General features: G+C 71.8%; 57 protein-coding genes (2 of these 57 running past the window's edge). 20 read left to right on the forward strand and 37 right to left on the reverse strand.

Annotated elements, in window-relative coordinates; translation table 11 throughout:
- The 5 genes from HNP44_RS11840 to typA all read right to left on the reverse strand — a co-directional run.
- On the reverse strand, positions 1 to 1013 hold the 5' end (the start) of the coding sequence (locus HNP44_RS11840; RefSeq protein WP_259140512.1) for a bifunctional FO biosynthesis protein CofGH. The gene continues 1579 nt to the left of window position 1, outside the view; the window shows 1013 of its 2592 coding nt (coding positions 1-1013); its start codon is at positions 1011 to 1013; its stop codon lies off the left edge, out of view.
- Positions 1010 to 1363 (reverse strand): hypothetical protein, encoded by a 354-nt coding sequence (locus HNP44_RS11845; protein WP_259140513.1) that lies wholly within the window; start codon positions 1361 to 1363, stop codon positions 1010 to 1012. Before HNP44_RS11845 ends, HNP44_RS11840 begins: the two co-directional genes overlap by 4 nt.
- Positions 1363 to 2265, reverse strand: coding sequence for an N-acetyl-1-D-myo-inositol-2-amino-2-deoxy-alpha-D-glucopyranoside deacetylase (gene mshB / locus HNP44_RS11850; RefSeq protein ID WP_259141163.1), 903 nt, complete (start codon positions 2263 to 2265; stop codon positions 1363 to 1365). The genes HNP44_RS11845 and mshB overlap by 1 nt, the downstream gene beginning before the upstream one ends.
- 5 nt (positions 2266 to 2270) lie before the next feature.
- Positions 2271 to 4130, reverse strand: coding sequence for an ABC transporter family substrate-binding protein (locus HNP44_RS11855; protein WP_259140515.1), 1860 nt, complete (start codon positions 4128 to 4130; stop codon positions 2271 to 2273).
- A gap of 75 nt (positions 4131 to 4205) precedes the next feature.
- Complete coding sequence (typA, locus tag HNP44_RS11860; RefSeq protein WP_259140517.1) at positions 4206 to 6113, reverse strand: translational GTPase TypA; 1908 nt, start codon at positions 6111 to 6113, stop codon at positions 4206 to 4208.
- 181 nt (positions 6114 to 6294) lie between these two features.
- Here typA and HNP44_RS11865 point away from each other — a divergent pair, with 181 nt between their 5' ends.
- Positions 6295 to 6492: a hypothetical protein gene (locus HNP44_RS11865; RefSeq protein ID WP_259140519.1), complete on the forward strand. Its 198-nt coding sequence runs from the start codon at positions 6295 to 6297 to the stop codon at positions 6490 to 6492.
- Here HNP44_RS11865 and HNP44_RS11870 read toward each other — a convergent pair.
- Genes HNP44_RS11870 through mgrA form a run of 3 tightly spaced genes read right to left on the reverse strand, consistent with a single transcriptional unit; the run spans position 6489 to position 8996 of the window.
- Complete coding sequence (locus HNP44_RS11870) at positions 6489 to 7196, reverse strand: glyoxalase (RefSeq protein ID WP_259140520.1); 708 nt, start codon at positions 7194 to 7196, stop codon at positions 6489 to 6491. The genes HNP44_RS11865 and HNP44_RS11870 overlap by 4 nt on opposite strands.
- A 25-nt stretch (positions 7197 to 7221) precedes the next feature.
- Entirely contained in the window at positions 7222 to 7935 is a 714-nt protein-coding gene (locus HNP44_RS11875) for a TetR/AcrR family transcriptional regulator (protein ID WP_259140522.1), read from the reverse strand.
- Positions 7932 to 8996 (reverse strand): L-glyceraldehyde 3-phosphate reductase, encoded by a 1065-nt coding sequence (mgrA, locus tag HNP44_RS11880; protein WP_259140523.1) that lies wholly within the window; start codon positions 8994 to 8996, stop codon positions 7932 to 7934. Before mgrA ends, HNP44_RS11875 begins: the two co-directional genes overlap by 4 nt.
- A 49-nt stretch (positions 8997 to 9045) precedes the next feature.
- On the opposite strand from mgrA, the gene HNP44_RS11885 reads away from it, so the two are divergent.
- Positions 9046 to 10044, forward strand: coding sequence for a cation diffusion facilitator family transporter (locus HNP44_RS11885; protein ID WP_259140525.1), 999 nt, complete (start codon positions 9046 to 9048; stop codon positions 10042 to 10044).
- A gap of 17 nt (positions 10045 to 10061) precedes the next feature.
- On the opposite strand, the gene HNP44_RS11890 is transcribed toward HNP44_RS11885, so the two are convergent.
- The 5 genes from HNP44_RS11890 to HNP44_RS11910 are packed head-to-tail and all read right to left on the reverse strand — an operon-like array spanning position 10062 to position 17125.
- On the reverse strand, positions 10062 to 12041 hold the full coding sequence (locus tag HNP44_RS11890) for a GMC family oxidoreductase N-terminal domain-containing protein (protein WP_259140527.1): 1980 nt from the start codon (positions 12039 to 12041) through the stop codon (positions 10062 to 10064).
- 5 nt (positions 12042 to 12046) lie between these two features.
- A complete protein-coding gene (locus tag HNP44_RS11895) occupies positions 12047 to 13072 on the reverse strand; it encodes an ABC transporter ATP-binding protein (RefSeq protein ID WP_259140528.1) in 1026 nt (341 codons plus the stop codon).
- 40 nt (positions 13073 to 13112) lie between these two features.
- Complete coding sequence (locus HNP44_RS11900; RefSeq protein ID WP_310437680.1) at positions 13113 to 14723, reverse strand: ABC transporter permease; 1611 nt, start codon at positions 14721 to 14723, stop codon at positions 13113 to 13115.
- 10 nt (positions 14724 to 14733) lie between these two features.
- Complete coding sequence (locus HNP44_RS11905) at positions 14734 to 15798, reverse strand: thiamine ABC transporter substrate-binding protein (RefSeq protein WP_259140529.1); 1065 nt, start codon at positions 15796 to 15798, stop codon at positions 14734 to 14736.
- Positions 15799 to 15802: 4 nt separating this feature from the next.
- Positions 15803 to 17125 carry a glycosyltransferase 87 family protein gene (locus HNP44_RS11910; RefSeq protein WP_259140530.1) on the reverse strand — a complete coding sequence of 441 codons (1323 nt, stop codon included), beginning with the start codon at positions 17123 to 17125 and terminating at the stop codon, positions 15803 to 15805.
- A gap of 105 nt (positions 17126 to 17230) precedes the next feature.
- Here HNP44_RS11910 and HNP44_RS11915 point away from each other — a divergent pair, with 105 nt between their 5' ends.
- Positions 17231 to 17947 (forward strand): CPBP family intramembrane glutamic endopeptidase, encoded by a 717-nt coding sequence (locus HNP44_RS11915; RefSeq protein ID WP_374758785.1) that lies wholly within the window; start codon positions 17231 to 17233, stop codon positions 17945 to 17947.
- Positions 17948 to 18103: 156 nt separating this feature from the next.
- Here the strand turns inward: HNP44_RS11915 and HNP44_RS11920 are convergent, their stop codons facing one another.
- Together HNP44_RS11920 and HNP44_RS11925 are read right to left on the reverse strand one after the other, a co-directional pair.
- A complete protein-coding gene (locus HNP44_RS11920) occupies positions 18104 to 19030 on the reverse strand; it encodes an endonuclease domain-containing protein (protein ID WP_259140532.1) in 927 nt (308 codons plus the stop codon).
- Positions 19031 to 19329: 299 nt separating this feature from the next.
- A complete protein-coding gene (locus HNP44_RS11925; protein ID WP_259140534.1) occupies positions 19330 to 20553 on the reverse strand; it encodes an MFS transporter in 1224 nt (407 codons plus the stop codon).
- Between the two features lie 50 nt (positions 20554 to 20603).
- On the opposite strand from HNP44_RS11925, the gene HNP44_RS11930 reads away from it, so the two are divergent.
- The gene (locus HNP44_RS11930; protein WP_259140537.1) at positions 20604 to 21593 is read left to right on the forward strand and encodes a LacI family DNA-binding transcriptional regulator; all 990 of its coding nucleotides are present in this window, start codon (positions 20604 to 20606) and stop codon (positions 21591 to 21593) included.
- Here the strand turns inward: HNP44_RS11930 and HNP44_RS11935 are convergent.
- Entirely contained in the window at positions 21581 to 22909 is a 1329-nt protein-coding gene (locus HNP44_RS11935) for a WS/DGAT domain-containing protein (protein WP_259140540.1), read from the reverse strand. The genes HNP44_RS11930 and HNP44_RS11935 overlap by 13 nt on opposite strands.
- 154 nt (positions 22910 to 23063) lie before the next feature.
- On the opposite strand from HNP44_RS11935, the gene HNP44_RS11940 reads away from it, so the two are divergent.
- A complete protein-coding gene (locus tag HNP44_RS11940) occupies positions 23064 to 24161 on the forward strand; it encodes an FAD-dependent oxidoreductase (protein WP_259140541.1) in 1098 nt (365 codons plus the stop codon).
- A gap of 9 nt (positions 24162 to 24170) precedes the next feature.
- Here HNP44_RS11940 and HNP44_RS11945 read toward each other — a convergent pair whose 3' ends face one another.
- The 6 genes from HNP44_RS11945 to HNP44_RS11970 form a co-directional block, all read right to left on the reverse strand.
- Positions 24171 to 25076 (reverse strand): ROK family protein, encoded by a 906-nt coding sequence (locus HNP44_RS11945; protein WP_259140542.1) that lies wholly within the window; start codon positions 25074 to 25076, stop codon positions 24171 to 24173.
- The gene (glgP, locus tag HNP44_RS11950; RefSeq protein WP_259140544.1) at positions 25073 to 27538 is read right to left on the reverse strand and encodes an alpha-glucan family phosphorylase; all 2466 of its coding nucleotides are present in this window, start codon (positions 27536 to 27538) and stop codon (positions 25073 to 25075) included. Before glgP ends, HNP44_RS11945 begins: the two co-directional genes overlap by 4 nt.
- A gap of 78 nt (positions 27539 to 27616) precedes the next feature.
- Positions 27617 to 28117 carry a MarR family winged helix-turn-helix transcriptional regulator gene (locus HNP44_RS11955; RefSeq protein WP_259140548.1) on the reverse strand — a complete coding sequence of 167 codons (501 nt, stop codon included), beginning with the start codon at positions 28115 to 28117 and terminating at the stop codon, positions 27617 to 27619.
- A gap of 26 nt (positions 28118 to 28143) precedes the next feature.
- Positions 28144 to 29013 (reverse strand): 3-hydroxyisobutyrate dehydrogenase, encoded by an 870-nt coding sequence (gene mmsB, locus HNP44_RS11960; protein ID WP_259140550.1) that lies wholly within the window; start codon positions 29011 to 29013, stop codon positions 28144 to 28146.
- Between the two features lie 13 nt (positions 29014 to 29026).
- A complete protein-coding gene (locus tag HNP44_RS11965; RefSeq protein ID WP_374758786.1) occupies positions 29027 to 30175 on the reverse strand; it encodes an acyl-CoA dehydrogenase family protein in 1149 nt (382 codons plus the stop codon).
- A gap of 24 nt (positions 30176 to 30199) precedes the next feature.
- The gene (locus HNP44_RS11970) at positions 30200 to 31723 is read right to left on the reverse strand and encodes a CoA-acylating methylmalonate-semialdehyde dehydrogenase (protein ID WP_259140554.1); all 1524 of its coding nucleotides are present in this window, start codon (positions 31721 to 31723) and stop codon (positions 30200 to 30202) included.
- 106 nt (positions 31724 to 31829) lie between these two features.
- Here HNP44_RS11970 and HNP44_RS11975 point away from each other — a divergent pair, with 106 nt between their 5' ends.
- Genes HNP44_RS11975 through HNP44_RS11985 form a run of 3 tightly spaced genes read left to right on the forward strand, consistent with a single transcriptional unit; the run spans position 31830 to position 35894 of the window.
- Positions 31830 to 33497: an AMP-binding protein gene (locus tag HNP44_RS11975; protein WP_259140561.1), complete on the forward strand. Its 1668-nt coding sequence runs from the start codon at positions 31830 to 31832 to the stop codon at positions 33495 to 33497.
- Between the two features lie 58 nt (positions 33498 to 33555).
- Positions 33556 to 34317, forward strand: a complete 762-nt coding sequence (locus HNP44_RS11980) for an ABC transporter ATP-binding protein (protein WP_259140565.1) — start codon at positions 33556 to 33558, stop codon at positions 34315 to 34317.
- Positions 34314 to 35894 carry an ABC transporter permease gene (locus HNP44_RS11985; protein WP_259140566.1) on the forward strand — a complete coding sequence of 527 codons (1581 nt, stop codon included), beginning with the start codon at positions 34314 to 34316 and terminating at the stop codon, positions 35892 to 35894. The genes HNP44_RS11980 and HNP44_RS11985 overlap by 4 nt, the downstream gene beginning before the upstream one ends.
- Positions 35895 to 35922: 28 nt before the next feature.
- On the opposite strand, the gene HNP44_RS11990 is transcribed toward HNP44_RS11985, so the two are convergent.
- Positions 35923 to 36522 carry a TetR/AcrR family transcriptional regulator gene (locus HNP44_RS11990; protein ID WP_259140568.1) on the reverse strand — a complete coding sequence of 200 codons (600 nt, stop codon included), beginning with the start codon at positions 36520 to 36522 and terminating at the stop codon, positions 35923 to 35925.
- A gap of 94 nt (positions 36523 to 36616) precedes the next feature.
- On the opposite strand from HNP44_RS11990, the gene HNP44_RS11995 reads away from it, so the two are divergent.
- Together HNP44_RS11995 and HNP44_RS12000 are read left to right on the forward strand one after the other, a co-directional pair.
- A complete protein-coding gene (locus HNP44_RS11995; RefSeq protein WP_259140570.1) occupies positions 36617 to 37810 on the forward strand; it encodes an FAD-dependent oxidoreductase in 1194 nt (397 codons plus the stop codon).
- Positions 37811 to 37929: 119 nt separating this feature from the next.
- Complete coding sequence (locus HNP44_RS12000; protein ID WP_259140571.1) at positions 37930 to 38928, forward strand: ArsR/SmtB family transcription factor; 999 nt, start codon at positions 37930 to 37932, stop codon at positions 38926 to 38928.
- A 16-nt stretch (positions 38929 to 38944) separates the two neighbouring features.
- On the opposite strand, the gene HNP44_RS12005 is transcribed toward HNP44_RS12000, so the two are convergent.
- Positions 38945 to 39151, reverse strand: a complete 207-nt coding sequence (locus HNP44_RS12005; RefSeq protein WP_259140573.1) for a hypothetical protein — start codon at positions 39149 to 39151, stop codon at positions 38945 to 38947.
- A gap of 182 nt (positions 39152 to 39333) precedes the next feature.
- Here HNP44_RS12005 and HNP44_RS12010 point away from each other — a divergent pair, with 182 nt between their 5' ends.
- From HNP44_RS12010 to HNP44_RS12025, 4 genes are all read left to right on the forward strand, one after another.
- Complete coding sequence (locus HNP44_RS12010; protein WP_259140576.1) at positions 39334 to 40344, forward strand: alpha-hydroxy acid oxidase; 1011 nt, start codon at positions 39334 to 39336, stop codon at positions 40342 to 40344.
- A gap of 70 nt (positions 40345 to 40414) precedes the next feature.
- Positions 40415 to 41053 carry an HAD-IA family hydrolase gene (locus HNP44_RS12015; RefSeq protein WP_259140578.1) on the forward strand — a complete coding sequence of 213 codons (639 nt, stop codon included), beginning with the start codon at positions 40415 to 40417 and terminating at the stop codon, positions 41051 to 41053.
- 68 nt (positions 41054 to 41121) lie between these two features.
- Positions 41122 to 41688: an RNA polymerase sigma factor gene (locus HNP44_RS12020; RefSeq protein ID WP_259140581.1), complete on the forward strand. Its 567-nt coding sequence runs from the start codon at positions 41122 to 41124 to the stop codon at positions 41686 to 41688.
- Positions 41685 to 42704 carry a DUF4349 domain-containing protein gene (locus HNP44_RS12025; protein WP_259140582.1) on the forward strand — a complete coding sequence of 340 codons (1020 nt, stop codon included), beginning with the start codon at positions 41685 to 41687 and terminating at the stop codon, positions 42702 to 42704. The genes HNP44_RS12020 and HNP44_RS12025 overlap by 4 nt, the downstream gene beginning before the upstream one ends.
- Positions 42705 to 42708: 4 nt before the next feature.
- Here the strand turns inward: HNP44_RS12025 and HNP44_RS12030 are convergent, their stop codons facing one another.
- From HNP44_RS12030 to HNP44_RS12040, 3 genes are read right to left on the reverse strand one after another with little or no spacing between them, the layout of a single operon-like run.
- Positions 42709 to 43110, reverse strand: coding sequence for a PaaI family thioesterase (locus HNP44_RS12030; RefSeq protein ID WP_259140583.1), 402 nt, complete (start codon positions 43108 to 43110; stop codon positions 42709 to 42711).
- Between the two features lie 23 nt (positions 43111 to 43133).
- Positions 43134 to 44114 carry a DUF5995 family protein gene (locus HNP44_RS12035; RefSeq protein ID WP_259140585.1) on the reverse strand — a complete coding sequence of 327 codons (981 nt, stop codon included), beginning with the start codon at positions 44112 to 44114 and terminating at the stop codon, positions 43134 to 43136.
- Positions 44115 to 44120: 6 nt separating this feature from the next.
- On the reverse strand, positions 44121 to 45314 hold the full coding sequence (locus HNP44_RS12040; RefSeq protein ID WP_259140587.1) for an NAD(P)/FAD-dependent oxidoreductase: 1194 nt from the start codon (positions 45312 to 45314) through the stop codon (positions 44121 to 44123).
- Between the two features lie 91 nt (positions 45315 to 45405).
- Here HNP44_RS12040 and HNP44_RS12045 point away from each other — a divergent pair, with 91 nt between their 5' ends.
- Positions 45406 to 45759, forward strand: coding sequence for a Fe-S protein (locus tag HNP44_RS12045; RefSeq protein ID WP_259140588.1), 354 nt, complete (start codon positions 45406 to 45408; stop codon positions 45757 to 45759).
- Here HNP44_RS12045 and HNP44_RS12050 read toward each other — a convergent pair.
- The gene (locus HNP44_RS12050) at positions 45749 to 46156 is read right to left on the reverse strand and encodes a MerR family transcriptional regulator (protein WP_259140590.1); all 408 of its coding nucleotides are present in this window, start codon (positions 46154 to 46156) and stop codon (positions 45749 to 45751) included. The two genes, HNP44_RS12045 and HNP44_RS12050, sit on opposite strands and share 11 nt — an antisense overlap.
- 9 nt (positions 46157 to 46165) lie before the next feature.
- Here HNP44_RS12050 and HNP44_RS12055 point away from each other — a divergent pair, with 9 nt between their 5' ends.
- The 3 genes from HNP44_RS12055 to HNP44_RS12065 are packed head-to-tail and all read left to right on the forward strand — an operon-like array spanning position 46166 to position 48078.
- Complete coding sequence (locus HNP44_RS12055; protein WP_259140591.1) at positions 46166 to 46795, forward strand: NAD(P)H-dependent oxidoreductase; 630 nt, start codon at positions 46166 to 46168, stop codon at positions 46793 to 46795.
- A gap of 54 nt (positions 46796 to 46849) precedes the next feature.
- Entirely contained in the window at positions 46850 to 47587 is a 738-nt protein-coding gene (locus HNP44_RS12060) for a Clp protease N-terminal domain-containing protein (RefSeq protein ID WP_259140592.1), read from the forward strand.
- A gap of 26 nt (positions 47588 to 47613) precedes the next feature.
- Positions 47614 to 48078, forward strand: coding sequence for a hypothetical protein (locus HNP44_RS12065; RefSeq protein WP_259140594.1), 465 nt, complete (start codon positions 47614 to 47616; stop codon positions 48076 to 48078).
- A gap of 3 nt (positions 48079 to 48081) precedes the next feature.
- On the opposite strand, the gene HNP44_RS12070 is transcribed toward HNP44_RS12065, so the two are convergent.
- The 3 genes from HNP44_RS12070 to HNP44_RS12080 form a co-directional block, all read right to left on the reverse strand.
- Complete coding sequence (locus HNP44_RS12070; RefSeq protein ID WP_259140595.1) at positions 48082 to 48705, reverse strand: maleylpyruvate isomerase family mycothiol-dependent enzyme; 624 nt, start codon at positions 48703 to 48705, stop codon at positions 48082 to 48084.
- 176 nt (positions 48706 to 48881) lie between these two features.
- Entirely contained in the window at positions 48882 to 49340 is a 459-nt protein-coding gene (locus HNP44_RS12075; RefSeq protein WP_259140600.1) for an acetyltransferase, read from the reverse strand.
- On the reverse strand, positions 49337 to 49795 hold the full coding sequence (locus tag HNP44_RS12080; RefSeq protein ID WP_259140602.1) for a peroxiredoxin: 459 nt from the start codon (positions 49793 to 49795) through the stop codon (positions 49337 to 49339). The genes HNP44_RS12075 and HNP44_RS12080 overlap by 4 nt, the downstream gene beginning before the upstream one ends.
- 22 nt (positions 49796 to 49817) lie before the next feature.
- Here HNP44_RS12080 and HNP44_RS12085 point away from each other — a divergent pair, with 22 nt between their 5' ends.
- Entirely contained in the window at positions 49818 to 50450 is a 633-nt protein-coding gene (locus HNP44_RS12085) for a DUF2461 domain-containing protein (protein ID WP_259140603.1), read from the forward strand.
- A 28-nt stretch (positions 50451 to 50478) separates the two neighbouring features.
- Positions 50479 to 50934, forward strand: coding sequence for a YbaN family protein (locus HNP44_RS12090; protein ID WP_259140607.1), 456 nt, complete (start codon positions 50479 to 50481; stop codon positions 50932 to 50934).
- On the opposite strand, the gene HNP44_RS12095 is transcribed toward HNP44_RS12090, so the two are convergent.
- The 6 genes from HNP44_RS12095 to HNP44_RS12120 form a co-directional block, all read right to left on the reverse strand.
- Positions 50915 to 51265: a hypothetical protein gene (locus HNP44_RS12095; protein WP_259140608.1), complete on the reverse strand. Its 351-nt coding sequence runs from the start codon at positions 51263 to 51265 to the stop codon at positions 50915 to 50917. The two genes, HNP44_RS12090 and HNP44_RS12095, sit on opposite strands and share 20 nt — an antisense overlap.
- A 92-nt stretch (positions 51266 to 51357) precedes the next feature.
- Positions 51358 to 51789 (reverse strand): VOC family protein, encoded by a 432-nt coding sequence (locus HNP44_RS12100; RefSeq protein WP_259140609.1) that lies wholly within the window; start codon positions 51787 to 51789, stop codon positions 51358 to 51360.
- Between the two features lie 132 nt (positions 51790 to 51921).
- The gene (locus tag HNP44_RS12105; protein WP_259172126.1) at positions 51922 to 52920 is read right to left on the reverse strand and encodes an acrylyl-CoA reductase family protein; all 999 of its coding nucleotides are present in this window, start codon (positions 52918 to 52920) and stop codon (positions 51922 to 51924) included.
- Between the two features lie 38 nt (positions 52921 to 52958).
- Complete coding sequence (locus HNP44_RS12110; protein WP_259140611.1) at positions 52959 to 53390, reverse strand: YdeI/OmpD-associated family protein; 432 nt, start codon at positions 53388 to 53390, stop codon at positions 52959 to 52961.
- Between the two features lie 28 nt (positions 53391 to 53418).
- Positions 53419 to 53754 carry a VOC family protein gene (locus tag HNP44_RS12115; protein ID WP_259140612.1) on the reverse strand — a complete coding sequence of 112 codons (336 nt, stop codon included), beginning with the start codon at positions 53752 to 53754 and terminating at the stop codon, positions 53419 to 53421.
- Between the two features lie 18 nt (positions 53755 to 53772).
- Positions 53773 to 55225 carry the 3' portion of an MDR family MFS transporter gene (locus HNP44_RS12120; RefSeq protein ID WP_259140614.1) on the reverse strand. Its footprint extends 41 nt past the window's final position, so only the last 1453 of its 1494 coding nucleotides appear in the window; the start codon falls outside the window, past its right edge; it ends in the stop codon at positions 53773 to 53775.

Raw genomic sequence — 55225 nt, forward strand, 5'->3', positions numbered from 1 at the left:
TGCACCCGCATCGCGGGCCCCAGCACCATCCGGGTCACGGCGATCGCCGCGCGGTAGACCTCGAGGTCCGCGTCCTCCACCGACCGCATGGCGGTATCGGGCTTGGCGCGGAAGTTCTGGATGATGACCTCCTGCACGTGGCCGAAGGCCTTGTGCACCTTGCGGATGGCCATGATCGACTCGGCGCGCTCGCGCTCGTCCTCGCCGATGCCGATGAGCAGCCCCGTCGTGAAGGGCACCGAGAGGCGGCCCGCGTCGGTGAGGGTGCGCAGCCGGACCGCCGGGTCCTTGTCGGGCGAGCCGTAGTGCGGCTGCCCCTTCTCGGTGAACAGGCGCTCGGAGGTGGTCTCGAGCATCATGCCCATCGACGGCGCGACGGGCTTGAGCCGCGAGAGCTCCTCCCAGCTCATGACGCCCGGGTTGAGGTGCGGCAGCAGCCCCGTCTCCTCCAGCACCCGGATGGCCATGGCCCGCACGTAGTCCAGCGTGGAGTCGTAGCCGCGCTCGTCGAGCCAGGTCCGGGCCGCCTCCCAGCGGTCCTCCGGCCGGTCGCCCAGAGTGAACAACGCCTCGTGGCAGCCCAGCTCCGCGCCGCGGCGCGCGATCTCGAGGATCTCGTCCGGCTCCATGTAGGCGCCGTGCCCCTCGGCCGCCAACTTGCCCGGCACCGTCACGAAGGTGCAGTAGTGGCACTTGTCGCGGCACAGCCGCGTGATGGGGATGAAGACCTTCTTGCTGTAGGTGACCTGCGGCGTACCGTCTGCCCCCGTCAGCCCGGCCTCGAGGAGCCCGGCGTCGCGCACCCGCGCCGCGGAGCGGCACAGGTCGTCCAGGTCGTCGCCGCGGGCCGCGAGCAGCACCTGCGCCTCGTCGACGTTGAGCACCGCCCCGTCCCGCGCCCGGCGCAGGGCGCGGCGCATCGCCGACGCGGTCGGTACGTACGGCTCCGCGGCTCGCTTCGGCACCGTCGGCACCGGGAGGAGAGCGGGAGATTGCTCTGAAGCGTCCGTCACTCTATCGATGATGCCAGGTGTCCCGCGAGGATCGGCATCCCGATTCCACAGAGCAGGAGCAAGAGCAGCCGCCAGTCGGCGTACAGCACGATGTCGCCGCCCGGCCCGCCGAGCAGGAAGGCCACGATCACCAGGAGGAACGCGATTACCGGCAGTGCCCCGTGGACCGGCTCGCCGCCCAGCCGGCGGGCCGCGACGGAGATCCCCGCGAGCAGCGCGCCGAACAGAACCGCGGAGAGCGGAAGAGGCACGGCGCCGGCGTACAGGTAGAGGTACATCGTGGCGCCGACCGCGCACACCGCGCCGCCCACGGTCGCGACACCGAGCAGGATCCGGTCGAGCGGCTCCATCACGCCACCCCCGCGAACAGGTCCCGCTCGACCCCGTCGGGGCCGGGGGCCACGGCGCCGCGGGCCAGGACGTAGGCCTCCTGGGCGAACACCGGCTGCGCGATCCGGTTGGTCAGGGCGAGGGCTGCGCCGTCCGCACTGACGCCGAGCTGGGTCGCGTGGGCACGGAGCGCGGTGCGCTTGCGGTCGAGGACGGACGAGACGTCGATCCGGGTGGTGATCGCCGCGGCGTCGTGGGCGGGCAGCTCGGCGGCGGCGGGCACGCGCCAGCCGTCGGGCAGCTCCACGCGGCGCAGATCGTCGAGCCCGGCGTCGAGGTCGTCGTGCGCGGTCACCGTCCAGTACAGCTTCGCGACCTCCCAGGGCTCCCCCGGGACGCCGGCGTCCGACGCGGCCTCGACGGCGGCGTGCGTGAGCAGGTGCGCGGCGATGTGGTCGGGATGGCCGTAGCCGCCGACCTCGTCGTAGGTGATCACGACCTGCGGCCGCGTCTCCCTGATGACGCGGGTGAGGGCCTGCAGCGGGCCGCCGTCGACCCACTCCAGGTAGGACGACGAGGCGAATGCCCGCGGGTGCTCCGCGGCGGGGGTGCCGGCCATGCCGGAGTCGCGCCAGCGGCCCATGCCGCCGAGGAAGCGGGGCCGCAGTACCGGCCCGGCTGGGTCGCTCAGCGCGGCCAGCGCGCCCGTCAGCTCGCCGATCCGATAGCCGCCGAGCTGGTCGGCGTTGTCAGCGGTGAGCTGCGCGAAGGGCGGCTCCATCACCTCGCCCTCCTCGCCCAGGGTGCAGGTCACGACGGTCACCTCGGCGCCCTCGGCGAGGTAGCGCGCGATGGTGCCGCCGGTGGTGATGGTCTCGTCGTCGGGGTGCGCGTGCACCAGCAGCAGGCGCCGTCCGCTCACGTCGGTCACGGGCGGGCCCATCCCTCCACGCCGGTGAAGACGCCGTCACGCGGAGGGCCCTCCAGCGTGACCCCCTGCACCGACGGGCCGACTGCCGTCAGCGTCACATCCTGCAGGATCGGCAGGACCGTCGCGCGCAACCACAGCTGCGCGTCGATCGCCGCGAGGTCGATGGGGCCGCCGCGCAGCCCGTCGAGTGCGAGACCCTGCAGGTCCGCGTCGCACAGGCCGGAGAGGTTGCCGCCCACCGTGGTGGCGGCCGGGTCGTTCTCGAGGTTCGGCGCCTGCGGCGTGCTGGTGGTGGTCGGCCGCTGGCCGTCCTCGGACGGGGGCGCGGGGCACTCGACGCGGGAGGCGAACCGCTCGGCGGGCGTGGGGCCGGCGCTGGACCAGCCGACCACCGCGTCAACGGAACCGTCGAGCAGCGCGGTCCCGGCGACCACCTGCGGCTCCAGCGCGACCACCGACGCGAAGACGCCCATGGCGCGCAGTTGGTCGGTGGCGTTGCTGGCGACGGCGAACGCCGCGACGTTGCCCTGCGGCACGCCGATCCGTAGGAACATCGGCACCCCGTCGCGGACGTACTGCTGCACGTTCTCGCCCGGCGACGGGGAGGGCGGCACCGGCAGCGCCGACGGGTCGATGCTGGTGCTCGGGCCGGCCGGCTCGGTCGTCGCGGGCGGCGGCGTGGGCGGCACGCTCTGGCTGGGCGGGATCGGCGCGTTCTGCAGCGTGTAGCCGGCGCCGGCGAGGGCCTGTTCCAGGCGGGCCTTCGCCTCCGCGGGCGCGGGGCGCGCGGGCATCGTCGGGGCGTAGCCGGGATCCGACGGTGCCAGCACCTGCGCGCGGGCGGGGCGCGCAGCGTCGCCGCCGGAACCGACGGTGGTGAGCAGGTCCACGTTCACGGCGTCCAGCAGTGCGCGGCGTACCTCGACGTCGGCGAGGAACTTCGAGCGGGTGTTCAGCGTCAGCGACAGCACCCGGGGATCGACCTGCTCCACGGCGCGCACCTGGTAGATCGACGTGAGCTGCGCCAGCAACGACGGTCCGCCGTGCACCGAGACCACCTGCACATCGCCCGTGCGGACGGAGTTGGCGAGCTGGGTGTCGGTGCCGCCCTTGCGGAGCACGATGCGGTCGACGCGGGCGGGCTTCATCCAGTACCGGTCGTTGCGCTCGAGGGTGACCTCGTCGCGTGCCACGTCGACCTTCTTGACCAGGTAGCCGGCGCCGGAGGCGGGGATCTTCTCCCGCATGGCGCCGTTGAAGCCGCCGGGCGAGCCCTTGATCAGGTGGCTGGGCAGCAGGTTCTGGAACAGGGTCCGCCAGCCGGGCAGCGGCGCCTTCAGGGTGACGATGACGCGCTTGCCGCCGGCGCCCGAGGCCACCGACTCGATCTGCCGGTAGGGCGCCGACCCGACCGTGTCGGGGGCGGTGGTCATCGACTGCCAGAGGTACACGAAGTCCTCAGCAGCGATCGGCGCGCCGTCGGACCACTGCGCGTCCTGCCGGATCGTGTAGGCGATCTGCAGCGGCGCGGGGTGCTCGATCGCCGGGATCAGGTCGGTGTTCTGCTGCAGCGTCACCCGCCCGTCCTGCCCCCGGACCTCACGGAAGACGCTCGGCAGGGTCATCGCTGCCAGGGCCCGCGACGCCGAGGATGAGTTCGACGCGAGGTGCGGGTTGAAACCCGGGCCCAGGCCGTCGATCGCCACCTGCACGGTGGCGCCGGTGGCGGCGGGGGCCTGCGGCGGCGCGGAGGTCTCCGACCCCGGCACCGCCGGCGGCGGGTCCGCGACGCACGCGGTCAGGGTCGTCGCGAGCAGTACCGACGCCACCGTCAGCCCCAGGGACCTGTGCCGCACTGCTCGTGCCTCCTACGCTCGCTGGAAGTCCACCGCCCGACGGTCACCGTCGGGCCCGTCGCCGCGACCGCGGGATCAGCCCGCGGACTGATCCCGCGACTTGGCGCGCGAGCGCTCACGGGCGCGCTCGGTACCGTTCAAATGCACCTTACGCACCCGAACGACCTCGGGGGTGACCTCGACGCACTCGTCGCCGGCACAGAACTCCATCGCGGCCTCGAGCTCCAGCTTGATGGGCTTGGCGAGGGTCTCCATCACGTCGGCGGAGGACTGACGCATGTTGGTCAGCTTCTTCTCCTTGGTGACGTTGATGTCGAGGTCCTCGGCGCGCGGGTTGATGCCCACGACCATGCCCTCGTAGGTGTCGGCGCCGGGCTCGACGAAGAAGGTGCCGCGGTCGGCGAGCTGGATCATCGCGAACGGGGTCACGCTGCCCTGGCGGTCCGAGACCAGCGAGCCGGTGTGGCGGGCGCGGATCTCGCCGGCCCACGGCGCGTACTCGTGGAAGACGGCGTTGGCGATGCCGGTGCCGCGGGTCTCGGTGAGGAAGTCGGTGCGGAAGCCGATGAGGCCGCGCGACGGGACGACGAACTCCATGCGGACCCAGCCGGTGCCCTGGTTGGCCATGGTCTCCATGCGGCCGCGACGGTTCGCGAGCAGCTGGGTGACCGAGCCGAGGTACTCCTCGGGGACGTCGATGGTGAGGTGCTCGAAGGGCTCGTGCACCTTGCCGTCGACCTTGCGCGTGACGACCTGGGGCTTGCCGACGGTGAGCTCGAAGCCCTCGCGTCGCATCTGCTCGACGAGGATGGCCAGCGCCAGCTCGCCGCGGCCCTGCACCTCCCACTGGTCGGGCTTGCCGATGTCGAGCACCTTGAGCGAGACGTTGCCGATGAGCTCGGAGTCGAGGCGCGACTTCACCATGCGGGCGGTCAGCTTGTGACCCGAGACCTTGCCGACCAGCGGGGACGTGTTGGTGCCGATGGTCACGGAGATGGCGGGCTGGTCGACCGTGATGCGGGGCAACGCGACGGGGTTCTCCAGGTCGGCGAGGGTGTCGCCGATCATGATCTCGGGGAAGCCCGCGACGGCGACGATGTCGCCGGCAACAGCCTCCTCGGCGGGCTTGCGCTCGACGCCGTCGGTGGCGAGCAGCTCGGTGACCTTGGCGTTGGTGACCACGGGCTCGCCGTCGACCTCGCGCATCCAGGCGACGGTCTGGCCCTTGCGGAGGGTGCCGTTGTGGATGCGGACCAGCGCGAGGCGGCCGAGGAAGGCCGACGCGTCGAGGTTGGTGACGTGGGCCTGCAGCGGCGCCGCGGCGTCGCCCTTGGGGGCGGGGATGTGGTCGTGCAGGATCTGGAACAGCTCGTCGAGGTTCTCGGCGTCCGGGACCGTGCCGTTGGCGGGGGCCGTCGTCGAGGCCTTGCCCTCGCGGCCCGACGCGTAGATCACAGGGAGGCCGAGCGCGAGCTCGGCGGCCTCAGCGGCCTCGTCGGACAGGTCCGAGGCGAGGTCCAGCAGCAGGTCCTGTGCCTCGGTGACGACCTCCTCGATGCGCGCGTCGGGGCGGTCGGTCTTGTTCACGACCAGGATGACGGGCAGCGACGCGGCGAGCGCCTTGCGCAGCACGAAGCGGGTCTGCGGAAGCGGGCCCTCGGAGGCGTCGACCAGCAGGACGACACCGTCGACCATCGACAGGCCGCGCTCGACCTCGCCACCGAAGTCGGCGTGGCCCGGGGTGTCGATCACGTTGATGACGGTGGTGGTGCCGTCGGCGTTCACACGGTGCACGGCCGTGTTCTTCGCCAGGATGGTGATGCCCTTCTCCTTCTCCAGGTCACCCGAGTCCATGACCCGGTCAACCAGCTCGGCGCGCTCGGCGAACGCGCCGGACTGCCGCAGCATGGCGTCGACGAGGGTGGTCTTCCCGTGGTCGACGTGCGCGACGATGGCGACGTTGCGGAAGCTGGGCTGAGCCACTGTGGTTCTCCTGGAGGTGGTCGTGCGCGCGCAGCGGGCAATGGTCCGTGGGCGCGTCGAAGGGGGCGTGCGGACACGCCTGGTCGTGACCAGGTTACTTCCCGAAGGCCCGAGGAGCCGCATCGTGACCGCCGGATGTGACGGTTGGCATCCCACGATTAGGTTGCTCTAACCTATTCAGATGAGTAAGACCAAGGCGCACAAACTCGTGGGCAGCAAGCCCAAGAAGAAGTGCTGCCGCAAGAAGACGCGGTGCATGAAGTGCCCCGTGGTGATCCACAGGCTCAACCGGCTGGCCGCGCACGGCGCCTCCAAGAAGGAACTCGAGAAGTCCCTGAAGACGGTGCGCGCCAACCCGGAACGCACGCGCGTGGCCTAGTCCGCCTGTTCCAGCAACTGCCGCAGGGCGCCAGGATCGGCCGCGGTCGCGACGGCGCGGTCGAGCTCCTCCGGGGTCACCGGCAACGCCCGCAGCTCCCCGATCAGACCCGGCACGTCCGCGTCGCGGCCGGCCGCCGGCGCGATCTCGAGCAGGAAGGCCAGGGCGAGGGCCCGGTCGGCGTCGGTATCGCCGTCCTTCGGGCGACGCAGCGCCGAGGTCAGCGCCCGGTATGCCGCGGCGTCGTCGCCCTTGAAGCCGCTGAGGATGCGGGCGTTGTCGAGCGTCTTGGCGAGCCCCGACAGCTCCGTCGCGCCGCCGTACTCGAACTCCGGCTCGTCCTTCCGGATGATCAGCAGCTGGTTGCCCGACGGGTCGACGAGGGTGAACCGCGAGGCGCCCGGACGGAACCGGGTCAGCCGCGGCTCCCCCGAGGCGGGCACCTTCCCGAGGAGTCCCTTGATCGCGGCCTTGAACGCGGCGTGCTCGGCGGCCACGTCGTCGACCAGCAGCAGGCAGATGCCCGTGTCCTCGGCGTCGCGGGCGAAGCGCGCGAAGTGGACGTCCGCACCGTCGCGCGTGAACGCCAGGTACAGGTACGGACGGACCTGGTAGCCGGTGCACGCGAATCCGAGGGCGGTGTAGAAGTCGCGGGTGGCCTCGGGATCGACGCAGGGCAGGACGGGAACGGCGGTGGTGGGCACGCCGCCAGGCTAGTGCGGAATACGGTCAGTTCCTGTCCGCCGGCGCCGTCTCCAGCAGGTTCGTCAGCACCGACGAGAGCACGTCGACCAGCTCCGCGGGGTTCGCGCCCTCATCGGCACGCTGCCACCACGCGAGGAGGAACTCGTTGACGGAGGGGATGAATGCGGCGTACACCCAGGGGGCGACGGCCCGCGATCCGACGGCCTCCACTGCGGACCGCACCAGAGCGGCCCACCCAGCACGGTTGTCCAGGCGGTAGCGCTCCATCTCGGGGCTCACCCCGACCACTTCGACGAACGCCACCCGCAGGCCACGCGGGTCGGTGAGCACCGCGTCGATGTAGGCCCTCACTCCGGCCAGCACCAGCGCGCGACGGGCCTCCGCCGTCGGCAGGCCGCCCACGCGCGACATGCCCTCCGCGAGCGCGGTCTCGACCGCGACGCGGCCCCGCTGCTGGAGCCCGGTGTGCAGGTGTCGCAGCAGCGCCTCGCGGTCGGCGAACTGCTCGTAGAAGTGGCGCCGCGAGACCTTGGCCCGCTCGCAGACGTCCGCGACCGTCGTTTGCTGGTATCCGGCGGTGGCGAACAGGTCGAGTCCCGCCTCCTCGAGCCGGGCGAGCCGCTCCGCATGCCGGGTCCGCGCGTCGGCGCCGCCGTACAGCCGCCCGGTCGCGCTCTGTCCGGTCGCGCTCTGTCCGGTCGCGCTCTGTCGGGCAGCGCCGGTCCGCGTCGCGGTCATGACGTCGAGGCGGTGGCGCCCCACCAGATGTTCAGGTCACCGTCTACGGCGAACTCGTCGATGGCGGCGAGCTCCTCAGCGGTGAAACCGAGGTTCGCGACGGCGCCCACACTGTCCTCGAGCTGCGCGACGCTGGACGCCCCGATTAGCGCGGAGGTCACCGCCGGCGAGCGGAGCACCCACGCGATCGCCATTTGCGCGAGCGTCTGCCCGCGGTCGGCGGCGATCCCGGCCAGCCCGCGCACGCGCGCCAGGTTCTCATCCGAGAGCATGGCGCCGGAAAGGCTCTTGCCCGCGGCCGCGCGGGAGTCCTCGGGCACACCGCGGAGGTACCGGTCGGTGAGAAGGCCCTGTGCCAGCGGCGAGAAGGCGATGACGCCCATGCCCTCGGCGGCCGTGGTCTCCAGCAGCGACGGTCCGCCGGTCTCTCCGGCGCGCTCGACCCAGCGATTGAGCATCGAGTACGAGGGCTGGTGGATGAGCAGCGGTGTGCCCAGATCGCGCATGATCTCCTGCGCCCGCGCGGTGAGCTCGGCGCCGTACGACGAGATACCCACGTACAGCGCGCGCCCCGAGGTGACGGCCGTGTGCAGCGCGCCCATGGTCTCCTCCAGCGGCGTCTCCGGGTCGGGCCGGTGACTGTAGAAGATGTCCACGTGGTCCAGGCCCATCCGCCGCAGCGAGGCGTCCAGCGAGGAGAGCAGGTACTTGCGGGAGCCGCCGAAGCCGTACGGACCCGGCTGCATGTCCCAGCCCGCCTTCGACGAGATGATCAGCTGGTCGCGGTAGGGGCGGAAGTCCTCGGCGAAGAGCGTGCCGAAGTTCCGCTCGGCGCTGCCGGGCGGCGGGCCGTAGTTGTTCGCGAGGTCGAAATGGGTGACACCCAGGTCGAAGGCGCGCCGCAGGACGTCGCGCTGGCTCTGCAGCGGCTTGTCGTCGCCGAAGTTGTGCCACAGGCCGAGCGAGATCGCCGGCAGCCGCAGGCCCGACTCCCCCACCCGGCGGTACGGCGCCCCGTCGTAGCGACGGTCGTCGGCGACGTACGGATCGAATGCACCCATGCCCCCATCATGCCCGGCGCGTACCGCCGCCGGGCATACGATCGGCAGGATGAGCGACGAGCCGGCGGACGGAACCCAGGACGAGAGTCTGCTGACGGTGCTCATCGCATTCGGCGCGAACGTGCTGATCGCGATGGCGAAGTCGGTCGCCGCGGTGATCACCGGCTCGGCCGCGATGGTGGCCGAGGCCGCGCACTCGTGGGCGGACACGGGCAACGAGGTCTTCCTCCTCATCGGCGCGAAGCGTGCGGCCAAACCCGCCGACGAGTCGCACCCTTTCGGCTACGGCCGCTCGGGCTACGTGTGGTCGATGTTCGCTGCCTTCGGCCTGTTCAGCGTGGGCTCCGCCGTCTCGGTGTGGCACGGTATCTCCGCACTCGGTGCGCCGGAGGAGGCGGCGGACTACGGCTGGGGCTACGCCGTGCTGGCCATCTCCTTCGTGCTCGAGGGGATCTCGTTCCTGCAAGCGCTTCGCCAGACCAAGGAGGGCGCTCGGGAGCGGATGCTGCACCCGCTGCGGTACGTGCGGATGACGTCGAACCCGGTGCTGCGCTCGGTCTTCGCAGAGGACCTCAGCGCGCTGATCGGCATCGTCATCGCCGCCACCGCGATGGCCCTGCATCAGGTCACCGGAAACCCCGTCTGGGACGCCGTCGGATCGATCCTGGTCGGCATCCTGCTGGGCTTCGTCGCGGTGTTTCTGATCCGGCGCAACATGGACTTCCTCACGGGCGAGGAGGCGACGCCGCTCGCCCGCAACCGCATGCTGGAGGCGCTGCAGTCGCACCCGGACGTCAAGCAGGTGAGCTTCCTGCACATGGAGTGGGTCGGCGCGGACCGCCTGTTCCTCGTCGCAGCCGTCGACCTCGAGGGCGACCTGCCGGAGTCGCAGGTCGCGGCGCGGCTGGCGGCGATCTCGGACGACATGAACCGCATCCCCCGCATCCAGCGGGCCCTCTTCACCCTCACCCGCCCCGGTGATACCACCCGTCTGACCGCCGAGCCGCTCCCCGACTGGTACCTGCCCGAGGACGAGCGCCGTCCCTAGCGGGACGGCCACGCCGCCTACCCGAGACGAGCCGCCAACCTCGAGGCGTTCATGTGCGCAATGGCCTCGATGGAGATCATCGGATTGACGCCACTCGGCGTGGGGAAGCAGGAGGCGTCGGCCACGACGAGGTTGGGCACCTCCCACGTCGCGCCGTCGGGGTCCGTCGCGGAGGTATCTCGGCTGCCGCCCATCGCTGCCGTACCCATGATGTGCAGGGCTGCCATCATGCATCGCGCCGGGGCATATCCCTGCGCCCGGGCCCGGCCGGCGAGGTCGGCGATCCGGTCCGCACGGCGGCCGGCGTCGGCGGTGCCCGACAGATCCACTGCCACGCGCACCTGGTGGGCGGTACGCACCGCCGTCGCACCGGCGGCGGCGAGGATCTCGGCGGCACCCACCACCCCGCGGTGCAGGTGCGCAGCGTCGTAGTCGCTGATCCGGTAGTGCGCCACGGGCTCGCCGTCGCGCCCGACGGTGACCCTGCCTGCGCCGGTGTCACGCAGGATCACACCCACCACCCCGGTGCGGCGCAGGGCCCGCATGTCGTCGGCGAGGTGGGCCGCGGCGTGCCAGGGCTGGAAAGCGACGGCAGCCCCCGGATGCATGGGGCCCGTCTCGTAGATCACGCCGTAACCGTGGCCGTCGAGGTCGGCGTGTTCGGTGGAGTAGCGGGTCTGCAGGCCGCCCTCCCACGGCCGGATGTCCTCGTCGAAGCGACCGGCCACCGCAGTCGCGGGGTGCAGCCGCAGGTTCGCCCCGATCCGCTCGTTGCTCAGCCCGGATCGGCGCAACAGAGCGGGGGTCTGGATCGAGCCGGCCGACACCACCACGGCCCGAGCGTCGACGGTGACCCGCCTCCCGTCCGCGAGCGTCACCTCGACACCCGTGGCGCGGCCACGGTCGACCCGCACCCGCCGCACGTCGGCGTCGACGACGATGCGGGCCCCGACCTCGGCGGCGTCCTGCAACCACGTCTTCGTCACCGACTGTTTGGCCCCGATCCGGCAGCCGTAGCCGCACCGTCCGCACTCGACGCCCTGATCGCAACCGAGCACATTGCGCGGCATCGGGGCGCAGTGCCGGCCCAGTGCGACCAGTCCACGCTCCATGATTGCGTCGCGCTGGGCGATGGCGCCGTGATCGAGGTTCACCGACAGCCTCTGCTGGACCGCCTCCAGCGCGCGGGTGTACTCCTCGCCGGCGAACTGCCGCGCCCCGTGCGCGGCCCACTCCGCTCGCACGTGGTCGGGGGTGGCGAACGAGGTGGTCCAATTGACGACGGTGCCGCCGCCCAGGGTGCCGCCGGACATGAGCGCGAGCTGCCCCTCGAGGGTGGAGGCGGGTGGCCCCGAATACAGCGTGGTCAGCGCCTCGAGCTCGCCGCGACCGAAGTCGAGGTCGTCGTGATAGCCGCCCTTCTCCAGGACCAGCACGTCGAGCCCCGCTGCGGTGAGTACCGCTGCGGCGGTGCCGCCGCCCGCTCCGGAGCCCACGATCACGACGTCGGCGCTCAACCTCTCGCCGGGCACGACGAGCGGCGTCAGCGGCCGGGGCGGTGCATCGGGCAGGGGCCCGAAAGCCTCTGGGTAACCCATCGCGGCACGGGCTGCGGTCGCGTCGGGTGCCACGAAGTAGGCGGCGATCAGCAAGGAGCGGAGGCCCTGAAAGATCGAGCGCTTGGCCGCCACCGTCGAACCACCCCACCGCAGGAGGGCGTCCTCGCGCTCCGCGTGGGGCAGGGCGGAGAACCTACGAGGGCCGATGCCGTGGGCCAGACCCATACCGCGGGTGTCCCACAGGTCGAGGAAGATCTTCATCTCGCGCAGCTCGCGCGGCAGCAGCTTGTGCTGCGCCATCGCCGCGACGGTCGCGAGGTAGTCGATGCCCCGCGGCCCCGGGACGCCGTCCCATCCGGGAATCAGCGTCTCGCCGATCGCGAGGAGCGCACACTCCTGGCGTGGGCCGAACGGACTCGGGGGCGTGTTCTCGGTCACGAGACCTATCCGATCACGGCGACCCGGCGCGGGTTGAGCGCGACGCGCACGATCTCGCCGTCGGCGGGCGGGGTGTCGCCGAGCGCATCGACGAGCAGCTCGCCGTCGCCGGTGTCGACGGCGGCGGTGATCCGCATCCCGTCGGCGGTGGGCACCGAGCCGATCACGCGGGCCGGCACCCCGTGCGCCTGGATCACGACGGAACCCTGCCGCAGGCCCAGCCGGAACCTCCCGTCGGGGCAGTCGACGAGGACCTGGCCCAGCGCGGAGGTCGCCTGCAGGTCCTTGACCTGCGCGTCGAGCAGCACCGAGTAGCCGAGGAAACGGGCCACGTCGGGCGTGCGCGGGCGCCGCCACAGCCTGGCCGGCCGGTCCACCTGGGCCAGCTCGCCGGCGTCCAGCACGGCGACGGTGTCGGCCAGCTCGACGGCCTCGTCGTGGTCGTGGGTCACGATGAGGGCGGGCGTCCCGGTCTCGCGGAGGATGCGGCGCAGGTCACCCACGAGGCGGTCGCGCAGCTGCCGGTCCAGTGCCGAGAGCGGCTCGTCGAGCAGGAGGAGGCGGGGCTTCGGGGCCAGCGCGCGGGCCAGCGCGACGCGCTGCTGCTGCCCGCCGGACAGCTCGCCGACGGGCCGTGCCCCCATCCCGGGCAGCCCGACGAGCTCGAGCAGTTCCTCGACGCGGGCGTCCGCGTCGGCCCGCGGCCAGCGGTGCCGCTGCAGGCCGTAGCGGATGTTGCCGGCCACGTCGCGGTGCCCGAAGAGCTGCCCGTCCTGGAAGACGACGCCGAAGCCGCGCCGGTGCGTGGGCACCTCAGCGAGGTCCGCGCCGTCCCAGAGGATGCGCCCGCCGGCCAGGGGCTCGAGGCCCGCGACGGCCCGCAACAGCGTCGACTTGCCGCAGCCCGACGGCCCGAGCAGCGCGGTGACGGCGTCCGCACCGCCCGCCGCCCGATCCCCGACGGTGAGCGAGACCTCCCGCACGGCCGTCCGGTCGCCGTAGCGCACCGAGATCCGGTCGATGGTCAGCATCGTCGGCCCCCTCCCCTGTCCCCACGTCCGCGGATACCCATCAGAACTCCGCCCGCCCGGCGTCGTCGCGGCGCAGCGCCTCCACGGCGCCGATCACCAGCACCGTCGCGGCGATGAGCAGCACGGAGCACGACGCGGCGAGCGCCGCGTCGGCCCAGCCGGGGCGGCCGGAGATCCGGCCGATCAGCACGGGCAGCGTCATCTGCTCGGGCCGCACCAGGAAGCTCGCGGCCCCGAACTCCCCCAGCGTAACGACGTACGCGAAGCCCGCGGCCACTGCCACGGAGCGGCTGATCACCGGTAGGTCGACGGAGGTGAAGACGCGGACCGGCGAGGCCCCGAGCACGGCGGCTGCCTGCCGTTGCCGCGGGTCGACCGCGCCGAGCGCCGGCACGAGCACACGTACCACCAGCGGCAGCGCGACGAGGGCCTGCACGAAGGGCGGCACGGCGGGCGACTCCCGGACCGCGGGGAGGGATTGCAGGGCCAGCAGGTAGCCGAAGCCGAGCGTCACGGCGCTCACGCCGAGCGGCAGCATCACCACGGCGTCGGCGAACCGGCTCAGCAGCCCGCGGGAGCGGGCGATCGCGACCGCGGCGAGCCCGCCGACGAGCAACGCGATCGCCCCCGCCTGCGCCGCCGTGACCAGCGACATCGTCAGCGCCTTCACCGGCACGACCCCGCCGAAGTCACTGGTGAGCCGGCGGTAGGCGTCGAGGCTCAGCGCGCCGGAGGAGTCGGGACGCAACGACCGCAGCAGCAGCGCTCCGAGCGGGAAGAGCAGCAGCGCGACGCTCACCGGCACGCCGACGAGCACCGCCAGCCGGGCACGGCCGCTCGGCCGCGGCGGCTCCACGCGTGCCGCCGTTGCGGGCCGGGAGACCCGCACCCGCAACGCGCCGCTCACAGCGACGGCCAGCACCACGATCGTGATCTGCACCAGCGCGAGCAGCGCGGCGGTGCGCAGGTCGAACGCGCCGACCACCTCCTGGTAGACCGCGGTCTCCAGGGTGCGCAGCCGGCTGCCGCCGACGACGAGGATGATGCCGAAGCTCGTCGCGCAGAACAGGAAGACCACCGACGCCGCCGACGCGATCGCTGGGAGCAGCGCGGGCGCTGTGGCGGTGAGGAAGGCGCGCGCCGGGCCGGCGCCCAGGGTGCGCGCGGCCTGCTCTGCCCGCGGGTCGACGGCCGACCACACGCCGCCGACGATGCGGGCGACCACCGAGACGTTGAAGTAGGCGTGCGCGAGCAGTACCGCCCACACCGTCTCGGAGAGGCCGAGGAAGCCGAGGCTCCCGCCGGGAGCGAACAGCGTGCGGAAGGCGACGCCCACCACGACGGTCGGCAGCACGAAGGGCACCGTCACCACCACCCGGAAGAGCCACTGCCCGCGGAACCGGACCCGGGCGGTGAGCCAGGCCAGCGGCAGTCCGAGGACCACGGTGAGCAGCGTCGACGCCGCGGCCTGCCAGAGGGTGAACCAAACCAGCCCCAGGCCGCCGGCGCCGGCGAAGCCCTCCCACAGGCCGACACCGTCGGACGCGAGTCCCCGCGCGACGATGGCGGCGACGGGCCAGAGGAAGAAGACCGCGACGAACAGCAGTGGGGCTGCCAGCAGCGCGAGCCGCCCGCGGTCCAGCTGCCTCACGACGGCCCCGTCACCGCCCCATCAGCTGGCGCCACTGCCGCACCCAGCCGTCGCGCTCGTCGGCGAGGCGATCGGCGGGCAGCGTGGCGGCCTTCGGCGGCACGGGCGCGTACTTCGCCCACGTCTCGGGCAGCGCGACGCCGCGGGTCACGGGGTAGACGAACATCTCGTCGGGGATGCTCGCCTGCACCGCGGGGGTCAGCAGGAAGTCGATGAGCTTGCGTGCGCCCTCGGGGTTCTTGGTGCCGCGCAGCACGCCCGCGTACTCGACCTGCCGGAAGCAGGTGTCGAGCAGCGCCTTGGTCGGGGGCGCGGAGCCGTCCTTGCCCACCTCGGCGGCGGGCGAGCTGGCGTAGGAGACGACGATCGGCTTCGGGCCCTTGCCCGACGATCCGGAGAAGTCCGTCGAGTAGGCGGTCGACCAGTTCGGGGTCACGGAGACCTCGTTGGCCCGCAGCGAGCGCCAGTACTCCTGCCAGCCCTCGCCCAGCGCCGCGACGGTACCGGCCAGGAAGGCCATGCCGGGCGAGGCCGTCTCGGGGTTCTGCACGACGGTCAGGCCGCGGTACTCGGGCTTCGTCAGGTCCTGGTAGGTGACCGGCTCAGCGAGACCCTTGTCCTTGAAGTAGCGGGTGTCGATATTGACGCAGACGTCGCCGAAGTCGATCGCGGTGAGCTGCGGCATGCCAGCCAGCGCGTAGTCCTGTGCGCCGTTCGCGGCGCCGGGCGAGACGTACTCGTCGAAGACGCCGGCGCGCACGGGCCGCGCGGCGTAGGTGTTGTCCACGCCGAAGGCGACGTCGCCGGGCGGGTTGCCCGGGGTCAGCGACAGCTTGGTGGCGAGCTCGCCGCCGTCCCCCAGCTCGACGGTCTTGATCGCGAGCCCGGTCTGCTTCGTGAAGTCGGCGAGCACGTTCTCGGGCAGGTGGAAGCTGGAGTGGGTCACGAGGGTCACGGTGCCGGTGGCCGACGGTGCGTCGCTCTCCTTCGACGGTGCCGTGCTGGTCGCGCACGCGCCGGTCGCGAGCGTCGCCGCCGTGAGGATCGCAAGGCCTACGCGGCCGAGGTTGGTCATCTGCTCAGACTAGTGCGTCCAACCGCCGCCGCTGCGCGAGGATCAGCGCGACAAGGACGACCGCGGCGAGCACGCCGGGCGCCATGAGGACCGCCCAGAACGGACCGTCGTCGATCCCGATCACAGCGAGACCCTTGCGTAGGAAGTGCACGCCGATGTAGCCGAACACCGCGGTGACCGCCGCGACCCGCGTCGCCCAGGGGGTGAAGGCCGCGCCCGGGGCGCGGAAGTCCGGGCCGCCGCGCGGCCCGAGGGGGCCGTGCACCACCCAGATGAGCAGCGGGACGATCCACACGAAGTGGTGGATCCAGGAGATCGGCGAGGCGAGCAGCCCGAGGAACTGGACCAGGACCAGCGCAATGAGGGCGTCGCCCCGGCGCACCACCCACCAGGCGGCGAAGAGCAGGGCCGCGGCCACGACCACCGCGATGATCCACGCCGGCCCGGTGCCCACGTCGTGCCCGGCGAGGCGGGAGACCGCCCCGCGCAGCGCTTGGTTGTCGGGCTTGGCGGGGTCGCCGATGGGTCCGGTGTCGCCGAGCAGCACGGTGAAGTAGCGCCGGGTCTCCGTGGGCAGGATCAGGTAGCTGATCCCGACGGTGGCGGCGAAGGCCACAGCGGAGACGACGGCGGCCCACACCCGGCCGCGGGCGAGCAGGAAGAGCCCGCCCACCGCGGGGGTGAGCTTGATCCCGGCGGCGAGGCCGATCAGGAAGCCGGAGGCACCGTCGACCTTCTCCGGGGTGAGCGCGGGCGCCGGGCCGGGCCGGCGGCCGATCTCGGAGCGCGCCACGAGGTAGGCGGCCCACACGCCGAAGGTCATGAGGACCACGTTGATCTGGCCGTAGTCGAGGTTGGTGCGCACCGGGTCGATCCACAGCGCGGCCGCGGTCCACACCAGGGGCAGCTCGCGCGGCACGTCGCCCAGGCGCGACGGTGCGCCGCGCCCCGCGGCCAGGACGGCCAGGCACATGCGGATGACCAGGAACAACAGGCCCGCGGTGAGCGCGACCCAGCCGACCGCGACCACCGGGAACGGCAGGAACTTCAGTGGGTAGAAGAACAATGCCGCGAAGGGCGGGTAGGTGAAGGGCAGCGGCTGCTGCGGCGTGTAGTCGCGGAGCGCGAAGTCGTAGAGCCCGCCGTCGGCGGTCACCCGCTGCGCGGCCTCGTAGTAGACCCGCAGGTCGACGAAGTTGAAGTTGTGCTGCCCGGCGAGGATCCACACGATCCGAGCGCCGAGGGCCACGAAGAAGAGGGGGAGCGCGACGCGCCGGAGGCCGCTCGACCGGCCGCCGTCGGCCGACGTGCTGCGGTCCTTGGTCACGGGTGGACACCTTAGCGATGGTCACACTCATTGCGCGAACCGCCGCGCGTCTGGACCATGGAGCGGGTGACCACAGCCGAGACGACCGCCCCCGATCATTCCGCCCTGCGTTCGGCGGTCTCCGGGGCGCGCGCGATCGTCGACGTGGGCGTCATCGTCGCGGTGTTGGTCGCGACCAATCTGGTCGCCCATTTCACCGGTAGCTGGGCCGCCCTGCTGGCCGTCCCGGTGTCCGCGGTCCTGCTCATCGGCATCGCCCGCCACCGCGGCCTCGACTGGCACGAGCTGGGCCTGGGCCGCGAGCACTGGCGTTCCGGGGCGAAGTACGCGACCGCGGCCGTCTTCGTGGTGGCGACGGTGATCGTGGTCGGCGCGCTACTGCCCGTCACGCGCGGGCTGTTCCTCAACGACCGCTACGCCACCTTCTCGACCGCGATCATCGCGTCGATGGTGATCATCCCGCTGCAGACGGTGATCCCCGAGGAGCTGGCCTTCCGCGGCGCGCTGCACGGCACACTGTCGCGCGCGATGCACTTCCGCTGGGTCGTGGTCACGGGTTCGCTGCTCTTCGGCTTCTGGCACATCGCCTCGTCGCTGGGCCTCACCAGCGGCAACGCCGGCCTGACCAAGATCCTCGGCGCGGGGCCCCTTGCCCAGTTCCTCGGCATCGCGGGCGCCGTGATCGCGACCGCCTTCGCCGGCTGGGTGTTCACCTGGCTCCGCTCCCGCAGCGGCTCCCTCATCGCCCCCATCGCGCTGCACTGGTGCCTCAACGGCGCGGGCGCGCTGGCCGCCGCCTTCGCCTGGCAGCTCCTCCGCTGACCCGCGCCCGCCGGGCGCTCGCTTCGCTCGTGGCGCTCCCTAGCGGGGCCGCCACCTCCCTAGGTCCATGGACATGGGGAATGCACGACACGCCATGGCGCAGCGCGTCCCGCTAGGGAACGCCCGACGGTGCCGGGCTCGCACGTCCGCCTCGTCTCACCCTGGGAAGCGTGGGATCGATGCAATCACGCCGGTGTTGAACATCTGGGTGGTCAGGATCGAATAGAACCGCCTCCGGTCGAGCAGGTCCTCCCACTTCCAGTGACACACGGTGATGCCGATGGTGGCGAAGTCGCTGTCCCGCCGCTGCTCGTAGCGCCGACGGTCCGCGTCAGAGCGGTACTTGTCCTCCCCGTCGAACTCGCCGACGAGGCGCCCCCAGCAGAAGTCGACGACGTAGGTGCGACCCCTGATCCGGAACGTCCGCTGCAGCTCCGGCGCCGGCAGCTTCCACTGGATCATCCGTGCCCGCGACCACGACTCCCCCGCCGATTCGCTGCACTCCACGGAGTCGGCGAGCGCGCGCATCACCATCTCGCTGCCCGTCCGCCTGCCGAGAGCCGTCGCGACCCGCACGAGTTCCGCGAGCGGCACCGGCGGGCGGTCGGCGGGTTTCGGCACGCGCGGAATCAGCCGCGCACCGTCGATCAAGACGAGAGCCTGCTCGTAGGTCCCAGCCATCGCACCGTCGATGGCGGTTCGAGCGAGCGAGGTGGTCCGGATCCCGTCCAGCAGGACGACGTCCCCGGGCGGCAACGGCCGTGGGTGCACATGCCGTTTCCCGCTGACTAGACCGCCTTTGTGTCGGTCATCGATCGTGGTGTGCACGCGGGAGTAGTCGGGCCTCAGGGCGGGCAGCCCCCACAGCACGGCGGCGCTCTGGTGGCTGATCACTCCCCAGCCACCGACGGTGCCGGCCGCCCGTACCATCCGCTCATATTCGACCCACGCCTCCCCGACCGACGCGTCGGTGTAGATCGTGGGCCACAGCATCCGCAGCTTCTTCACCCGGATCGCCTGCCGGATCCCGTTGCGCGTCCACCCCTGGGCGAGCAATAACTCGCGCGTCATCAAGTCCCCCATGGAGTTGATGGTGCCGCCCCGCCGCTTCCACCCGGTCCGCCGAACCGCCGTGCAGGGCCCGTCATCCACAGGAACAGCGTTATCCACAGGCTCCCACGCGCCCGGCGTCGCTCGCTTCGCTCGTGGTGCTCCCTAGCGGGGCGGCCAGCTCCCTACGTCTATGGACATGGGGAATGTACGACACGCGACGGCACTGCACGCCCCGCTAGGGAGAACCGGCGATGTCGACCGCCGAGTTCGCACGTCCCGCTAGGGACAGAGCCGACGATCCGGACCGGACACAGACGGTCGCGCCGACGCTACGAACGCGCGGTCGACGGTGCCGGGGCCTCAAGTTCGCGCGCCGCGGGGGCGACGACCACCGCGACGGCCACCGCGACGAGCACCAGGATCAGCGCGTAGAGCAGGGTGACGAACTCGCCCAGGGCGCCGATGATCGGCGGGCCGGCGAGGAACGAGAGGTAGCCGATGGTCGAGACCACGGAGACCCGCACCGCCGCCATGCGCGGCTCGTCGGCCGCCGCGGACATGCCGACGGGGAAGCCGAGCGAGGCGCCCAGCCCCCAGAGCGCGACCCCCACATACGCGGCCCAGGTCGGGCCGAAGATGACGAGCGAGAGGCCCACGAAGGCGAGCGCGCCGCAGGCGCGCAGCGTGCGCACCCGGCCGTAGGAGTCCAGGACGCGAGTACCTGCGAGCCGGCCGATCGTCATGAAAGTGACGAAGACCGCGAAAGTCAGCGTGCCGACGGTCTTCGACGTGCCGTGGTCGTCGACCATCGCCAACGCCAACCAGTCGTTCGCGCTGCCCTCGGTGAGCGCCATTCCGAGCACCATGAGGCCGATGAGCAGCGTGCGGGGCTCGCGCCACACCGCCAGCCGCTCGCGGCGGGACACCGGAGCGTGGTCGTCGGCGTCGTGCGCCTGGAAGGGCACGTGCCGCAGCGCGAACCAGCCGACCACCAGGAGGACGCCGTTCACGACCAGTAGGTGCGGCAGCAGCGGTACGTGCGCCGCCTGGGCCGCGGCGGCGGTGAGCGCGCCGGCCACGGTGCCCATCGAGAACGCCGCGTGGAAGGCGGGCATCACGGTGCGCCCCAGCGCCCGCTCGTTCTCGGCGCCGGAGAGGTTCATGCAGACGTCGGTGATGCCGTGCGAGAGCCCGACGAAGACCAGCGGCAGCAATGTGAGCGCGTAGTTCCCGGACTGCGCGCCCGCGGCGGCGGCGATCATCGTCACGCCCAGCGCGGGCAGGGTCACCGCGATGACGCGGCGAGCGCCGAACCGCGCGGCCAGCGCCCCCGAGCCGACGAGGCCCACGACCGAGCCGACCGCCAGACCGAAGGTCAGGAGCGCCACCTGCAGCGTGGTGGCCCGCAGATCGTCGCGAACCTGGGGCAGCCGGCCGATGTAGCTGGCGAAGGTGAGCCCGCTGAGCGCGAAGATCACCGCGACGGCATTGCGCCAGGCGAGCACAGAGCCCCCTACCGCGTCCGTCTTCTGCTCCTGGAAGTCCACGCTCACCGATCAACCCTTCGAAACGTTTCGATTGTTGCTTGCTAGGCTAGGTCCCCATGACACGCGGGTCAAACCGGATAACGCTGGTGCACGTCGCCGAGGCGGCGGGCGTCTCGCTGTCGACGGCGTCCCACGCCTTCGGCATCCACAAGCCCATCAGTGACGCCACCCGCGCCCGCGTCCTCGCCGCGGCCGCCCAGCTGGGCTACGAGGGGCCCGATCCGCGGGCCCGGTCGCTGCGCAGCGGCCGCACCGACATCATCGGCGTTCAGGTGGACGACGAGGCGGGCCGCGCCTTCCGCGACCCGGTCATCATCGGCATCCTCGACGGCGTGTCGACCGCGCTGGCCGCGAGCCCCACCTCGGTCCTGCTCCTCCCCGATTCGCTCCCGGAGGAGCGCCTGCGGTCGCTCCCCGTCGACGGCGTGGTCGCCGCCGGCTGCTCCCCCGCCCTCGGCGCGCTGCGCGCGGCGATGGCGAAGCGCGGGATCCCCGTCGTCACCGCGGGCAACCAGGTCGACGACATCGGCAGCGTCGGCGTCGAGAACCGCGCCGCCACCGCCCTGCTCACCGGCCACCTCCGCGCGCTCGGCCACCGGTCCGTCGGCGTCGTACGGCTGCGCCACGGCGATGTCGAGAAGGCGCGCACGGCTGCGGCGCTGGCCGCCTTCCCGGACGCCGCCGTCGTCGTCTCCGCCGACAGCACGATCGACGAGGGCTTCCGCGCGGGCGGCGAGCTGCTCGACGCGCACGCCCCCACCGCGGTGATCGCCCAGTCGGACCTGTTGGCCGCCGGGGTGATCCGCGCCGCCGAGGCCCGCGGCCTCCGCGTCCCGGAGGACCTCTCGGTCGTGGGCTTCGACGGTGTCCGCATCGACGGCTTCGACCGCGCCCTCACCACGATCCGGCAACCGATCGTCGAGATGGGCCGGCTCGCAGCGCAGGCCGTGCTCGCCGCGCAGGACGGGGCGTCGCTGCCGACCCTCGCGCTCGACGTCGATCTCGTCATCGGCGACACCACCGGGCCGGCGCCTCAGCGGTCCTGAGCCACCTCGTCGAGCGCGGCCGCCAGCAGGCTCGCGTACGTGTCCGGGTCGGGCACGGCGGTGCGGCTGCTGGTCACGGAGACCGTCACCGTGTCACCCAGTCCGTGCACGCCGTGCGTGAGCCCAATGGCGGGCGAGAGTGCCGGGAAGCCCGCGGTGAACACCGATCTCCCGCCCAGCAGCTCCAGGTCCGCCGGTCCGCGGTGCACGCTGGAGAGCACCGTCGCGCCGGCCATCGTGTCCGGGATGATCGTGGGGTCGAAGGCGCGCACGCCGAGCACCGCGAGGGCTGACGGTGCCGCGTCCTCCGCCGCCCCGACGGTGCGCCACAACGGACTCGCGGCGCGCTCGCGGGCGGCGGCCAACGCCGCGGCGACGCGAACGGGACGCTCCGCGGCGGGGATCCCGGGGTACAGCGGCACAGAGACGTTGCCGAAGGAATTGCGCTCGCCGTGCCTCCGCTCGCGCGCGACCATCACCTCCGCCGACAGCTCCGCGGGCACCACCCCGCCCCGAAGGCGCAGGTACCGCTCCACGGCCAGCGAGACCGCGGCGAGCGCGGTCACCGTGACGGTGTGCCCGGCATGCAGGGAAGCGTTGTCGCGCAACAGCATCCGCACGTCACGGGTCGCATCGGGGGCGACGTTGAGCAGGGTGCGGGGACAGCCGGGGATCGCGGGCGGCAGCGCGCCGTCGCGGGTGCGCCGGTCGATCGCGGCGCGGGCCCGTGGGGCGAGCGCGCCGAGCGCCACCGTCCGGGCCAGCGCGACGGGCAGCCCCAGCACGCCGCGGGCGGCGCGGAGCGGGCCGGGCAGCGGCCGGAAGACCGGCGCCTCGCGGGCCTCGCCGGAACCGAGGAGCGCGCGGGCGATCTCAGCGGACCGTCGACCGTCCGCGAGGGCGTGGGCCACCTGCAGCACCACCACCGTCGCGGGGCCGGCGCACCGCGGCGCGCCCGCCACCCGGGGGAAGACGTGCAGCCGCCAGGGCGCGACGGTCGCGTCCACCTGCCGAGCGAAGAGGCGGGCCACGGCGGCGGGCACCGCGTCCCAGGTGTGCGCGATCCCCTCGCGGACGTCGGCCACCTCGCCCGGCGCCCATGCGGGGTGCTCGAGATCGCCGGGCGCGGGCGCGATCCGCAGCCGCAGGTCAGCGATCGACGGTGCGCGCGCCAGCACGACGTCCGCCACCTCCGCGGCCGACGGTGCCGGGCCGGCACCGTGGTCGAAGCAGTAGAGCAGGAACTGATCGCTCGGCATCACCGCCGACGCCCAATGGGTACGGGCGTCGCGCGGGGAGAGGAGCCCACCGGTCACGGCACCACGCTAACGCACCCGGATCCCGGCCTCCCCGACGGCGGAAGCCATGTCGTCACCACGATCGGATCTCCGTGACCACAGCCCCGTCTCCCGTAGTTTCGATGACGATGCCCGGCAGACACGACCCGTCGGCCGAGAGAAGGAGACGCACATGGGACGGACCGACCACCGGGTCGCGGTCGTCGGGGGCGGCGGAGTCGGGGCGGCTGCGGCGTGGGCCCTCGCCCGCGCCGGGGTCGACGTGGTGCTGATCGAGCGGTACCGGCGCGCCCACACGCTGGGCGCCTCGCACGGCGCGACGCGCAACTTCAACCCGGGCTACACCCGTCCGGAGTACCTCGCGCTGCTGCGCGCCGCGCTCCCACTCTGGCGGGAGCTGGAAACCGAGTCGGGCGCACATCTCCTCGACCAGGTGGGCGTCGTCAACCGCGGGCCGCGGCCGGACGTCCAGGACCTCCTGGAGGCGCTGCCCACGATCGGCCTGCGCGCCGAGCTGCTCGACGCCCGCGAGGCCTCCCGGCGATGGCCCCAGCTGCGGTTCGCCGGACCCGCCGTGCACCTCCCCGACGGTGGGCGGCTCTACGCGGAGCGGGCCGTCGACGCGCTCTACCGGGTCGCGGAGGCCCGCGGCGCACGCATCCTGGAAGACACCCGGGTCGCCTCCCTCCGGGCGAACGACGACGGCGTGGTCATCGAGACCGACAGCGGGCCGATCACCGCCCGCGCCGCCGTCGTCGCGGCCGGGGCCTGGTCGAGCCGCCTGCTGGACGGCGTTGTGGACCTGCCCCGGCTCACCGTCACCCAGGAGCAGCCCGCGCACTTCGCGCTCACCGCGCCGCTCGCCGACCTGCCCGCGTTCAACCATCACCCCGAGGCGGACTCCGCCTGGTGGCCCTCGGCCGTCTACGGCGGCTGGACGCCCGGCGTCGGGATCAAGGCCGGGTGGCACGGCGTGGGGCCCGTCACCGATCCCGACGCACGCACCCTGCGATCGGAACCGGCCCAGCTGCTCGCCCTCCGGCGGTACGTCGCCGAGTGGATCCCCGGCGCGGACGCGGACCAGTTCGAGGAGATCAGCTGCACGTACACGACGACCCCGACGGCGGACTTCGCGATCGGCACCGTCGGCCCGATCACGGTCGCGGCCGGGTTCTCGGGCCACGGCTTCAAGTTCCTGCCCGCGCTGGGCGAACTGCTGGCCCGACTCGCCTCCACCCCGGGCGCCAGATCGCCGTTCCGCCTGGCGTGACGACGCCGATCAGGAAAGAACGGCGCGCCGGTAGACGAGCGCCGCGGCACCGATGAGGGGCGCGTCGGCGCCGAGGCCGGCGGGGACGACCCGCGCGGCGGCCACGTAGGGCAGCGGGTGCGCGGCGACCGCGGCCTGCACGAGGTCCACGAAATCGTCGGCGACGCGGGTGAATCCGCCGCCGAGGACGACGACCGAGACGGGCACCAGCGCCACGGCGCTGCCGATCCCCTGGCCGACGGCGGCGGCGCACCGTCGGACCGCGGCGACCGCGACGGCGTCCCCGGCGCGGTACGCCTCCCCCAGCTCCTCCCCGGTGGAGCCATCGAAGCCCTGCGTGCGCGCCCACTCCACGGTGTGCGGGCCGGAGGCGACGGACTCGAGCATGGTGGTGCGGCCGAGGGATTCGCTGCCGGTGTACCCCGACAGTTCTACTTGACCGATGTGCCCGGCGTTGCCGACGAGCGCGCGGCCGCCCACGACGAAGCCGCCGCCGATGCCGGTGGAGACCACCATGCCGAGGGCGTCGTCATGGCCGCGCGCCGCCCCGAGCCAATGCTCGCCGAGCACGATCGCGACGCCGTCCCGGCGGAACTCGACGGGCAGGCCGCCGGCGGCGTCCGCCACGAGGTCGCGCAGCGGGAAGCCGTGCAGCGCCTCGAGGTTGATCGGCGAGGTGGTGCCCGCCGCGTCGTCGACCGGCCCGGCCGCGGCCAAGCCCACCCCCTGGACCGGCCCGTCCGCGGCGGCGAGGGCGTCGCGCACGACGCCGGTGATCGCTGCCTCGAGTTCGGCGGTCGTCGCCTCGGGCCCGGTGGGTGCGCGGTACCGCGACGCCTCGACGACGGTGCCGTCCGCCTCCACCAGCCCGGCCGCCACCTTGGTACCGCCGAGGTCCACCGCGAGGACGGTCATCGCGCGTACCGGACCAGACCGAGTTCGGCGGGGCCGGTGAGCAGGCGGTGCTGCGGGAGCACCCGCACCGCGTAGCCGAACCGGCCAACCTGCCCGGGCAGCACGGCCCGGTAGCGCTCGCCGTCGAAGTGCAGCCGGACGGCTCTGCCCTCCACGATGTCCCCGGCCTCGTCGACGCCGCCGATGACGGCCTCGACGCGGATGTCGCCGTCCTCCAGCGCTCCCAACGCGACGGCGGCGGCGATCTCCACTCCCTCGGGGAGCACGGTCGCGGTGGACTCGCCGACGCGCACCGCGTCCCAGCCGGAGCGGACCTTGTCGATGTACTCAACGAGGTCGCCGATGGCCGGCCTGGTCGCCCGGGCGGAGCGGGCGGCGGGGCGGTAGTAGGCGGTGGCGTACTCGCGGACCATGCGGTCGGCGGCGACCTCGGGCGCGGTGGCGGACAACGTGTGCCGCACCTTGGCGAGCCAGCGCGGGGGCGCGTCGTCCGCGTCGCGACGGTCGTAGAAGGCGGGCACCACGTCGTGCTCGAGCAGGTCGTACAGGGCGTCGGCCTCGATGTCGTCGCGGCGGCCCGGGTCCACGCCCACGGCCGACGGGATCGCCCAGCCGTTGTTCCCGTCGTACAGCTCGTCCCACCAGCCGTCGAGCACCGAGAGGTTGAGGCCGCCGTTCATCGCGCTCTTCATGCCCGAGGTCCCGCAGGCCTCCAGGGGCCGCAGCGGGTTGTTCAGCCACACGTCGCAGCCGTGGTACAGGTACCCGGCCATGCCGATGGAGTAGTTGGGCAGGAAGGCGATCCGGTGCCGCAGGGTGCGGTCGTCGGTGAAGTGCAGCAGCTGCTGCAGCAGGCGCTTGCCCTCGTCGTCGTGCGGGTGGCTCTTCCCGGCGATGACCACCTGGACGGGTCGGTCCGGATCCAACAGGAGCGCGCGCAGCCGCTCGGGATCGCGCAGCATCAGGGTGAGCCGCTTGTACGTCGAGACGCGGCGGGCGAAGCCGATGGTGAGCACCTCGGGGTCGAACATGCGCTCGGTCCAGCCGAGTTCGGCGTCCACGGCGCCGCGCTCGCGCCACGCCGTCCGGGTGCGGGTGCGCACCTCGTCGACGAGACGGTGGCGCAGCGTGGTGCGCAGGCGCCAGAGGGCCTCGTCGGGCATGGACAGCGGGTCTGCGGCGCGCTCGGCGACGAGGCGGTCAGCCCACGTTCCGTGGTGCACGCCGTTGGTGACCGAGCCGATGGGCACCTCGGCCGGCTCGAAACCGGGCCACAGGCCGGCGAACATCTCGCGGCTCACGGCGCCGTGCAGCTTCGAGACACCGTTCGCGCGCTGGGCGAGCCGGAATCCCATGTGGGCCATGTTGAAGACGCCGGGGTCGGCCTCGGCGCCGAGGGCGATGATCTCGTCGAGGGGCACCGTGGGCAGCAGCGAGCACATCTGGCTCGCGTCGCCGAAATAGCGCCGCACGAGGTCCACGGGGAAGCGGTCGATGCCCGCGGGCACCGGGGTGTGCGTGGTGAAGACGGTGGCGGTCCGGGCCAACGTCCGAGCCGCCGCGTAGCTCAGCTCCTCGGTCGCCATGAGCTCGCGGATCCGTTCCAGGCCGAGGAAGCCGGCGTGGCCCTCGTTGGCGTGGAAGACCTCGACGCCGGGGTGGCCGGTCAGGTCGCAGAAGGCTCGGGCGGCGCGGACACCGCCGATGCCGAGCAGGATCTCCTGCCGCAGACGGTGTTCCGCGTCGCCGCCGTAGAGCCGGTCAGTGACCCCGCGGAGATCGGGGTCGTTGTTCTCTATGTCGGTGTCCATGAGCAGCAACGGGATCCGCCCGACATCGGCCCGCCACACGGCGGCGCTGAGCACGCGCCCCTCGAGCGGCACCGAGACCACCAGCTGCTGCCCGCTGGACAGCGTCACAGGCCGCAGCGGCAGCTGCGCCGGGTCCAGCTCGGGGTACGCCTCGAGCTGCCAGCCGTCCGCGGACAGCGACTGCTGGAAGTAGCCGTGCCGGTACAACAGGCCCAGCGCGATCAGCGGGAGCCCGAGGTCGGACGCGGCCTTGAGGTGGTCGCCCGCGAGGACGCCGAGCCCGCCGGAGTAGTTCGGCAGCGTCTGGCTCACGCCGAACTCCATCGAGAAGTACGCGATCCCCTTCGCGCCGTCCGTGAGCTCGTCGGCCCACGCCGGGCGGGTGAGGTAGTCGTTCAGGTCGGCGTGGACGGCACGGACCAGCGCGACGAACTCCGCATCGTCGCCGAGGGCCGCGACCCGCGCCTGGTCAGCTCCGCGGAGCGCCTCGAGCGGGTCATGGGTGGCCGCCCACACCTCGGGCGCGACGGTGGCGAACAGGTCCTGGGTGGGTCCGTGCCACACCCAGCGCAGGTTGCGCGCGAGGTCGGCGAGCGGCGCGAGCGACTCGGGGTAGGCGGGCTCGACGGTGAAGGTTCCTTCTGCGTGCACGCCTACCGACCCTATTGCCTGCCCGCGCCGCCCGCGACGTTACCGGCGGGTCACGTGGCCTGCGCCGCGCCTGACCATCTAGAAGTCGCCGTTGAAGCGGCGCAACGAGCGGATCGCGCCCACCAGCGCGGCGGATTCCTCGTCGGGCATGCCGATGTCGGAGAAGACGTCGTTGAGCACGACCGTCGCCTTCTCCACCAGCTCCCGGCCGTCCGGGGTGATGGCGACGAGGGTGGTGCGGCCGTCGGTGGGGTGGGGCTTGCGCTCGACCAGCCCGGCCTCGCCCAGCCGGTCGATCGCGTGCGTCACCGACGAGACGTGCACCTGCAGCCGGGTGCTCGCCTTCGAGATCGGCAGTTCGCCGCGCTTGGTGAAGGCGAGCAGCCGCAGCAGCTCGAACCGGGAGAACGACAGCCGGAAGGGCTTGAGGGCCGTCTCGATCCGCGCGAGCAGGATCTGGTGCGCCCGCATCACGGACGTCACCGCCTCCATGCCGGAGGCGACGTCGCCGCCCCAGCCCGCGTCTTCCCAGTTGCGGCGGGCACGCGCGATCGGGTCCCGGGGGTCCGGCTGCACCATCGTCCCGCCTTCCTCGTCGTGAATCGCTACCTCAGCGTAGAGATGATCGCACTGAAGTCCAGGCCGCCGTTGTCCTGCGCGAACGCAGAGTACAGCTCGGCGGCGTGCGTGCCGAGCGGCGCGCTGGATCCGGTGGACGCCACGGCGTCCATGGCCAGTCCCAGATCCTTGTTCATCAGGGCCGTCGCGAAGCCGGGCTTGAACTCGTTGCCCGACGGTGCCCCCGCCACCGGCCCCGGCACGGGGCAGTTGGTGTGCAGCGACCAGCAGTTGCCGGTGGCGCCCGTGACCACGTCGTACAGCGCCTGATCCGCCAGGCCCAGCTTCTCGGCGAGGACGAAGGCCTCGCCCACGACGATCTGCTGGACCGCGAGGATCATGTTGTTGCAGACCTTGGCAGCCTGCCCGTTGCCGGAGCCACCGCAGTGGATCACCTTGCCCGCCATCGGATCCAGCACGGGTTGGGCCGCAGCGAAGGCGGCGTCGTCGCCGCCCACCATGAAGGCGAGGGTGCCGGCGTCGGCGCCCTTGACGCCGCCCGAGACGGGCGCGTCCACCTGCTTCATCCCGGCGGCCTCGGCCAACGCGTGGACCGCGCGGGCGTCGTCGACGGAGATGGTGGAGCTGTCGATGAACAGCGTGCCCGGCGCGGCGTGTGGGAGGACCGACTCGTACACGCCCTTCACGATGCCGCCGTTGGGCAGCATGGTGACCACGGCGTCCGCGCCGGTCACCGCCTCCTCGGCGGTGTCGATCACGGTGACGCCGGCCGCGCGGGCCGCGTCCTGCGCCGCGGGGACGAGGTCGAAACCGCGCACCGTGTGGCCGGCGGCGACGAGGTTCTTCGCCATCGGGCCGCCCATGTGGCCGAGGCCGAGGAATGCGATCGTGCTCATGAAGGTGTGCCTCCTACTTGCCCTGGATGCGGGCGGCCTCGGCGCGGCCGATCACCATCCGCATGATCTCGTTGGTGCCCTCGAGGATCCGATTCACCCGCAGGTCGCGGACGATCTTCTCGACGCCGGTCTCGTGCAGGTAGCCGTAGCCGCCGTGCAGCTGCAGCGCCTGGTCGGCGACCTGGTAGCAGGTCTCGGTGACGAACTTCTTCGCCATCGCGCAGAGCTCGACCTTGTCGGGGTCGTTCTCGTCGAGCGCGGTGGCCGCGCGCCACAGGATCAGGCGGGAGGCCTCGAGCGAGGTGGCCATGTCGGCGAGCGCGAACCGGATGGTCGGCTCGTCGATCAGCTTGCGGCCGAAGGTCTCGCGCTCCGTCATGTAGCGCAGGGCGAGGTCGTACGCGGCCTGTGCGCCGCCCAGGGAGCAGGCGGCGATGTTGAGCCGGCCGCCGTTGAGCCCGTTCATGGCGATGCCGAAGCCCTTGCCGGCCCCCTCGGCCCCGCCCAGCATGCGCGAGGCCGGGATCCGCACGTTCTCGAAGATCACCTGGGTGGTGGGCTGGCTGTGCCAACCCATCTTCACCTCGGGCGGCCCGAAGGAGAGACCGGGGATTCCCTTGTCCACCAGGAAGGTCGAGATGCCGCGGGCGCCCTCGCCCTCGCTGCGCGCCATGACCACATACAGGTCGGACGCGCCGCCGCCGGAGATGAACTGCTTCGTGCCGTTGAGCACGAAGTCGTCGCCGTCGCGGTCGGCCTTGGTGGTCAGCGAAGCCGCGTCCGAGCCGGCGCCCGGCTCGGTGAGGCAGTAGCTGGCCATCACGTCCATCGGCGCGAGCTTGGGGATCCACTCCTGCCGTTGCTCCTCGGAGCCGTAGGTGTCGACCATCCACGTGCACATGTTGTGGATCGAGATGAACGCCGCGGTCACGGGATCGCCCTGGGCGAGCTCCTCGAAGATGCGGACGCCGTCGAGCCGGCGCAGGCCGGATCCGCCCACGTCCTCACGGGTGTAGATGGCGGCCATGCCGAGGCTGCCCGCCTCCTTCATCTCCGCCACCGGGAAGTGCTTGGTGGCGTCCCAGTCGAGCGCGGAGGGCGCGAGGCGCTTGCGGGAGAAGTCGCGGGCCATCTCGACGATGGCGAGGTCGTCCCCCGTCAGGTTCGGGTAGGGCACGTGCCGCTCCTAGTGCATCGTCGGGATGGAGAACTCCGCGCCGTCCTTGATGCCCGAGGGCCAGCGCGAGGTCACCGTCTTGGTCTTGGTGTAGAAGAGGATCGAGTGCGGGCCGTGCTGGTTCAGGTCGCCGAAGCCGGACCGCTTCCAGCCGCCGAAGGTGTGGTAGGCCACGGGAACCGGGATCGGCACGTTGACGCCGACCATGCCGACCTCGACGCGGGCCACGAAGTCGCGTGCGGCGTCGCCGTCGCGGGTGAAGATGGCCACGCCGTTGCCGTACTCGTGCTCGGTGGGCAGCGCGAGGGCCTCCTCGTAGGTCTTGGCCCGGACGATGCACAGCACGGGACCGAAGATCTCGTCCGTGTAGATGGACATGTCCTTGGTGACGTGGTCGAACAGCGTCGGGCCGAGGTAGTTGCCGCCGGAGAGGTCGGCGTCGCCGAAGGTGAGCTCGTCGCTGGTGCGCTCGCGGCCGTCGACCACGAGGTCGGCGCCGGCGTCGACGCCCTGCTGGATGTAGCTCTTGGTGCGCTCGACCGCGGCCGGGGTGATGAGGGGACCGTAGTCGGCCTTCGGGTCGTGGCTGTGGCCCACGCGCAGCTGCTGCACGCGCTCGACGAGGCGCTCGCGCAGGCGGTTCGCGGTCTCCTCGCCCACGGGGACGGCGACGGAGATCGCCATGCAGCGCTCGCCGGCGGAGCCGTAGCCCGCGCCGATAAGGGCGTCCACGGCCTGGTCCAGGTCGGCGTCCGGGAGGATCACCATGTGGTTCTTGGCGCCGCCGAAGGCCTGGCTGCGCTTGCCGTTCTTCGCGCAGGTCTCGTAGATGTACTGCGCGATGTCCGAGCTGCCGACGAAGCCGACGGCCTTGACGTCCGGGTTGTTCAGCAGCGCGTCGACCGACTCCTTGTCGCCGTGGACGACCTGGAAGACGCCCTCGGGCAGGCCCGCCTCGATGAAGAGCTCGGCCAGGCGCACCGGCACGGAGGGGTCACGCTCGGAGGGCTTGAGGATGAAGGCGTTGCCGCAGGCCAGCGCCGGGCCGGCCTTCCACAGCGGGATCATGGCCGGGAAGTTGAAGGGCGTGATGCCGGCGACGACGCCGAGCGGCTGGCGCATCGAGTAGACGTCGATGCCGGTGCCGGCGCCCTCGGTGTACTCACCCTTGAGCAGGTGCGGGATGCCGATCGAGAACTCGATCACCTCGATGCCCCGCTGGATGTCACCCTTGGCGTCGGCGACGGTCTTGCCGTGCTCGCTGGAGAGCAGCGAGGCCAGCTCGTCGACGTTCTGGTGGACCAGGTCGATGAACTTCATGAAGACGCGGGCACGGCGCTGCGGGTTGAAGGCCGCCCACTCGACCTGCGCCTTCTTCGCCCGCGCGACCACGTCGTCGACCTCGGCGGTGCTCGCCAGCGGGACGGTGGCCTGCACCTGACCAGTGCTCGGGTCGAAGACGTCGGCGCTGCGGCCCGTGCCCTCCACGCGACGACCGTCGATGAAATGCGGGATGGTGCGCACGTCAGCCATGGTGTGTCCTTCTCTATCGATCGAGGTCCATCGCGAAACCCTTGCGCGATGTGTTGCCCATCACTATATACTTGGATATCCAAGTAATCAACCGGAGGATCTGAAAGTGGCTAGCACACAGGGGTATCGAGACTTCCTCGCCGCGCGCGACCTGCTGGTCGAGCTCGCCGACGACTACGACGCGGCGCGCGAGCGCTTCAGTTGGCCGCACCTCGACGAGTGGAACTTCGCGCTCGACTGGTTCGACCGGGTGGCCGAGAACAACGACGCCCCCGCCCTGTGGATCGTCGAGGAGGACGGCTCCGAATCGAAGTTCAGCTACGCGGAGATGAGCGCGCGCAGCAATCGGGTCGCGAACTGGCTGCGCGAGCACAGCGTGAACCCGGGCGACCGGATCCTGCTCGTGCTCAGCAACCAGGTCGAGCTCTGGGATGTCATGCTCGCCGCGATCAAGCTCGGTGCCGTGGTCATCCCCGCGACCACGCTGCTCGCCGAGGGCGACATCGCCGACCGCATCGCCCGCGGTGGCGCGAAGCACGTCATCGTGCGCAGCGAGCTCGCCGAGCGCGTTCCCGCGAACGCGCAGGTCACTCGGATCGCCATCGGCGATCCCGTGCCGGGCTGGGAGTCCTTCGCCGCGGCGTACACGGCACCGTCGGACTTCACCCCCTCGCACGTCACGCATGCCGACGACACCCTGCTGCTGTACTTCACCTCCGGCACCACGAGCGCGCCGAAGCTGGTCGAGCACACCCACGCCAGCTACCCCGTGGGCCACCTGTCGACGATGTACTGGATCGGGCTGCGCCCCGGCGACGTGCACCTCAACGTCAGCTCCCCCGGCTGGGCGAAGCACGCGTGGAGCAACGTCTTCACGCCGTGGATCGCGCAAGCCTGCGTCTTCATCTACAACTACAACCGGTTCGACGCAGCCGCGCTGATGAAGCAGATGGAGCGGGCCGGGGTCACCAGCTTCTGCGCGCCGCCCACGGTGTGGCGCATGCTGATTCAGGCCGACCTCAGCGCCCTCGCGACGCCGCCGCGCGTCGTGGTCGGGGCCGGCGAGCCGCTCAACCCCGAGGTCATCACGCGCGTGCGGAACGCCTGGGGCGTGACGATCCGCGACGGCTTCGGCCAGACCGAGACCACGGTGCAGGTGGCGAACACCCCGGGCCAGCAGCTCAAGGACGGCTCGATGGGTCGCCCGTGCCCCGGCTACGACGTGGTGCTGGTCGACCCGGCCACCGGCGAGCAGGACGTCAACGAAGGTGAGATCTGCCTACGCTTGGACCCGCGGCCGCTCGGCCTCATGGTCGGCTACCACGGCGACGCCGAGAAGACCGAGAAGGTCATGGAGGGCGGCGTCTACCACACGGGCGACGTCGCTTCGAAGGACGCGGACGGCTACCTGACCTACGTGGGCCGCACCGACGACGTCTTCAAGTCGAGCGACTACAAGATCAGCCCGTTCGAGCTGGAATCGGTTCTGCTCGAGCACGATGCTGTGGCCGAGGCAGCCGTCGTCCCCGCGCCGGACGAGTTGCGCCTCGCGGTGCCGAAGGCGTACATCGTGCTCGCCGGCGGCCACGCGCCCGACGAGACGACCGCGCAGTCGATCTTCGACTACAGCCGCGAGCACCTCGCGCCCTACAAGCGCGTGCGCCGGATCGCCTTCGCCGACCTGCCGAAGACGATCAGCGGCAAGATCCGCCGTGTGGAGCTGCGCAAGGCCGAGGAGCAGGGCCTGACCTCCGCGGAGTTCCGCGAGTCCTGACCTCGATCCAGCGCCACCCCGCATCGACAGGTTCGCGATCGTGAACTAGCGTCGGGGCATGACCACACCCGCGCCGCCGGCCCTGCTTCTCGAAGACCTGCACGTCGCCTTCGGGGGCACGCCGGCGGTGTCCGGGGTGTCTCTGTGGGTGCCGCAGGGGTCGATGTTCGGCCTCGTCGGCCCGAACGGCGCCGGGAAGACCACCTCCTTGTCGATGGCCGTCGGCCTCCTGCGCCCCGCACACGGTCGCAGCCTGGTCTTCGGCATCGACGTCTGGGGCGATCCGATCGGCGCGAAGCAGCTTCTCGGGGTACTACCCGACGGCCTGGCCCTTCCGGATCAGTTCACCGGCGGCGAACTCCTCACCTACCTCGGCAGGCTCCGCGGCATGCCGGAGGAGGTGATCACGGCCCGCCGCGACGAACTGCTCCACGTGCTCGGTCTCACCGGCGCCGAGCGAACCGTGATCGCCGACTACTCCGCCGGCATGACGAAGAAGATCGGCCTCGCGGCGGCACTGCTGCACAGCCCGCGGCTGCTGGTGCTCGACGAGCCCTTCGAGTCCGTGGACCCGGTCTCCAGCACCACGATCCGCTCGATCCTCGTCGAGTACGTGCGGGGCGGCGGCACCGTGATCCTGTCGAGCCACGTCATGGCCACCGTCGACCAGCTGTGCAGCCACGTCGCTGTGATCAACGCGGGCCGGGTCGCGGCGGCGGGCACCGTCGAACAGGTCCGCGCGGGTGGGACCCTCGACGACGCGTTCGTCCGCCTGGTCGGCGGCCCGGCACACACGGGCGGCCTGTCGTGGCTGCAGTGACGGCGTCCGAGGGAGGCCTGAACCGGGTCGTCGCCTCGATGCAGTGGACCCTGTACAAGCGCCGCTCCACGGGCGGGCGGCTCGCGGCGAACATCGCCTTCGGGGTGCTGGGAGCCTGCGCCGCGATCGGGCTGGTCCTCGGAGCGGTGGCCGCGGGCCTCGACGGAAGCCCGTCGGCCGGCGGATTCATCGGCGCCGCCTTGGTCGGGATCGGCGTGATGTGGGCGTACCTGCCGGCGCTGTCGGGCTTCTCCGACAACACCCTGCAACCGCGCCAGTTCACGCTCCTGCCACTCGAATCCGCGCCGCTGGCGCGCGCTCTGTTCCTGGCGTCGCTGATCGGGATCCCCGTCCCCCTCACCGCGCTCGCCCTCCTGTCGGTCATCGGGTACTCGGCGGCGCGCGCACCGATCACGCTGGCCCTCGCTGTGCCGGCGGCGGCACTCACGCTGGTCCTCGTGATCGCCCTGTCGCGGGTGATCTCGCTCGCCCTCTCGCAGGCCGCGCGGACCCGACGAGCGAGGGAGGCAGCGCTACTGCTGTTCGTCGCAGGCTTCTGCGTGCTGTACGCGGGCCAGTTCCTCCTCAACGGCGTGATCGCGGCCGCCGATGAGGGCGGCCTGAGCATCGCCGCGGCCATCCCGTTCGCGTGGGGCATCGCCGCCGTCGAGCGCGCCGCACACGGCGAATGGGTCCTCGGCATCGCCGCCGTCTCGGGACTCGCCGCCCTCGACGTCGCGCTGCTCGCCGCGTGGCAGCGGCTGATCCGGCGGGCCTTCGCAGGTGCGATTCCGCTGCCCACGCCTTCGCGCAGCGGCCGTGAGCGACGCGGCTACCTACGGGGCGGGTGGCGTGCAAGCCCGCGAGGCGCTGTGATCGCACGCGAGCTCTCCCTGTGGGGCGGTGACATCCGGCGGCGCTACCAGCTCCTGTCGCCGGTCGCCTTCGCCGTCATGAGCGGCGTTCTTCCGTTGTTCCTCGACGACTTCCCGTTCGATGCCCGGTGGGGCGCCTGGATGGTGCTCCTGATGGCCGTCATGGCGGCGCTGAACCTGTACGGACTGGACGGCAAGTCCTTCTGGCACATCGCGCTGATCCCCGAAGCGGCGCCTGCCGACATCCGCGGGCGGCAACTCAGCTGGGCGCTCGTGGTCACCCCGATCGCGGTGCTCCCCGTGATCATCGTGCGCGCCTTCGGCGGTGCGCCGTTCGACCGCGCCGCCGTGCCGGCCGCCGTGACCGTCTGCATGATCGGTGTGGGCGCAGGCCTGATCGCCTTCGCCTCGGCGGCGGCGCCGTATCCGGTTCCGGAGGCCCGGAAGATGATGTCCTTCTCGACTCGGAACTCCTCGAGCGGCGCCGCGATCGGCTGGGCCTTCGGTTCGATGGGCGTTCTCGTGATCACCACTGTGCCGTGCGCGCTCCTCGCGGCACTCCTCCCTGGTTCTCTCGCTTGGCTCGGCGTCATCGCAGCCGCCGTGATCGGAGCGACCTTCTGGTGGATGCTGGGGCGGAACGCGATCGGCCGGCTCCGCAACCGCCCCGACCTCATCCAGTACGCGATCACGCGGGTCTGACCGGCCAGCGGAGCGTCGGATCCCGACGTCACCGTCCGGTCGGCCGGGCAGACGCGACAGCGCCGATGATCGCGACCACCGCACCGTGCCACCGCTCGTCGGGGTCGCCGGCGCACCAGGCGCGCAGCGCTGCCCCGACGACGGCGTAGGCGAGATCTCCGGGGTGCGTTCCGGCCCGCAGGCGGCCGGTCCCCTCCTCTGCTTCGAGCAGCTCGGCGACAGCGGCCGTCACCCCCTCGAAGCCGGCGGAGTCCGCGCCCAGGACCTCGGCGGCGCGCTCGCGCAGGTCCGGTCGGGCGGCCAGCAGTCGGGCGAAGGCGGTGGCAGCGGATTGCGGCAGCGCGTCGAGCTGCGTGCAGATCGCCTCCACCACTGACGTTTCCGCGCCAATTCCCGACGGTGTCGCCTCCGCCGCCTCGGCGCCGAGCGCAAAGCTGCGATCCACCGCGTAGGCCGCGAGGAAGCCCTCGAAATCGCCGAAATGGGCGTGCAGCAGCCCCGTGGCGACGCCCGCCTGCGCCGTGACCGCACGCCCCTTCAGCCCGACCACACCGTCGCGCAGGATCACGGCCTCGGCCGCCGAGAACAGACGCTGACGCGCGCCGTCGATCGCAACTCCCCTGGGCATGCACCGATTCTACGAGGCGCGGCCACGTCCTTGCGCCAAGTATGAACAGTCGCTCATACTCAGTATGAACACACGCTCATACCGAGAGGGAACCATGCCGGACCACACCGAACGCCCCCTGCGGATCGTCATTGCCGGCGCGGGGATCGCCGGCCTCGCGACCGCGCTCCGGCTGCACCGTGACGGGCACAGCGTCCTCGTCGTCGAGCGCGCACCCGCCCGCCGTACCGGCGGCTACCTCGTCAACCTGCTGGGCGCGGGGTTCGACGCGGCCGAGAATCTGGGCTTGGTGCCCGCCCTCCGCGAACGGGACCAGGGAGTCTTCACCTCGCTGCTCGTCCGCGCCGACGGCTCGACCAAGCTCACGATGCCGGCCTCTCTCGCCGAGAAGTCGTTGGGCTCCCGCGCGCTCACCGTCTTCCGCGGCGACCTCGAGGCCACTCTGCACGACGCCCTCGACGACGCGGTAGAGATCCGGTTCGCCACGACGGTCACGGCGGCCGACGACGCCGATGCCGACGACGCAGACGGCCCGCTGCGCGTGAGGCTCAGTGACGGCACCGTCCACGACGCCGACGTCCTGGTCGGCGCCGACGGCCTACACTCCGGAATCCGCGACCTGGCCTTCGGGCCGTCGACCGAGTTCGTCCGCGATCTGCAGCACGCCGTGGCGGCCTTCCCGCTCGCCGTCGCGCCGGAGGGGCTGCCGGAGCAGACCGCCAGCACGTACATCGACGTCGGCCGCACTGCGGCGGTCTTCCACCCCCGCGGCCACGCGCCGTCGGCCTTTTTCACGTACCGCACCGCGATAGCTGAGGCCGATGCGGCCGACTCCCCCGCCAGCGCCCTCGCGGCGCATTTCGGAGATCTCACCGGCCCGATGCACGACGTGATCCAGGGGGCCGCCAGCACCCAGGGCGCGTACTTCGACTCCGTGAGCCAGGTGGTCATGGACGCGTGGAGCGGCGGACGCGTCGTGCTCCTCGGCGACGCCGCGTGGTGCGTGTCCCTGTTCGCCGGCCACGGAGCCGGCCTCGCCCTCGCAGGCGCCGACCGCCTGGGGCGCGCGCTCGTGGAGCACCCCGGGGACATGGGGACGGCGCTGAAAGCCTGGGAGGCCGGGCTGCGCCCGGAGGTCACGAAGCACCAACGGCGGGCCCGCGCCGGGATGGCGCGCTTCGCACCGCCGAGCCGACTGCACTTGGGCGTGCAGGACCTGACGATCCGGGCGCTGACCGCACCGCTCGTGGGCCCCGCACTACTACGGCTGATGAGCCGGGCGCGGTAACTACCGCCGGTAGCAAGCACTCGCCGCACACGAATCCCCAGGAAACCTTCCGGGCTCACGCTGTTAAGTCGTGAACCGGGGGGGCGGCGGGCCCGGTGCGCCCCTAAGCTGGGCGTCTCATGCTCACCTACGTGCTGGACGTCCGCGACCTCTCGGACGTGCGCTTCGTCCTGGCGCCGATGAACGAGACCTCGCTGAGCCTGTTCCACCTGAACACGACGCACGAGAGTTCCGCCCACCTGAATCGGTGGCGCAGCAATGCGCAGGCTCAGCGCGACCGGTACGACCATCGGCTCGTCAGTGCGCTGGTGGCACCGTCGGGGAACGCGATCCCGGACTTCCTCACGCCGATGCCGGAGCCGGGCAACGCACGGCCGTCGCTCGACGACGGACTCGCCGCGATCGCGGCGACCGATCCGGCGCTGATCCACGCACAGCTGGACGAGCTGCGGGAGGGCGCAGATCCGTCGCCCGCGTTGGCCCGGCTCCTCGATGAACCCGAGCAGGCGGGCCCGCGGATCGCAGGCGCACTGGAGCGCTACCACCGGGTGGTCATAGCACCGATCTGGCCGTCAGTGAACCGGATCCTGGAGTCAGACATCACGTTCCGGGGGCGAGAGCTCGCCATCGGCGGGCCGACGCAGCTGTTCGCCTCGCTCAACCCGAACCTGGCCTGGGATCGCGACGGGCGACTGCGCCTGGACCTGGCGTACGCGCGAGGCTCGGGCGAGTACGCCTCCGCGGGCCGCGGGCTCATCCTGATTCCGAGCGTCTTCCTGACGCGCCTCGTCAGCGCACATTCACCGGAGACGGCGACACCGCACGCCGGTTATCCGGCGCGTGGCAGCGCGACCCTGATGGAGTCGATGCGGGAGGTCCCGCCGGGCGCACTGCGGCGGCTGATCGGCGGGGCGAAGGCGGACGTGCTGCACGCCCTGGCCGAGCCGACGGCGGTCAGCGAATTGGCGCGGCGACTGGAGGTCACGCCGTCGGCGGCGTCCCAGAGCCTGCGCGTGCTCCACGAGAACGGCCTGGTCGACCGGGCTCGGAGCGGGCGCGAGGTGCTCTATCGACGCACGCCGGACGGTGACCGGTTGGTATGCGGCCACCGCGCCTGAGGTCGAGCGGGGAGGATCAGAAGCGCAGCGCGGCGGGGCCGGTGTACTCGGGGTTGGCGGTCACGAAGCGCTGCAGGGCGGCACGCATACCGGCCGCGGCGAACCCGGAGCGCGGCGCAGCGATGGGCTTCGCGGCGTCCTCGTGGATGTCCGCGAGGCGGGCGTAGACGGTGCCGGCGGTCGGGTCAGCGGCGAGGCTCTTGAAGTCACGGTAATTGGTCATGACCAATAGTCTCCCGGTCGCGCAACTGCGCCGCCAATCTTTAAGTGATGACCTAGTGTGATCGGGGACACTGTGCGCCGGAACATATTCGAAACGATTGTGAGATCGTGAAGCGCCGCCCGCCCGCGACAGCGTGCCGGACACGGAGCGGCGTCAGTGCCACGAAGCAGGGGGACGACCGGATGATCGAACTCGCGCAGCAGGCCGAGCGGGTACTCGCGCCCGACGTGTGGGCCTACCTGATGCGCGGCGCGAGCACCGGCGAGTCCCCGTGGGAGCGCTGGCGGTTCGCTCCGCGAGTGCTGCGCGACGTGCGGTCCATCGACACGACGACCAACGCCCTCGGCGCCTGGCGCAGCCCTATCGGCATCGCCCCGACGGCATTCCACCGCCTCGTCCACCCCGGCGGAGAGACGGCGACGGCCCGCGCCGCCGCCGAGTGCGGCGCCCCGTTCGTGCTGTCCATGCGCGCGACCAGCAGGATCGAGGAGGTCGCCGCCGCAATCGACGGACCGTGGTGGCAGCAGGTGTACCTCATGCGCGACCGGACCATCACCGACGCGCTGGTGCAGCGCGCCGCGACGGCCGGCGCGACGGCGCTGGTGCTCACCGGCGACACGCCCTACGTGGGTCGCTCCGGCGGCCGAGGGCTGCCGCCTCTCGACGACGACCTCGCCCTCGTCAACGTCGCCCAGCACCTGCCACCCGGGACCGACGACGCGTGGGCGGCGATCGAGCAGGACGCCGGGGCGGTCCTGGAGGACATCGGCCGACTCGCCGACCTGACGGGGCTCCCGGTGATCGTCAAGGGCGTGCTGCGCGCCGACGAGGCCCGACGGTGCGTCGACGTCGGCGCGGCCGGGGTGTGGGTGAGCGATCACGGCGGTCGGCAGCTGGGGCGCACCGTCGCGCCCGCGCAGGCGCTGCCGGGGATCGCGGCGGCCGTCGGCGCCGATGCGACCGTGCTCGTCGACGGCGACGTCCGCGATGGTCTCGACGCGCTGGCCGCCCTCGCCCTGGGCGCGGACGCCGTCTTCGTGGGCCGGCCGATCCTATGGGGCCTGGCCGTCTCCGGCGCCGACGGGGTCCGCTCGGTGCTGACGGGCCTGCACGACGAACTCCGGCACGCCATGGGTCTGGCGGGCGCCGTCCGCCTCGACGAGCTCACGCCAGACCTCGTCGTCCCCTCCTGACCCGAGCCTGCCCGTGAGCGACCTCCCGATCCGTATCGTGGTGCCCTCAGCCCCATCTCAGGAGGAATGCATGCTCACCGGTCGCGCTCTGCTGCTGGACATGGACGGCACACTCGTCGATTCGCACGCCGTCGTCGAACGCTGCTGGAGCCGGTGGGCGCGGGAGAAGGGCCTCGATCCCGCCGCGGTGCTGGCCGTCGCGCACGGCCGCCAGGGGCACGCGACGATGGCGGAGCTGTTGCCCGACCGCCCCGTCGAGATCAATCTCGCGGAGAACCGCGAACTGCTCGCACAGGAGACCGCCGACACCGACGGCATCGTCTCCGTCGCCGGGGCGCCCGCCTTCCTCGCCGCGCTCGACGGTGCGCCGCACGCCCTGGTGACCTCTGCGGACGTCCCGCTGTCGACGGCGCGCATGGGAGCGGCGGGCCTGCCGCTACCGACGGTGCGCGTGACCGCCGAGGACGTACGTGCCAGCAAGCCCGACCCCGAAGGCTTCCTCCGCGGCGCCGCGCTCCTCGGGGTCGACCCCGCCGACTGCATCGTCTTCGAGGATTCGGAGGCCGGCATCGCCGCCGGTAAGGCGGCCGGGATGCGGGTGGTCGGGGTGGGCCCGGGGGCTGCCCGTTTCGCCCCCGATGCGCAGGTGGACGACCTGACCGCGGTGACGGTCACCGTCGACGACGAGGGCATCCACCTGACGCTCTGACCGGCACCGTCGCATCCGGGTGAGACGGTGGGCCACCCCGGTGACATAGAGGGGGTGTGACGTCCACGATGAGAACCGACGAATCCGCGGACCGGACCCTCCTCGCCCGCGCCGCGGGCGGCGACGGGTCGGCGTTCGCGGCGATCCACGACCGCCACGTGCGCCCCGTCTACTGGCAGGCGTACACCGTCCTGCGCGACGCCGACGCCGCGCAGGAAGTCGCCCAGGACACCTTCCTCACGCTCTGGCACCGCATCGACTCGGTGCGGATCGTCGACGAGTCGGTGCTCCCGTGGCTGCTGACCACCGCGCGCTACACCGCGCTCAACGCGGGAAGGCGCCTCTCCGCGGTACGGGACAGATCCGCGCCGCTCGACGACGCCGAGCCCCCAGGCGCGGCGCCCTCGCCCGAGGACGAAGTGCTCGCCGCCGAGATCCGCGCAATCATCGCGGGCGCGGTGAACGCCCTGTCCCCCACCGATCAGCGCCTCTACCGCCTGTGCGTGGAGGACGAACAGACCTACGAGCGGGCCGCGACCGAGGTGGGCGTGACCCATGCCGCAGTACGCAACCGCGTCTCCCGGCTGCGCACCCGTCTGCGCGCCGACCTGAGCACCCTGAGGGAGCAGTCATGACCACCCGGATCACCCCCGACGACATCCTCACCGACGACCGGCTCTCCGCCATGCGCTCCGCCGTCATGACCGAGGTCGGCGACGACCTGCAGGCGCGCCGCAGCCGGCGCAAGCATCGGACGATGGGCATCGCCGCTGCCGCCGCGATCGCGGTCGTCGCCGTCGGCGGGGCGGTCATCGCCGGGACCCAGCTGACGAGCGGGTCGCAGACCTCGGCGTTCGAGTGGGCTCCGGGCGCGGCCCCACAGACCGGCGGCCGCGGGGCCGAGTCCGCACCCTTCACGGGCGGCCAGGCCGCCGTCGCCCCTGCCCCGAAGGCCGCGCCCACGACGGGCCCGAGCGCACCGTCCACGCCGGTCACCGCGCCGGTGGATCGCCAGGTGATCACCACCGGCACCGTCGACGTGACGAACGCCGATCCGGCGTCGGCGGCCCGGGAGCTGGCCGCGACCGCGCAGCGGCTCGGCGGCCGCGTCGATGCGCGCACCGAGACCGGCGGCGAGAAGGCCCGCGCGAAGCTGACACTGCGGGTGCCGAACGACAAGGTCAACGAGCTGGTCGAGAAGGTCGGCGAGCTCGGCGAGGTCGGCAGCGTGCGGCTGGAGCACGAGGACGTGACCGGCACCGTCGTGGATCTCGAGGCCCGCATCCGCGCGACCCAGGTCTCCGTCGACCGGCTGACGGCGATCCTCGCGAAGGCCGAGACGACCGACCAGGTGATCGCGGCGGAGTCGGCCCTGACGTCCCGCCAGCAGGAACTCGAGACGCTGCAGTCACGGCGCGCGTCGATCGGGGACCAGGTCTCGCTCTCGACGGTGACCGTGACGGTCGAGAAGCCCACGGCGACCGCCGACCGGCCGGGATTCACGGGCGGCCTGCAAGACGGCTGGAACGCACTCCTCGCCGCCGGACGGTGGCTGCTGGTGATCGTGGGCGCGGTGCTGCCGTGGGCCGCGGTGCTGCTGGTGCTGTACGGCGCCTACCGGGCGGTGCTCCGGTGCCGGCCCCGCTCCTGAGCGGCTAGGAGGGGACGACGAGCGCGCGAGCCGTGGCGAACCGGGGCCCGCGCGCACCGTCGACCTCCACGAAGAAGTCGGCCTCGGCGAAGCTCTGCCGTCGCCCCGGCTTGATCACCCGGCCGACCGCCTGGAAGGCGTCCCCCTGCGCGGGGCGGAGGAAGTGCGTATCGAGCTGGGTAACGAACCCGACGGAGCCGGGGTACATCGCGAGGGCGTAGCCGCACGCGTTCTCCAGGACGCCTGCGATGAGCGCCGCATGCAGGCCTCCGAGGTCCTGACAGAGGTCTTCGCGGCGCTCAAGACGGAGCACGACCTCGTCGAGGCCGGCGCTGAGCACTTCGATACCTGCCCACCGGTTGAAGGGCAGGGAGGCGTTGTAGCTGACGAGTTCCTCGAAGGTCACTCCAGCACTATCGCACCCCGGCGTCAGCGGCCGACTGCGGCGAGCACCGGGGCGGGCGTGGGGCGGGGCGTCGGGGCGGGGCGCGGGTTCGGCGCCGGGGCGACGGGGGTACCGAGGCCACCGAGCCCGGAGAGGACGTCGAAGGCGATCTCACCGGTCTGCCACAGCGCGAGGATCGCACCGTCCGTCGCGGGGCGCGCGGCGGGGTTCTGCAGCGCGAGGCCGTTGGCGAAGGTGAGGGTGTTGTAGCCGTCATCGGCGGCGCGGAGCATCAGGTTCGAGGCGACGCCCGCACCGACGATCCGGTCGAGCCCCTGGCCGAAGAAGTAGAAGGTCCACAGGCCCCAGAGGTCGGCGCCGTAGATCTGCTTGCTGCGCTCCGGGATCACGTTGCCGTTCTTCGCGATCGAGTCGACGATGCGGTAGAAGTCGAGCGCATTCGCCGGGGTGCTGCGGGTGTGCGCGACGGTATACGCGAGGTCGACGGTGATGTGCGCGTTGTAGCCCGCCATCGCCACCCGCCCCGGCGGCAGCTCGCATCGCGCGGCCAGCCGGAAGTAGTTGCCCCACCACTGCGGTACGGCACCGCCGGTCCACTGCGCGTGGACGGCCTTCAGGTACCGGCTCACCAGGTCCACGGACAAGGACTTGGCGTACTGCGGGTCGTCGAGCCCCGACTCATTGCGCTGCGTCGGGATGACGGCATCGCGGATGACGCCGTCCATGCCGACGCCGAACAGGCCCCGTCGATCGCGGTGCGCAGCCAGGATGTCTGCCACGCCGCGCTGCCGCGCGGTGAGATCGTCGAGGCTGGCGAAGGTCGGCGCTGTCGGCAGTGCGGCCGGATCGGAGAGCGCGACGATGCGCTGGTTCTCCTCGGCCGTCAACGCGGTGCCGCAGTACGGCGACGGTGCCGCGGTCGCCGACGGCGCGGAGACCAACGAGACGGTGACCAGGGCAGCGGCGATCGTGCCGGCGACCCGCGCCGACCGTCGGGACTTCATTGCGTGCTAGACCTCCGGGAGCGGTACGCCGGGATCCGGGAGACGAGCGGCGTCGACCACCCGGCGGGACGTGATCAGCGCACGCACATCATCGCCCACGTCCCATACATTCACGTTCATACCCGCCAGAACGCGCCCCTGCGCCAACCAGAAGGCGACGAACTCGAGGCCCGCCAGATCGCCGCGGATCACCACGTCGTCGTACCCGGTGGACAGGCCCACGTACTCCATGCCGAGTTGGTACTGGTCAGTGAAGAAGTACGGCAACCGGTCGTAGACCTCGGTGCCGCCGAGGATGTTGGCCGCGGCAACGCGCGGCTGGTTGAGGGCGTTCGCCCAGTGTTCGACGCGCACGCGCCGGCCGACCGTCGGGTTCTCGGCGGCAGCGATGTCGCCGACCGCGAAGACATGCGGGTCGGAGGTGCGCAGCCCGGCGTCGACGGCCACGCCGCCCTCGGCGGTCTCCAGGCCGGCGGCCTCCGCGAGCTCGATGTTCGGCATCGCCCCGATCCCGACGAGCACGGCGTCGGTCTCGATCGTGGTCCCGTCCTCGAGCACCAGTCCCCTGCCGCCGGGCTCGACGGCCCGCACGCCGGTGCCGGTGCGCAAGTCCACGCCGTGCGCGCGATGCAGGTCCGCGAAGACCTTGCCGAGTTCGGGGCCGAGCGCGCCGAGCAGCGGCTGCTCTGAGGGTTCGATGACGGTGACCTCCAGGCCGGCCTCGCGGGCCGCGGCGGCTGCCTCGAGCCCGATCCAGCCGCCGCCGACGACGCCGAGCCGGCCGCCCTCATCGAATACGGCCCGCAGCGCGTCGCTGTCGTCGAGGGTGCGGAGGTAATGCACCCCGTCGGCCCCGGGCAGCGGCCGCGCGCGAGATCCCGTGGCCAGCACCAGGTCGTCGTAGCGCAGCGACTCGCCCGTGTCGAGCCCGACGGTGCGCGCCTCGCGGTCGAGGGAGGTCGCGCGGACGCCGGTCCGCACGGTGACGTCGTGGTCGGCGTACCAGGCGGCGTCGAACGTGAAGACGCTGTCGCGCTCGGCCTTGCCCTGGAGATAGTCCTTGGACAGCGGGGGCCGCTCGTACGGCGGATGGAATTCGGCGCCGATCACCGTGATCGGGCCGTCGTGGCCCAGATCCCGTAGCGCCTCGGCCGCTTTCGCGGCCGCCAGTCCTGCTCCGACGATGACGATCGCACCCATGTCCTCGACCGTAGACCCGTCCGCCGACGAGGGGAACCCCTCGAATCGCCGTATCGGGTACGCGATTCGTCCGGCTCGCTACGCTCGGACCATGGAAGTACTACGCAACGTAATAGTTCTGGTGCACATCGTGGGCTTCGCCGTCACCTTCGGCGGTTGGGTGACCTCGGCGGCGGCAGGCCGTCTCCGGTTCGAGCGGATCATGGACTACGGGCTGCTGGTCTCGCTCGTCACGGGCCTCGCCCTCGCCGCGCCGTGGCCGGCGGGGATCGAGCTGAACTACCCCAAGATCGGGATCAAGCTACTCATCCTGATCGTTCTCGGCGGCATGCTCGGCATGGGCAGTGCGCGCCAGAAACGCACTGGCGAGGCCGTCCCGCGCGGGATGTTCTACGCCGCGGGCCTACTGTCGCTGACCGCCGCGGGGCTCGCCGTCATCTGGTGACGCCGCGGACGTCGTGCACGTAGTCGCGGAGCTCGTCGAGTTTCTCCTTCGCGGCGACGAGCTGCGCGATCCGCTCATCGAGGACGGTGCGACGATCGGCGATGCGGACCAGCGCCGCGTCCAGCTCCGCCGGCGGGGCGTCGCCCTCGCCGCAGACGATGCCTACCAGCTCCGCCGTCTCCGTGGCCGACAGCCCGGCCTCGATGAGACACCGCGCATCGGTGACGGTGCGCACGTCCTCCTCGGTGAACACCCGATAGCCGTTGGACTCGCGCCCCGGCGCGAGGATCCCCGTTTTCTCGTAGTGCCGAATCATGCGCGGCGTGGCGCCCGTGCGGGCGCACAGGTCACGCATCCGCAGCCCGGGCTTGACCATGACACTGGTGTCAGAGTTCATGCTCTCAGTATGACGAACCAGCAGCAGCTCCGCGCGGTCGTGGTGACCGCCCACCCCGATGCCGACTCCGCCACCGCCCGCACCGCCGCCGCCGTCGCGCGGGGCCTGCTCCGCGGCGGCTACGCCGAGGTCGAGCGGCACGACATCCTCGCGGCTGGCTTCGACCCGACCTTCACTTCGGCCGACCATGCGGCGTACCGCGACCGCACCGTCGTCCCCGCGGACGTGCGGGCCGAGCAGCGCCGACTGGAGGAGTTCGACGCGATCGCCGTCGTCTTTCCGGTGTACTGGTGGGGCCTCCCCGGCCCGCTCAAGGGCTGGGTCGACCGCGTCTTCACGCGCGACTGGGCGTACGACGACACGAATTCCGGCGCCGAGCTCGCGGCGCCGAAGCGCCTGTATTTCTTCCCGATCGGCGCCGTCGGCGAATCGACCTATCGCAAGCACGGCTACCTCGACGGCATGCACGCCCAACTGGTCGACGGGCTCGCGAACTACATGGACGCGGAGGACTCCGAGCTGTTCCTGCTGGGCGATGGGGAATCGGACGACCCGGATCGGCATCGCGCCCGCGAGGTCGCGGCCGAGGAGACGGCCTCGGCGCTCGCCACGCGCACAGTCGACGGTACCGCCGCCTGACCCACCGTCAACCAACGGTTGACAATCATCTCAGCGTCAATTCATGCTTGACGCATGCCTCAGAACGACGCCGTCAGCCTCGACGCCCTCATCCGCACCGTCCATGCGCTCCACCCCGACGGCGACGCGCTCGCCCACCTCGGCGACGCCGTCGCCGTCGCGGCGCACCTCGGCGAGACCGCCGACCACCTCGTCGGACACTTCGTCGACCAGGCACGACGCAGCGGCGCCACCTGGACCTCGATCGGCGAGTCCATGGGGATGACGAAGCAGGCCGCGCAACAGCGCTCGGCCCCACCAAGCATCGACCCGTCGGCGCTCATCGACGCGACCGGCTCGCCCTACTCGCGGTTCACGCCGCGGGCGCGGAGCGTCGTCGTGGCCGCGCAGGACGAGGCACGCGAGGTAGGGAGCCCAACGATCGACACGAACCACATGCTGCTGGGACTGTTCCGCGAGCCCGAAGGCATCGCGGCGCGGCTGTTGCTCGGCCGGGGCATCACCGCGGAGGCGGTCACGGAGGACGTGCTGCGCCGCCGGATCTCGACGACGGACTCCCAGGAGAGCCCTGAGCTCATCCCTTTCTCGCCCGCCGCGAAAAAGGCGGTCGAGATGGTACTGCGCGAGGCGCTCCGCCTCGGGCACAACTACGTCGGCACCGAGCACATCCTGCTCGGCATCCTGGCGGAGGGCACCGGCCCGGGCGCGGTCTTCCTGACCGAGCGCGGCGTCGATCACGCGACAATCGACGCCGCGGTGCGCGAGGTGCTGTCGGCGTACACCCCGGAGTGAGGCGGAACCGACGCTAGGGTGAGCGCATGGCAACCCTCGCCCGCGTCGCGCCCGTCCTGATCACCGCGGTCGTGGCCGCCGGTATCGCCGCGCCCGCCACTGCGGCGGCCTGCACCTCCGCACGCCAGCTCGCGGCGGCGGACGCGTACATCGCCGCCCTCGGTGATCGCACGAAATCCGGCGCGGTCCCCTTCGCCCCGAACGCGGTTCGCTTCGAGAACGGCCTGCAGACGGGCTTTTCCGGCGTGCAGCTGCGCAGCGATCTCGACCGCCACCTGCAGTACTCGATCATGGACGCGCCGCGAGTCACCGCGCGCACCGTCGCGCCCGGCGGCGACCGGGACCTGCTCAACTACCGGTTCATCGTGCCCGTCCGCATCGCCGGGCAGCGCATCGTGGACGCACCGACGGACGAGGACTTCCGCATCCCCCGGAGCACCTGCCTCATCACGCGCATCGACGCGCGGATCACGATCACACCGCCGCGCTGAGCGTCAGGAGACCCGTTCCGCAAGGGCGGGCAGGCCCTCCCCGCTCAGTTCGCCCAGGGCGACGGTGCGCCCGCTCACGGCGAGCAGCAGGGCGAGCAACGGGCCGGTCACCTCGGGGCCGTCGCCGAGGGTCACATCCGCGTCGGTGGCGCGTAGCCGCAGGCCGGCGATGTGTTCCTTCGCTCCGCCCATGCCCTTCCCGGTGCGGGCCTGCAGCCGCAGGGCCCGTTCGACCGCCTCAGCCGGGTAGTCGCCGACGGCGCCGAGCGGCCGGCGGATGTCCTCGCCGTGCACGACCGCTTCGACCAGCCGGGTGTCGAGCGGCGCGGGCGGGCCCGAGGTGCGGTCGACGAGCGAGCGGTACCGGTCCAGCATCCGCGCCGCCGGGCCCAGCTCGCGGTCGACGCCGTTCTGGTTGTCGCTGTCGAAGTCGAAGCGGGCCAGGATCATTCCCTTGATGAATCCCAGGCGCGTGGCGTCGGCGGTGGAGATCTGGTGCGCGACGACGTCGCGCACGCGCCACCCCGGGCACAGCGAGGGCGTGTCCCAGCGCGCATCGTCGATGCCCTCGAGGAAGGCGATCAGGGCGTGGCGCTCCGCGTGGACCAGCTGCCAGACATCGGACATGAGACTCCTTCGTCCTGCTCACCGTAGCGTGGAACACCCCCAGCCCACGACGGTGTTGCGCGAAGTTGGGGCGGACGTCAGTGCCTCCAAGGCGGAGTTGCTCGGGCCGCTCTCGCCCGCTGACGCGGAAGTGCTGCGGCGCGCGGTCGCCCTCCGTCGCGCGACGGGTGCGCGGTTCAGTCGAGCTTGTCGCGCTGCAGAGTGAGGTGCAACAGCGGGTACGGGCGGCCCTCGCCGTCGGTCGCGCTGCGGCCCGTCACGGCGAATCCGCCGTACGCGTAGAAGCCGACGGCCTGCTCGTTCTGCTCGTTGACGTCGACGGTGCGCACCCCGAGATCGCGGACCGCGCGGTCGAGCAGCGCGCGGCCCACACCGCACCCCCGGGCATCGGCGCGCACGAAGAGCATCGCCAGGTCCTCGCCGGCCGTGCCGGCGAACCCGGCCACGGCACCGTCGACCTCCGCGACGGTGAGCCGGACCTGCGGGAAGTAGTCACTCGCGAGGCGGGTCTCAATAGCGTCGCGGTCCGCTGCGGCGAGGAAGTCGTGGGTGGCGTCGACGGAACTGCGCCACACCCGCACGAGCGCGGGGTACTCCTCGGGGCCGCGGACATCGCGGAGCAGGACCTCGGTCACCCGCGCAGTGCGGCGAGCGCCCGGTCCGCGTGGACCTGCATGTTCACCTCGGAGGCGATCACGTCGGCGACGGTGCCGTCCGGGCGGATCGCGAACGTCGTGCGCTTGGTGGGCATGCCGGCGAGCTTGAGCAGGCCGTCGCGCTTCACGCCGAACGCCGTCGCCACGGCACCGTCGACATCGGAGAGGAGCGGGTAGTCGAGGCCGTGCTTCGCCGTCCAGTCCTGCTGCTTGGCGACGGCGTCGCGACTGATTCCGACGCGCTGCACGCCCGCCTCCGCGAACTCGGCGGCGAGGTCCCGGAAGTGGCACGCCTCCTTGGTGCAGCCCGGCGTGAACGCCGCCGGGTAGAAGAACAGGGCGACGGGGCCGGCGGAGAGCAGGTCGCTCAGCTTCCGCGGGGTGCCGTCCTGATCGGGCAGTTCGAAGTCGGGCGCGGTATCACCGGGTTTCATGGTCCAAGGCTAGCCTGGCGGCATGAGCTTCACCGGATTCCCCGAGGCCGCACTGGACTTCTACGACGACCTCGAGGCCGACAACTCGAAGATCTTCTGGGACGCGCACAAGGAGGTCTACAAGACCGCCGTCGCCGCCCCCATGGCCGCACTGACCGAGGAACTGGCCGACGAGTTCGGCGCCGCGAAGATCTTCCGCCCCTACCGCGACGTCCGCTTCTCCAAAGACAAGGCCCCGTACAAGACGCACCAGGGCGCCTTCATCGGCGTCGGCCCCGCCACCGGCTACTACCTGCAGATCGGCGCACCAGGGGTGAGAGTCGGCGCCGGCTTCTACGAGGCGAGCCCCACCCGGCTCGCGGCGTTCCGGAAGGCGATCGACAACGACCTCTACGGTCCGGCGCTGGAGCAGGTGATCGCGAAGCTGCGCCGCAAGGGCTGGGAGATCGGCGGCGAGACGCTCAAGACCTCCCCGCGCGGCTGGGACGCCGATCACCCGCGGATCGACCTGCTGCGACACAAGTCGCTCAGCGCGATGCGCGACTACGGCTTCGAGGAGATCATCCACACGCCGAAGCTGGTACCCCAGATCCGCAAGCACTGGCGGGAGACGTCCGCCCTGCTGGACTGGCTGGTCGAGCACGGCGACGCCTGACCCCGGGCCGCTTCCCTACACTGGTGGCATGGCAGGGCGATCTCGACTGAAGTGGATGTGGTGGGTCTTCGCCTACATCGCGCTCGGCCTGGGCATCGTCGGCGTCGTGGTTCCGCTCATGCCGACCACCGTGTTCATCCTGATCGCGGCGTACTGCGCGGCGCGAGGCTCCGACACCCTGCACCGCAAACTGCTCGAACACCGGATCTTCGGACCGATGATCCGGGACTGGCAGGCCACCGGCGCCGTCAGCCGCAAGGCCAAGTACATGGCCGTCGGCAGCATGACCGTGTGCGTCGCGATCCTGATCCTGGTGACACCGCACTGGTGGATCGCCGGGATCGGCACCGCGATCATGGCGATCGTGGGCACGTGGCTGTGGCTGCGCCCCGAGCCGACGCCGGAGCCCATCACCGCTGACGGCCTCACGGCGGACGGCGAGGCCGAGGAGGCCTCCGAGGCCGTCAGTCGTCCAGAGCAGTGACCGCGATCCCGTAGGGCAGGAAGCGCACCTTCCGCGTGGCGTCGGTGTTGTGCTGGTTGGAGCGCAGGGCATCGATCTCGGTGGCGTAGACCTGCTCGACGCGGGCTCCCCCGTCCTCGTCGGTGGCGATGATCGCCCACACGCCGTCGCCGGTCTCGCCCGCCGTCTCCGGCTGGCGCTTCGGGCGGCGGACGGCGTCGTCGAACAACCCGGAGAAGACCTCCCGGCCCGCGGTGCCGCCGACGAGCCGGCCGATCATGTCCCGGGCCTCGCGCGCGAGGTCGTCGAACTCGCCCGGACCGAACCCGAACGGGTTGTCGTTACCTGCCATGACTTGACTCCTCGAGCCGTTGGAACCCACGTGACTCCAGTGTCCACGCCCGACAAGCCCGCGGCCACCCCGTTCATCCAGGGCGAACCGGATCAATCGAGGCAGAACTCGTTGCCCTCGACGTCGGCCATGGTCAGGCAGGACTCGTTGGCCCCGTCGGCCTCCTGCAGGTAGAGGCGGGTCGCGCCGAGCTTCTCCAGTCGCGTGCACTCCGCCTCGAGGGCCGCGAGCCGTTCGGCGCCCACCATCCCGGTGCCGACGCGGACATCGAGGTGCATGCGGTTCTTGACCGTCTTGCCCTCGGGCACACGCTGGAAGAACAGGCGCGGGCCGACTCCGTTCGGGTCCACGCACGCGAACGCCGAGCCGTGCACCTGCGCCGGCAGCGACGCCTCGAAGGCGTCCCAGCTGTCGAAGCCCGGCGGGGGCGGCGGCACGACGTACCCGAGCACCTCGCACCAGAACAGCGCGACGCGCTTCGGGTCCGCACAATCGAAGGTCACCTGAATCGGTCTGACGGCCATGCGGACACGGTAGCGGCGGCAGCGGCCAGATCTCGACCTCTTTCAGGTCGTGCGCGCCGAATATGCGGTCATCGATCCAAGCGATCATGAGTACGAGCGACCGCACATTTCTGGTCGCGACGCACGCGGCGATTACCAGCCTCGGCCGAGGTCCACGACGGCGCGACCGGTGTACTCGCCCGCGCGGAGGGCCTCGGCGACGTCGCCGACACCGTCGACCCCGATGTCGTTGGCGACGAGGTCGAGGTGCCGCGGGCGCAGGTCGGTCTCGATCCGCTGCCACAGGGCGCGCCGGAGTTCGATCGGCAGCAGCACCGAGTCGATGCCGGCCAGGGTGACGCCACGGAGGATGAAGGGCATGACCGTCGTCTTGAGACCCGCCCCGCCGGTGAGCCCGCTGGCCGCGACGACGCCGCCGTAGTTGAGGGTGCTGATCACGTCGGCGAGCGCGGCCCCGCCCACGCAATCGACCGCGGCTGCCCAGCGGCTCTTCCCCAGCGGTCGGGGCTTGGCGTCGGGGTCGAGCGGGAGCCGGCCGATAACCTCGGCAGCGCCGAGCTCGCGCAGGCGGTCGGCGGCGGCAGGCTTACCCGACGAGGCGACGACCTCGTAGCCGAGGCCCGCGAGCAGGTCGATGCTGGTGGAACCGACGCCTCCGGTCGCGCCGGTGACCACGACGGGTCCGTCTTCCGGGGTGATCCCGGCGTCGAGGATCGCGGCGACGCTCATGGCCGCGGTGAAGCCGGCGGTGCCGACGGCAGCGGCCTCGCGGGTGCTCAGTGCGGCCAACTTGACGGCCCACTCGGCGGGGACGACCGCCTGTTCGGCGTAACCGCCGTCACGGGCGGTGCCGATCTCGTAGCCGTGCGCGACGATGCGGTCGCCCGCGGCGAAATCGTCCGAAGTGGACTCCAGGACGGTGCCGGCGATGTCGATGCCGGGGACGATCGGGTACTGGCGCACCACACCGCCGCCCGGGGTAAGGGCCAAGGCGTCCTTGAAGTTGACGCCGGAGAACTCGACGGCGATGCGCAGGTACCCGGGCTCCAGCGGCGCCGGGTCGCGGGTCTCCACACGGGAGGTCACGGCTTCGTCGACGAGTTCGGCGATCAGTGCCCGGTACTGGGTCATTCTGTGTCTCCTCGGATCTCGATGCGTTTCCCGCGATCCTAGAGGGAGGCGATCAGGGCAGCGATGCGCCGCTCGCGGGTCTCGGCTCGCTTGGCCTCCATGACGCCCCGCGCCGCCTCCTTGCGGCGGGTGTAGCTCAGGGCGTCGAACGCCTCTCGCCGGCCCGCAGTCTGCAGCGCGGCCGCGAGATCGTCCGGTAGGTCGACGGTGCGTTCGGCCTCGTCGAGCTCGACGAGGGCGTCGACGGTGTCGCCGATCTCGACCCGGAGGTCCTTGCGTGCGGCCTTCGACAGGCCGATCAGGTTGCACCCGCCCATGCCCGCGAGCCGAAGCCGCGCGGTGCGATCGCCGATCGTGACGCGCACCGCCGCGCGTTTGCCCCCGCCGAGTTCCTCGACCTGCGCATCAGTGAGCTCGATGGCGGTGGCCGGTCCGACGGGCTCCAGCGTGGTTCGTACGTGCAGCGCCATGCGTTCCATCGTCCCCGAACCCGTCGGGCTATGCGGGCGCGCCGCCGATCCCGACCTCGTTGCCGTCGGGATCGACGAAGATCGCCTTGCGCACCCCGTTGTCGTACGACTCCTCCGAGTCCGGCCGCAACCCGCGTCCCGCCGCTGCGGCGAGGAAGGCCTCGACGTCGTCGAGGAACAGCGTGACCGCGGCGTGCCCCGCGCGCTCCGGGAGCAACTCGGCGTAGACGTACGCGTGCTCTCCGAGCATCCACACGTGCTCGACGTCGTTGGGCGCGAACGACTCCACGTCGCCGAAGAGTTGTTCACCCCAGGCGATCGCGCGGGGTAGGTCCGTCACGGCGAGGCGTGCGAACAGATCCATGGTCATTCCTTCGGTCGTTCAGTGATGCGTCGGGCCGGACGGGGCGGCACTGTCGACCTTGGAGGGCAGGAGCAGCGCGGCCACGACGACCACGGCGCCCATGAGCGCGGCGGCGGCGAACGCCCATTGCAGTCCGCCGACGAAAGCCTCCGGCTGGGAGGCGCCCGTCTCGGCGAGATGCGACGAGCGGTTCGACATGACGACGATGAGCGCCGCGGTGCCGATCGCGCCGGCGACCTGCTGGAGGGTGCCGAGCAACGACGAGCCGTGCGAGTACAGGTGCTCAGGCAGGTCACCGAGGCCGACGGTGAAGATCGGGGTGAAAACGGCGGCCAGACTCGCCATGAGTGCGACGTGGATCGCGACGATGAGCGGGTACGGCGTGGTCGCGCCGATGCGGCTCAGCGCCGCGAGGGCGACGACGATCCCGATGGCGCCGGGGATCACGAGAGGGCGTGCGCCGACGCGGTCGTACAGCTTGCCGACCTGCGGGCCGAGTAGGCCCATCGCCAGGCCGCCGGGCATCACCAGCAGACCGGTCTGCAGCTCGGACAGCCCACGCAGTTCCTGCAGGTACAGGGGCAGCAGGATCATCGAGCCGAGGAAGGCCATGAATCCGGCCGTCATCAACAGCAGGGAGATCGCGAAGGTACGGTGGCGGAGGGTGCGCAGGTCCAGCAGCGGCATCTCCCGCTGCTGCAGGCGCACCTGGTAGGCCGCGAACGCGGCGATGAGTAGGACGCCCGCGACGACGATGAGGATCGGGCCGGTGACGTCACCCGTGCCGATCTCGCTGAGCCCGTACACGAGGCTGCCGAAGCCGCCCGCCGCGAGCACGACACTGAGCCAGCTGATCGGCGTGCTCTCGGTCTCGCCGACGTTCTGCAGCTGCCGCATCCCCGCGACGCCGACCAGCACCGCGATGGGCAGCACGAAGACGAAGATCAGGCGCCACGAGCCGAGGTGCAGGATCACGCCGGACACCGCCGGGCCGAGGGCGGGCGCGCACGACATCGCCAGGGTGACCTGGCCCATCACGCGGCCGCGGTCGCTCTCCGGGACGACGGTCATGAGCGTGGTCATGAGCAGCGGCATCATCACCGCGGTGCCGCCCGCCTGGACGACGCGGGCCGCGAGCAGCACCTCAAAGGTCGGGGCGATCGCGGCGAGGGCGGTGCCGGCGCTGAACGTCGCCATGGCCACCGCGTACGCGGTGCGGGTGCTGACGCGCTGCAGGAACCAGCCGGTCACGGGGATCACCGCGGCCATGGTGAGCATGAAGACGGTGGAGAGCCACTGGGCCGCGCGGGCGTCGACGTGGAAGTCGGTCATGAGCCGCGGGATGGCGTTGATCATGATCGTCTCGTTGAGGATCACGACGAAGGTGGCCGCGACCAGCAGTTTGATCACCAGCGGCGTGCGCCCGGCCTTGTCGGTCCGCTCGATCTGCTCGTCTGCGGGCTTCGTCAGG

This window comes from Tsukamurella ocularis, from assembly GCF_024807615.1.
GTDB lineage: Bacteria > Actinomycetota > Actinomycetes > Mycobacteriales > Mycobacteriaceae > Tsukamurella > Tsukamurella ocularis.

Bases quoted from the DNA above. Each gene is read 5' to 3' on its own strand.
- HNP44_RS11885 (WP_259140525.1), top strand. From the start codon at position 9,046: ATGAGCGACGAGCCGGCGGACGGAACCCAGGACGAGAGTCTGCTGACG.
- HNP44_RS12020 (WP_259140581.1), top strand. From the start codon at position 41,122: ATGAGAACCGACGAATCCGCGGACCGGACCCTCCTCGCCCGCGCCGCG.
- HNP44_RS11970 (WP_259140554.1), bottom strand. From the start codon at position 31,723: ATGGCTGACGTGCGCACCATCCCGCATTTCATCGACGGTCGTCGCGTG.
- HNP44_RS12005 (WP_259140573.1), bottom strand. From the start codon at position 39,151: ATGACCAATTACCGTGACTTCAAGAGCCTCGCCGCTGACCCGACCGCC.
- HNP44_RS11865 (WP_259140519.1), top strand. From the start codon at position 6,295: ATGAGTAAGACCAAGGCGCACAAACTCGTGGGCAGCAAGCCCAAGAAG.
- HNP44_RS12080 (WP_259140602.1), bottom strand. From the start codon at position 49,795: ATGAAACCCGGTGATACCGCGCCCGACTTCGAACTGCCCGATCAGGAC.
- HNP44_RS12090 (WP_259140607.1), top strand. From the start codon at position 50,479: ATGGCAGGGCGATCTCGACTGAAGTGGATGTGGTGGGTCTTCGCCTAC.
- HNP44_RS12015 (WP_259140578.1), top strand. From the start codon at position 40,415: ATGCTCACCGGTCGCGCTCTGCTGCTGGACATGGACGGCACACTCGTC.
- HNP44_RS11895 (WP_259140528.1), bottom strand. From the start codon at position 13,072: ATGCTGACCATCGACCGGATCTCGGTGCGCTACGGCGACCGGACGGCC.
- mgrA (WP_259140523.1), bottom strand. From the start codon at position 8,996: ATGGGTGCATTCGATCCGTACGTCGCCGACGACCGTCGCTACGACGGG.
- HNP44_RS12085 (WP_259140603.1), top strand. From the start codon at position 49,818: ATGAGCTTCACCGGATTCCCCGAGGCCGCACTGGACTTCTACGACGAC.
- HNP44_RS12035 (WP_259140585.1), bottom strand. From the start codon at position 44,114: ATGAAGTCCCGACGGTCGGCGCGGGTCGCCGGCACGATCGCCGCTGCC.
- HNP44_RS12105 (WP_259172126.1), bottom strand. From the start codon at position 52,920: ATGACCCAGTACCGGGCACTGATCGCCGAACTCGTCGACGAAGCCGTG.
- HNP44_RS12040 (WP_259140587.1), bottom strand. From the start codon at position 45,314: ATGGGTGCGATCGTCATCGTCGGAGCAGGACTGGCGGCCGCGAAAGCG.
- HNP44_RS12045 (WP_259140588.1), top strand. From the start codon at position 45,406: ATGGAAGTACTACGCAACGTAATAGTTCTGGTGCACATCGTGGGCTTC.
- HNP44_RS11990 (WP_259140568.1), bottom strand. From the start codon at position 36,522: ATGCCCAGGGGAGTTGCGATCGACGGCGCGCGTCAGCGTCTGTTCTCG.
- HNP44_RS12025 (WP_259140582.1), top strand. From the start codon at position 41,685: ATGACCACCCGGATCACCCCCGACGACATCCTCACCGACGACCGGCTC.
- HNP44_RS12010 (WP_259140576.1), top strand. From the start codon at position 39,334: ATGATCGAACTCGCGCAGCAGGCCGAGCGGGTACTCGCGCCCGACGTG.
- HNP44_RS12115 (WP_259140612.1), bottom strand. From the start codon at position 53,754: ATGGATCTGTTCGCACGCCTCGCCGTGACGGACCTACCCCGCGCGATC.
- HNP44_RS11905 (WP_259140529.1), bottom strand. From the start codon at position 15,798: ATGACCAACCTCGGCCGCGTAGGCCTTGCGATCCTCACGGCGGCGACG.
- HNP44_RS11980 (WP_259140565.1), top strand. From the start codon at position 33,556: ATGACCACACCCGCGCCGCCGGCCCTGCTTCTCGAAGACCTGCACGTC.
- HNP44_RS11940 (WP_259140541.1), top strand. From the start codon at position 23,064: ATGGGACGGACCGACCACCGGGTCGCGGTCGTCGGGGGCGGCGGAGTC.
- HNP44_RS12050 (WP_259140590.1), bottom strand. From the start codon at position 46,156: ATGAACTCTGACACCAGTGTCATGGTCAAGCCCGGGCTGCGGATGCGT.
- HNP44_RS12070 (WP_259140595.1), bottom strand. From the start codon at position 48,705: ATGTCCGATGTCTGGCAGCTGGTCCACGCGGAGCGCCACGCCCTGATC.
- HNP44_RS12055 (WP_259140591.1), top strand. From the start codon at position 46,166: ATGACGAACCAGCAGCAGCTCCGCGCGGTCGTGGTGACCGCCCACCCC.
- HNP44_RS12060 (WP_259140592.1), top strand. From the start codon at position 46,850: ATGCCTCAGAACGACGCCGTCAGCCTCGACGCCCTCATCCGCACCGTC.
- HNP44_RS11875 (WP_259140522.1), bottom strand. From the start codon at position 7,935: ATGACCGCGACGCGGACCGGCGCTGCCCGACAGAGCGCGACCGGACAG.
- HNP44_RS12000 (WP_259140571.1), top strand. From the start codon at position 37,930: ATGCTCACCTACGTGCTGGACGTCCGCGACCTCTCGGACGTGCGCTTC.
- HNP44_RS12100 (WP_259140609.1), bottom strand. From the start codon at position 51,789: ATGGCCGTCAGACCGATTCAGGTGACCTTCGATTGTGCGGACCCGAAG.
- HNP44_RS11845 (WP_259140513.1), bottom strand. From the start codon at position 1,363: ATGGAGCCGCTCGACCGGATCCTGCTCGGTGTCGCGACCGTGGGCGGC.
- HNP44_RS11920 (WP_259140532.1), bottom strand. From the start codon at position 19,030: ATGGGGGACTTGATGACGCGCGAGTTATTGCTCGCCCAGGGGTGGACG.
- HNP44_RS12095 (WP_259140608.1), bottom strand. From the start codon at position 51,265: ATGGCAGGTAACGACAACCCGTTCGGGTTCGGTCCGGGCGAGTTCGAC.
- mmsB (WP_259140550.1), bottom strand. From the start codon at position 29,013: ATGAGCACGATCGCATTCCTCGGCCTCGGCCACATGGGCGGCCCGATG.
- HNP44_RS12065 (WP_259140594.1), top strand. From the start codon at position 47,614: ATGGCAACCCTCGCCCGCGTCGCGCCCGTCCTGATCACCGCGGTCGTG.
- HNP44_RS11955 (WP_259140548.1), bottom strand. From the start codon at position 28,117: ATGGTGCAGCCGGACCCCCGGGACCCGATCGCGCGTGCCCGCCGCAAC.
- HNP44_RS11995 (WP_259140570.1), top strand. From the start codon at position 36,617: ATGCCGGACCACACCGAACGCCCCCTGCGGATCGTCATTGCCGGCGCG.
- HNP44_RS11930 (WP_259140537.1), top strand. From the start codon at position 20,604: ATGACACGCGGGTCAAACCGGATAACGCTGGTGCACGTCGCCGAGGCG.
- HNP44_RS11945 (WP_259140542.1), bottom strand. From the start codon at position 25,076: ATGACCGTCCTCGCGGTGGACCTCGGCGGTACCAAGGTGGCGGCCGGG.
- HNP44_RS12110 (WP_259140611.1), bottom strand. From the start codon at position 53,390: ATGGCGCTGCACGTACGAACCACGCTGGAGCCCGTCGGACCGGCCACC.